The organism is Deltaproteobacteria bacterium (assembly GCA_029210625.1).
Lineage (GTDB): Bacteria > Myxococcota > Myxococcia > SLRQ01 > SLRQ01 > JARGFU01.
The window spans coordinates 1-44,416 of sequence record JARGFU010000033.1 but is presented as its reverse complement, the minus strand read 5'-3'; the positions used below and the strand labels follow the sequence as shown (position 1 = coordinate 44,416).

Annotated in this window: 38 protein-coding genes; 20 read left to right on the top strand and 18 right to left on the bottom strand. The window is 72.5% G+C overall.

Annotated elements, in window-relative coordinates; genetic code table 11:
• From P1V51_22325 to P1V51_22310, 4 genes are all read left to right on the top strand, one after another.
• A partial coding sequence (locus tag P1V51_22325; protein ID MDF1565788.1) for a tetratricopeptide repeat protein occupies positions 1-462 on the top strand: 462 nt, incomplete at its 5' end.
• Positions 463-1,098 (top strand): chemotaxis protein CheW, encoded by a 636-nt coding sequence (locus tag P1V51_22320; protein ID MDF1565787.1) that lies wholly within the window; start codon positions 463-465, stop codon positions 1,096-1,098.
• Positions 1,095-3,029, top strand: a complete 1,935-nt coding sequence (locus P1V51_22315) for a methyl-accepting chemotaxis protein (GenBank protein MDF1565786.1) — start codon at positions 1,095-1,097, stop codon at positions 3,027-3,029. The genes P1V51_22320 and P1V51_22315 overlap by 4 nt, the downstream gene beginning before the upstream one ends.
• Positions 3,029-5,275 carry a hybrid sensor histidine kinase/response regulator gene (locus P1V51_22310; GenBank protein ID MDF1565785.1) on the top strand — a complete coding sequence of 749 codons (2,247 nt, stop codon included), beginning with the start codon at positions 3,029-3,031 and terminating at the stop codon, positions 5,273-5,275. Before P1V51_22315 ends, P1V51_22310 begins: the two co-directional genes overlap by 1 nt.
• A gap of 114 nt (positions 5,276-5,389) precedes the next feature.
• Here P1V51_22310 and bfr read toward each other — a convergent pair whose 3' ends face one another.
• Positions 5,390-5,866, bottom strand: a complete 477-nt coding sequence (gene bfr, locus P1V51_22305) for a bacterioferritin (protein MDF1565784.1) — start codon at positions 5,864-5,866, stop codon at positions 5,390-5,392.
• 34 nt (positions 5,867-5,900) lie between these two features.
• Positions 5,901-6,140 carry a (2Fe-2S)-binding protein gene (locus P1V51_22300; protein MDF1565783.1) on the bottom strand — a complete coding sequence of 80 codons (240 nt, stop codon included), beginning with the start codon at positions 6,138-6,140 and terminating at the stop codon, positions 5,901-5,903.
• A 147-nt stretch (positions 6,141-6,287) separates the two neighbouring features.
• Here P1V51_22300 and P1V51_22295 point away from each other — a divergent pair, with 147 nt between their 5' ends.
• Together P1V51_22295 and P1V51_22290 are read left to right on the top strand one after the other, a co-directional pair.
• Positions 6,288-7,139: a hypothetical protein gene (locus P1V51_22295; GenBank protein MDF1565782.1), complete on the top strand. Its 852-nt coding sequence runs from the start codon at positions 6,288-6,290 to the stop codon at positions 7,137-7,139.
• Positions 7,140-7,160: 21 nt separating this feature from the next.
• Positions 7,161-7,952 (top strand): hypothetical protein, encoded by a 792-nt coding sequence (locus tag P1V51_22290; protein MDF1565781.1) that lies wholly within the window; start codon positions 7,161-7,163, stop codon positions 7,950-7,952.
• Here the strand turns inward: P1V51_22290 and P1V51_22285 are convergent.
• From P1V51_22285 to P1V51_22275, 3 genes are read right to left on the bottom strand one after another with little or no spacing between them, the layout of a single operon-like run.
• Positions 7,949-8,785 carry a hypothetical protein gene (locus P1V51_22285; protein MDF1565780.1) on the bottom strand — a complete coding sequence of 279 codons (837 nt, stop codon included), beginning with the start codon at positions 8,783-8,785 and terminating at the stop codon, positions 7,949-7,951. The genes P1V51_22290 and P1V51_22285 overlap by 4 nt on opposite strands.
• Before the next feature lie 7 nt (positions 8,786-8,792).
• Positions 8,793-9,620, bottom strand: a complete 828-nt coding sequence (locus P1V51_22280) for a hypothetical protein (protein MDF1565779.1) — start codon at positions 9,618-9,620, stop codon at positions 8,793-8,795.
• A gap of 4 nt (positions 9,621-9,624) precedes the next feature.
• Entirely contained in the window at positions 9,625-10,545 is a 921-nt protein-coding gene (locus tag P1V51_22275) for a TIGR01777 family oxidoreductase (GenBank protein ID MDF1565778.1), read from the bottom strand.
• A gap of 203 nt (positions 10,546-10,748) precedes the next feature.
• On the opposite strand from P1V51_22275, the gene P1V51_22270 reads away from it, so the two are divergent.
• A complete protein-coding gene (locus P1V51_22270; GenBank protein ID MDF1565777.1) occupies positions 10,749-11,597 on the top strand; it encodes an excisionase family DNA-binding protein in 849 nt (282 codons plus the stop codon).
• Between the two features lie 6 nt (positions 11,598-11,603).
• Here the strand turns inward: P1V51_22270 and P1V51_22265 are convergent, their stop codons facing one another.
• Positions 11,604-12,413 carry a helix-turn-helix domain-containing protein gene (locus P1V51_22265; GenBank protein MDF1565776.1) on the bottom strand — a complete coding sequence of 270 codons (810 nt, stop codon included), beginning with the start codon at positions 12,411-12,413 and terminating at the stop codon, positions 11,604-11,606.
• A gap of 184 nt (positions 12,414-12,597) precedes the next feature.
• Here P1V51_22265 and P1V51_22260 point away from each other — a divergent pair, with 184 nt between their 5' ends.
• The 6 genes from P1V51_22260 to P1V51_22235 are packed head-to-tail and all read left to right on the top strand — an operon-like array spanning position 12,598 to position 20,244.
• Positions 12,598-13,293, top strand: a complete 696-nt coding sequence (locus P1V51_22260) for a MotA/TolQ/ExbB proton channel family protein (GenBank protein MDF1565775.1) — start codon at positions 12,598-12,600, stop codon at positions 13,291-13,293.
• The gene (locus P1V51_22255; protein ID MDF1565774.1) at positions 13,293-13,715 is read left to right on the top strand and encodes a biopolymer transporter ExbD; all 423 of its coding nucleotides are present in this window, start codon (positions 13,293-13,295) and stop codon (positions 13,713-13,715) included. The genes P1V51_22260 and P1V51_22255 overlap by 1 nt, the downstream gene beginning before the upstream one ends.
• A 4-nt stretch (positions 13,716-13,719) precedes the next feature.
• On the top strand, positions 13,720-14,511 hold the full coding sequence (locus tag P1V51_22250) for a TonB family protein (protein ID MDF1565773.1): 792 nt from the start codon (positions 13,720-13,722) through the stop codon (positions 14,509-14,511).
• A gap of 2 nt (positions 14,512-14,513) precedes the next feature.
• Complete coding sequence (locus P1V51_22245) at positions 14,514-17,087, top strand: TonB-dependent receptor (GenBank protein MDF1565772.1); 2,574 nt, start codon at positions 14,514-14,516, stop codon at positions 17,085-17,087.
• Positions 17,087-17,935, top strand: coding sequence for a hypothetical protein (locus tag P1V51_22240; protein ID MDF1565771.1), 849 nt, complete (start codon positions 17,087-17,089; stop codon positions 17,933-17,935). Before P1V51_22245 ends, P1V51_22240 begins: the two co-directional genes overlap by 1 nt.
• A 47-nt stretch (positions 17,936-17,982) precedes the next feature.
• A complete protein-coding gene (locus tag P1V51_22235; GenBank protein ID MDF1565770.1) occupies positions 17,983-20,244 on the top strand; it encodes a hypothetical protein in 2,262 nt (753 codons plus the stop codon).
• 24 nt (positions 20,245-20,268) lie between these two features.
• On the opposite strand, the gene P1V51_22230 is transcribed toward P1V51_22235, so the two are convergent.
• The gene (locus P1V51_22230) at positions 20,269-21,144 is read right to left on the bottom strand and encodes an SDR family oxidoreductase (GenBank protein MDF1565769.1); all 876 of its coding nucleotides are present in this window, start codon (positions 21,142-21,144) and stop codon (positions 20,269-20,271) included.
• A gap of 127 nt (positions 21,145-21,271) precedes the next feature.
• Here P1V51_22230 and P1V51_22225 point away from each other — a divergent pair, with 127 nt between their 5' ends.
• Entirely contained in the window at positions 21,272-22,567 is a 1,296-nt protein-coding gene (locus P1V51_22225; protein MDF1565768.1) for a MiaB/RimO family radical SAM methylthiotransferase, read from the top strand.
• Here P1V51_22225 and P1V51_22220 read toward each other — a convergent pair whose 3' ends face one another.
• From P1V51_22220 to P1V51_22210, 3 genes are all read right to left on the bottom strand, one after another.
• Positions 22,568-26,449, bottom strand: a complete 3,882-nt coding sequence (locus P1V51_22220; GenBank protein MDF1565767.1) for a hypothetical protein — start codon at positions 26,447-26,449, stop codon at positions 22,568-22,570. It abuts the gene before it with no gap.
• Positions 26,446-30,261: a DUF3857 domain-containing protein gene (locus P1V51_22215; GenBank protein MDF1565766.1), complete on the bottom strand. Its 3,816-nt coding sequence runs from the start codon at positions 30,259-30,261 to the stop codon at positions 26,446-26,448. Before P1V51_22215 ends, P1V51_22220 begins: the two co-directional genes overlap by 4 nt.
• Positions 30,262-30,324: 63 nt before the next feature.
• On the bottom strand, positions 30,325-30,789 hold the full coding sequence (locus P1V51_22210) for a ferritin family protein (GenBank protein ID MDF1565765.1): 465 nt from the start codon (positions 30,787-30,789) through the stop codon (positions 30,325-30,327).
• A 100-nt stretch (positions 30,790-30,889) separates the two neighbouring features.
• On the opposite strand from P1V51_22210, the gene P1V51_22205 reads away from it, so the two are divergent.
• The 4 genes from P1V51_22205 to P1V51_22190 are packed head-to-tail and all read left to right on the top strand — an operon-like array spanning position 30,890 to position 33,911.
• Entirely contained in the window at positions 30,890-31,510 is a 621-nt protein-coding gene (locus tag P1V51_22205; GenBank protein ID MDF1565764.1) for a MotA/TolQ/ExbB proton channel family protein, read from the top strand.
• A 12-nt stretch (positions 31,511-31,522) separates the two neighbouring features.
• Positions 31,523-32,002, top strand: coding sequence for a biopolymer transporter ExbD (locus tag P1V51_22200; GenBank protein ID MDF1565763.1), 480 nt, complete (start codon positions 31,523-31,525; stop codon positions 32,000-32,002).
• Complete coding sequence (locus P1V51_22195) at positions 31,999-32,790, top strand: energy transducer TonB (protein ID MDF1565762.1); 792 nt, start codon at positions 31,999-32,001, stop codon at positions 32,788-32,790. The genes P1V51_22200 and P1V51_22195 overlap by 4 nt, the downstream gene beginning before the upstream one ends.
• Entirely contained in the window at positions 32,790-33,911 is a 1,122-nt protein-coding gene (locus tag P1V51_22190; GenBank protein MDF1565761.1) for an alpha/beta fold hydrolase, read from the top strand. Before P1V51_22195 ends, P1V51_22190 begins: the two co-directional genes overlap by 1 nt.
• Here the strand turns inward: P1V51_22190 and P1V51_22185 are convergent.
• The 8 genes from P1V51_22185 to P1V51_22150 form a co-directional block, all read right to left on the bottom strand.
• The gene (locus P1V51_22185) at positions 33,896-35,500 is read right to left on the bottom strand and encodes a methyl-accepting chemotaxis protein (GenBank protein ID MDF1565760.1); all 1,605 of its coding nucleotides are present in this window, start codon (positions 35,498-35,500) and stop codon (positions 33,896-33,898) included. The two genes, P1V51_22190 and P1V51_22185, sit on opposite strands and share 16 nt — an antisense overlap.
• Positions 35,501-35,851: 351 nt before the next feature.
• Positions 35,852-36,301 carry a hypothetical protein gene (locus P1V51_22180; protein MDF1565759.1) on the bottom strand — a complete coding sequence of 150 codons (450 nt, stop codon included), beginning with the start codon at positions 36,299-36,301 and terminating at the stop codon, positions 35,852-35,854.
• A gap of 82 nt (positions 36,302-36,383) precedes the next feature.
• On the bottom strand, positions 36,384-37,328 hold the full coding sequence (locus P1V51_22175; protein ID MDF1565758.1) for an endonuclease/exonuclease/phosphatase family protein: 945 nt from the start codon (positions 37,326-37,328) through the stop codon (positions 36,384-36,386).
• Between the two features lie 14 nt (positions 37,329-37,342).
• On the bottom strand, positions 37,343-38,359 hold the full coding sequence (locus P1V51_22170; protein ID MDF1565757.1) for a TIGR01212 family radical SAM protein: 1,017 nt from the start codon (positions 38,357-38,359) through the stop codon (positions 37,343-37,345).
• Positions 38,360-38,989, bottom strand: coding sequence for a TatD family nuclease-associated radical SAM protein (locus tag P1V51_22165; protein MDF1565756.1), 630 nt, complete (start codon positions 38,987-38,989; stop codon positions 38,360-38,362).
• 81 nt (positions 38,990-39,070) lie between these two features.
• Positions 39,071-41,182 carry a BatA domain-containing protein gene (locus tag P1V51_22160; GenBank protein ID MDF1565755.1) on the bottom strand — a complete coding sequence of 704 codons (2,112 nt, stop codon included), beginning with the start codon at positions 41,180-41,182 and terminating at the stop codon, positions 39,071-39,073.
• Positions 41,179-42,105 (bottom strand): DUF58 domain-containing protein, encoded by a 927-nt coding sequence (locus P1V51_22155; protein ID MDF1565754.1) that lies wholly within the window; start codon positions 42,103-42,105, stop codon positions 41,179-41,181. Before P1V51_22155 ends, P1V51_22160 begins: the two co-directional genes overlap by 4 nt.
• A gap of 3 nt (positions 42,106-42,108) precedes the next feature.
• A complete protein-coding gene (locus tag P1V51_22150) occupies positions 42,109-43,122 on the bottom strand; it encodes a MoxR family ATPase (GenBank protein MDF1565753.1) in 1,014 nt (337 codons plus the stop codon).
• Positions 43,123-43,211: 89 nt separating this feature from the next.
• Here P1V51_22150 and P1V51_22145 point away from each other — a divergent pair, with 89 nt between their 5' ends.
• Both P1V51_22145 and P1V51_22140 read left to right on the top strand, forming a co-directional pair.
• Positions 43,212-44,111 carry a hypothetical protein gene (locus P1V51_22145; GenBank protein MDF1565752.1) on the top strand — a complete coding sequence of 300 codons (900 nt, stop codon included), beginning with the start codon at positions 43,212-43,214 and terminating at the stop codon, positions 44,109-44,111.
• Between the two features lie 19 nt (positions 44,112-44,130).
• A partial coding sequence (locus tag P1V51_22140) for a hypothetical protein (protein MDF1565751.1) occupies positions 44,131-44,416 on the top strand: 286 nt, incomplete at its 3' end.

Genomic DNA, 44,416 nt, shown 5'->3' with positions numbered 1-44,416 from the left:
GCGCCCGCCCCTCGCCGCCCGCCGCCGCCCCCGCCACCCGCCCCGCGCGCGGGGTCCGGCTCCCTCTCGCTGGAGAGCGTGCGGCGGCTGGCGAACCGGGGGGATCACGACGAGGCGCTGCTCGGCCTCGCCGCGTACCTGCGGGAGCACCCCATGGATCCCACGGCCTACCTGCTCGGCGGCGTCCTCCACCTGGAGAGCGGTGACCTCCCGGGGGCCGAGGAGCACCTGCGCAAGTGCATCTACCTCGAGGACGGCCGGGCCGCCGCCCACCTCCACCTGGGGATGGTCCTGGAGCAGCGGGGAGACCTCGAGGGCGCCCGCCAGGCCCTCGGCAACGCCCTGGTGCTCGCCGCAGGCGGGAGCTCCGCGGTCCACCCCGGAGAGCTCTCCCCGGAAGAGGTGGCCCAGATCGCCGGATCTCAGCTCAACCGCATGGCCGAACGAGGGAGGGTCCAATAGATGAGTGACCGACGAGACGCCGCGCGCCGCACCATCGACTGGGACACGATCCGCGCCCGTATCCTCGAGCAGAAGAACGAGCTCGACCACCAGACCCTGAGCGCGGCCGAGATCGACCGGGAGCTGCGCGCGCGGGCGATCAAGCTGGCGCGGACCGAGCGGGTCGCGATCGAGGATCGGGGGCGTGAGCACCTGGCGTTCTGGATCGGACGCTCCCGCTGCGCCATCGACCTGGCGCTGGTCGGCGGTGTCGTCACGCCGCGCTGGATCACCACCCTCCCGACCGCGCCGAAGCGCCTCTCACGGGTGATCCAGGTGCAGGGGGTCATCGTCCCGGTCGCCGACCTCGTCGAGGTGCTCGGCGTGAAGGCCGACGCGGAGGTCGAGTACCGCCGCGCCGTCCTGCTCAAGCACGGCTCCCGCCACCTGGCGATCCTGACCCACCGGGCCGAGGACATCGTCCGCCTCGAGCTCGACACCCTCTCCTCGCCCGAGCGTGACGCCGCGGGCTTCATCCGGGGCATCGCCCCCGACATGACCATCGTCCTGGATGGAGAGACCCTGCTCTCCTCCCTCAATGCCGCCCCCGGCCGGGGCGAGACCCCGAGCCCCTCCCCCCTCAAGGTGACACCATGAAGTGGCCCCTTCGCCGCAAGTTCTACTTCGCGTTCGGCGTGATCATCGCCGGCCTGCTCCTCGTCATCGGCCTGCTGATCAACCTCCTCGGCAACATCGAGGAGAACACCGCCGAGCAGCGGCGGATGGAGGAGCTCGTCCGGGTCGGCGACCTGATGCACGAGCAGGTCGTGCTCGCCACCAACGAGGGTCAGCTCTACCTCTTCGGCAAGGGCGCCGGGGGGGAGGAGGACGAGCTGGTGACCCCGGTGGACCGGGTGCACTCCTTCCTCGACATCTACGAGGCCCTCGCTCAGCAGCTCCTGACGACCATCGGAGACGTCGAGGACGTCGAGGCGCGGGCGATGCTGGAGGCCAACCTGGGTGAGGCCCGGACGCAGGCCACCCGCTACAAGGAGGTCTTCGACACCGCGGTCGCGGCCTTCGAGGCCTTCGGGAGCCAGGACTCGGGCCACCTCGGCGCGTTCCGGGACCGGGCCCGGGAGTTCGAGGAGCTCTCCGCCGGCCTCTCCACCAGCAAGATGACCCTCGCCTTCCTGCGGATGCGGCGGGCCGAGCAGGAGTACCTCCTCGAGCGTCAGCAGGAGCAGGTGGAGCGCGCCGAGCAGCAGGCCGGGGTGCTCCGCGAGCTGGTCGGCAGCGACGTCTCCGACGCCGCGACCCGTCAGCTCCTCCAGGAGAAGATCGACGCCTACCTCGTCAGCTTCAAGGCCGCCGTGGCGGCGAAGAGCGAGTACGAGGGCCTGATCCAGGAGCTCTCCCAGGTGACCGCCAACATCGGCGACACCATGGACGCCCTCCACGGCTTCTCCGAGGAGGCGAGGCACTCCCTCGAGGAGGAGAACACCCGCTCCTCCGACTTCGCCACCACCCAGCTGCTGATCGTCTTCGGGCTGATCATCGTCTTTTCGATCGTCGTCGCCCAGCGGATCTCCTCGGTGATCGTCGGCGCGGTGACCGGGCTGATCGAGGGGACCCGCAAGATCGCCTCCGGTGACCTCACCACCCTGGTGCAGGTGAAGACCACCGACGAGCTCGCCGATCTCGGGAGCGCGTTCAACCAGATGACCGAATCGCTGCGGGAGATCTCCCTGCAGGTGAACGAGGCGGCCGCCGCGCTGGTCAGCACGATCGGCGAGATGAGCACCACCGTGGCCGAGCAGGCCGCCTCCCTCGAGCAGCAGGCCGCCTCGGTGGCCGAGACCGTGGCCACCGTCGAGGAGATCACCCGCACGGCCAACCAGGTCTCCGAGACCGCCACCGGGGTGGTGGGCAACGCCTCCAGCTCCCTGGCGGTCTCCGACCAGGGCAAGGACGCCGTCGACAAGAGCGTCGAGGGCATGGTCGGCGTACGCAGCCAGGTCGAGGAGATCGCCACCACCATCCTCGACCTCTCCGAGAAGACCCAGCAGATCGGCACCATCATCGCCACCGTCGACGACTTCGCCGAGCAGTCGAGCCTCCTGGCGCTCAACGCCAGCATCGAGGCGGCCCGGGCCGGCGAGGAGGGCAAGGCCTTCTCCGTCGTCGCCGGCGAGGTGAAGAACCTGGCCGAGCAGAGCCGCCAGGCCACCGAGCGGGTGCGCGCCATCCTCTCGGAGATCCAGCAGGCCACCCACACCGCGGTGATGGTGACCGAGGAGGGCAGCAAGCGCGTCGAGCGCGGTGTCGAGCTCATCGAGGGCGCCGGCACCATCGTCGAGGAGCTGGCGGTGACCATCCGCAGCTCGGCGGACTCGGCCCGGCAGATCTCGGCGGCGGCCCAGCAGCAGGCCGGCGGGGTCTCGCAGATCGCCACGGCGATGGCGGGCATCGAGGAGTTCTCCCGCCAGAACCTCCTGGCCATCCGGCAGACCGAGCAGGCCTCCCAGAGCGTCACGGCGATCTCGGAGCAGCTGCGGGCCTCCACCTCTCGGTACCGGCTCAGCTGATGGGTACCCGGAAGGCCAAGGCCTCGGTCAAGCTGCTGGAGATCTTCCACGCCGAGGCTTCCGAGAACCTCCAGCAGATCAGCGAGATGCTGCTCGAGGTCGAGCGCGACGAGAAGGAGCGAGGGCCTCGTCTGGCCGAGGTGATGAAGGCGGCCCACTCCCTGAAGGGCGCGTCGGGCGCCGTCGGCTCGGAGGCGCTCCTGGCCCTGATGCACGACCTCGAGTCGTGTGTGTCGACCCTGGTGGAGGACGGTGAGCGCATCACCTCGGACAACCTGGCCTCCCTCTACCGCTACCTCGATCTCTGCACCCGGCTCCTCGACGTCGTCTGCCTGGGCGCCAGCGCCGAGGACCTGAAGATCCCCGAGGTGCTCGCAGACATCGCAGGGCGCTTCGGCGCCTTCACCGAGCTCGACGCCGAGGTCGAGAAGGTCGTCGCCCAGGCGCGCCCCCTGGTCGCGGGCGGGGGCGAGGCGGCCCCGGTCCAGCGCGCCGTCGAGGCCGATGGCGGCGCCCGCAGCGTCCGGGTGGCCACCGAGAAGATCGACCGGCAGCTCGCCGACATCGAGGAGCTCGTGCAGCTCGAGTCCCTGGCCGTCACCCACCTGGCCGAGGCCCGAAAGGTCCTCGAGACCATCCAGCAGTGGCACCAGGCCCTCGGCCGGACCCGCTCGCTCCTGGCCAAGGCCCGGGGCGACAAGCTGCGGGGCCGCGCCGAGGACGAGCTGCGCCACCTCGTCGACACGCAGCGCGAACTCTCCGACGACGCGCTGCGCCTCACCGAGGCCCTCCACCGGGACCTGCTCACCCACGGCCGCAGCCTCGAGGGGCTCTCCCACCGCCTGCGCGACGACATCCGGGTGATCCGGATGCTACCGGTGGACATGGTCTTCAGCCCCTTCAAGCGGATGGTGCGTGACATCGCCATCGACCAGGGCAAGAAGGTCAACCTGGTGATCCGCGGCGGCGAGACCGAGGTCGACCGGGACCTCATCGAGGTGCTCAAGGCCCCGATGAACCACCTGGTCCGCAACGCGGTCGATCACGGCATCGAGGACGGCGAGACCCGCCGGGCGATGGGCAAGCCCGAGGAGGCCACCCTCGAGCTCTCCGCCTCCAGCCGGGCGGGCACCATCGAGGTCTTCATCACCGACGACGGCCGCGGGCTGGATCCCGACTTCCTGCGGGAGAAGGCGATCTCCCGGGGGCTGCTGAGCAAGGACGAGGCCGCGGCCCTCGACGACCAGCAGGCCCTCGATCTGATCTTCCACCACGGCTTCAGCACCGCCGGGACCATCACCGACGTCTCCGGCCGGGGCGTGGGCTTGGCGGTGGTCCGGCAGGCGGTCGACACCCTCGGCGGGCGCCTCTCCCTGCGCAGCCGGGCCGGGATCGGCACCGAGTTTCGCCTGGTGCTGCCCCTCTCCCTGGCCACCCTGCGCTCCCTCCTGGTGAAGGTCGCGGGGGAGTCGATCGCCATCCCCGTCTCCACCGTGGAGCGGATCGTCCGGATCGAGGCCAGCGAGATCCAGCAGGTCGACGACGGGCAGGTGATCGACGTGGGCGGCCGCCCCCTGGGGGTCTTCGCCCTGGCGCAGGCCCTCGAGCTCCCCGCCGAGGCGTCCAACGTCCCACGCCGCCCGGCCCTGGTGCTCTCCACCGGCAGCCTCACCGAGGTGGCGGTGGTCGACGAGATCGTCGGCGAGCAGGAGACCGTGACCAAGCCCCTGCCCGAGCAGATGCGCGGCCTCTCGGTGCTCTCCGGGATCACGGTGCTCGGCACCGGGCAGATCGTTCCCATCGTCAACGTGCACGAGATGCTGCGCAGCCGCAGCGGCGCCCTCGCTCCCCTCTTCCGGGCCGAGGAGGCCCAGCAGCGGCGGCGGCGGAAGATCCTGGTGGTCGACGACTCGATCACCACCCGCACCCTGGAGCGCTCGATCCTCGAGGCGGTGGGCTACCAGGTCTCGGTCGCCACCAACGGCGTCGAGGCGCTGGAGCTCCTGGCCAAGGAGAGCTTCGAGCTCGTCCTCTCCGACGTGCAGATGCCGCGGATGGATGGCCTCACCCTGGTCAAGGAGATCCGGGGCATCGACAAGCTGCGCAAGCTGCCGGTGGTCCTGGTCAGCTCGCTGGCCGCCGACGACGACCGGCAGCGCGGGATGCAGGCCGGCGCCAGCGCCTACCTCACCAAGGGCGAGTTCCGGCAGGAGGACCTCCTCGAGGTCTTGAGCCGGCTCCTCTGATGATCGGGGGGAGCGTCCGGCTCCCCCCCGAACCCCCCATCTCGAGCAGGTCGAGCCACGGGACCGCTGCGCTCCGACGGCTGGGCGCCGCCTGGAGCGCGCTGCTGCCCCGGGCTATTCGTCGGAGATCTGGGCGGCCATGTAGTTCTGGATGCCCACCTGCTCGACGAGATCGAGCTGCGCCTCGAGCCAGTCGATGTGCTCCTCCTCGGAGGCGAGGATGCCCTCGAGCAGGATCCGGGTGCCGTGGTCGCTGACCGAGTTGCAGAAGGCGATGCCCTCGGCGAGGCGCGGGACGGCGTGGACCTCGAGCGCGTGGTCGACCTTGAGCTGCTCGTGGACCGACTGGCCGATCTGCACGTTGCCGAGGCGCTGCACGTTGGGGTGCCCCTCGACGTAGAGGATGCGCTCGATGAGCTGCTCGGCGTGCTTCATCTCGTCGATCGCCTGCTTCTTGATGGCGTCGTGGAGCTTCTTGTAGCCCCAGTTGCCGCACATCTCGGCGTGGACGAAGTACTGGTTGATCGCGGTGAGCTCCGCGGTGAGAACGTCGTTGAGGATCTCGATGATCTTGGGGTCGGCAGCCTTCATGCGAGCTTCTCCGTGGCAGATGGCGGGGGTGGGGTCAGGCCCCCGCCAGCGCGTCGCGCAGGTGGCGCCAGGAGAGGGGCGCCGACGCATCGACCTGGGCGGAGGGCTCCTGAGACTGCGCCTGCTTCACGATGAGGGCAAGGAGGTTGCGGCAGGAGCCGCAGTCGGTGCCGGCTCCGAGGCGGGCCGCCACCTCCTGGGGCGTGCGGGCGCCCGCGCGCACCTCGTCGCGGATCCGGGTGTCGGTCACGGCCTTGCAGCTGCAGACGATCATGGGTTCACCTTTCGGCAGGGGGAGCGAGAGAGCCTCGCCCGATCATTGTAAGAAATTGAAAATCATTTGCAACTAAATAAATTGTTGTTCCCTGACGGCCACTTAGCGTGCCGCGTTCCTCCCCCCGAAAGAGGATAGAGTGGCCCGGTGAAGGTTCCCCGCCCCTTTCCCCTGCCCCTGGTGGTCGCGCTGCTGGTGGCGATCTTCGGCCTGCTGGGCCTCCTCACCCTGCTGACCTTCCACCTGGCGGAGCAGACCGGCCTCCCCTTCGAGTGGACCATCTTCCCGGTGCTGGTGCTGCTGACCTTCGGCTCGGTGGGCGCGGTCCTCTGGAAGTTCGCCCGGGCGCGCAAGCTGGTGCTGCGCAACCAAGAGGCGGTCGTGCTCCTGAACCAGGGCCGCCCCACCGAGGCGGCCGCGATCTTCGACGCGCTGATCCGCGAGAGCCGCGGGCTGCGCAACCTGCGCGCGCGCTTCCTGATGAACCGCGCGGTGGCCCACCTCCACCTCGACGAGCCGGAGGCGGCCGTCGAGCTCGCCCTCCCCCTCCTGCAGGCGGGCTGGTTCCAGGGTCAGCTCGCCGCCTACCACGGCCCCGGGGTGGCGACCGCCCTCACCCCGCTGATCCTCCTCGATCGCCTCGAGGAGGCCGAGGTGATCCTGCGCCGCGAGCTGCCCCGGGTCCCCGAGACCCAGCGCGGTGCGCTCCTGCCCCCGCGGATGCTGCTGGCGCTGCGCCGCGGGCGGCGGGACGAGCTCCTCGCCCTCGCGATCGCCGAGCGGAGCGCCGCCGAGGCCATCCTGCCGGTGCGGGCCCTGCGCCTGGTCGATCTGCTCCACGCCCTCGCCCTGCAAGAGAACGACCCCGAGCGCGCCGACGCCATGCTCGGCGCCCTCGAGCTCGACGCGCCGGGCCTGCGCCCCTACCTCGCCCGCGTCCCGGAGCTCTCCCACCTCGCCACCGGCCCGACGATCCTGCCCTTCGAACGCCGCTCGTGAGTTCGCAGTAGGATGGGGATCTTGAAGCGCCTCGCCCGTCCCGCCGTCCTCGTGCTCGCGCTCCTCCTGGGCCTGCCGGTCCTCGCCGGGGAGGAGGGCCGCAGCGTGATCTACCGCCTGGAGGTCCACGAGCCCCACCCGGCCCGGGCGCCGGCGAAGGAGAGGCGCCGCTGGTGGCAGCGCAAGCCCAAGCGCGGGACGGAGGGCTGGGCCCTGCCCGAGCATCCCCTGGAGCAGCGGGTCCACCGCTGGCTGAAGGCGAAGGGCCTGCGGGTCCTCCCGCCGGACAGCCGGGAAGAGGCCGAGGTCCTGGTGGGCCTGGTCACCCTGCGCTCCCTCGAGGGCCAGGAGCCGATGACCCGCGACGAGGTCCAGCCCTTCGAGGGCGAGCTCTCGCTGCGCTGGCTCTCCCGCCGCGGTGAGATCCAGCAGCACGCCCAGCTCATCCGGCGCGGGACCCGCGAGAAGATCCACGAGGCCTTCCTCGAGCTGATCGAGGAGCGCTTCGCCGAGGTGGTCGACGCCCCCGGTGCCCAGCGCTGGCTGGCGCTCGAGATCCACGGGGTGGGCTTCGCCCGCCACTCGGCGCTGCAGGCGGCCCTGCTGGCGAGCCCGGAGGTGGACGAGGTGGTGCGGCGCGAGGCGACCCCCGAGCTGGCCCGCTGGGAGCTGCGCGCCTACCGGCCGGCCTCCGAGGTCGGCGCGTCGCTGCACGGCCTCTCCCTGGGAGAGGACACCCTGAAGGTCGTCGCCCAGGGGGAGACCCGGCTCGTCCTCGAGCTCGCCGCCCGCCCCGGGCCGCCCGCGCCCTAGAGGACCTGCAGGTCGTAGGTCGCCCCGAGGGTGACCGTGAGGAAGTGCAGCCAGTTCTTCACGTAGCCGTCCCCCGGCCCGTCGGGCTCGCTCTGCCCCACGGCGCCGCCGCCGAGGTAGCGCAGGTTGAGGAAGAGGGTGGCCCCCCCCTCGAGCTCGAGGCCGGCCCGCAGGCTGGCGTCGAGGATCGCCCCGACCACCTCGTTGTCGCTGCCGTTGATGTAGCTGATCGGCGCATAGAAGCCGTCGGCCTCGGCGCCGACCCAGAAGGAGCGGGAGAGGGGCTGCCGCCAGCGGGCCTTGAGGATGGGCACCGGCCCCACGTCCCGGCTGTTGCGCAGGATCGTTCCGTCGAGGGTCTCGAAGGTGATGGTGGCGTCCCGCAGCTGGAGCGAGACGCCGAAGGAGAGCTCGCGCTCGGGGCCCGGGGCGAAGTCGTAGAGCCAGCTCGCCCGCCAGAAGGGGAAGCCATAGACGAAGCGCACCGGGGTGCCGGCGGGGTAGGTCGCCTCCGAGATCACCAGATCGCGGGGCAGGATGTTCACCGTGTCGATCTTCAGCGGCTGGTAGAGGAAGACCAGTCGGTGGCGCGCGTTCAGCCCCAGCTCCATCGAGAAGCGGCTGACCGGGAAGAGGACCTCCTGCCCGCCCTCGGCCTTGTAGTCGATGAGGGTGCCGTCCTGATCGAGCTGGATGACGTGGGAGAGCACGCCGAGGTAGCCCAGCTCGGCCACCGCGCGGACGGTCATGCTTTCGGCCTCGGGCTTGGCCTCGGCGATGGCCAGCGCCGGGAGCAGGCTGGCGATGAGGGCGAGCTTCGTTTTCCTGTTCATGATCGATCTAGCCTTCGTCGAAGATGCGATCGCGGTTGAGCACGATCTGGGTGCAGGTCGTGTGGTCGGGCACGGCCTGGAAGATGAAGTAGTTGTGGGTGGGATCGGGATCGGGCGCGGCCTCGGTGCCGGACTCCAGCCAGCCGGCCGTGGCCCCGAGCACGGTCTTCTCGGTGATCACCCGGACCTCACCCTCGAGCCGGTCGGGCGAGACGACCACGCCCTCGTAGCTGCTGGTGGAGCGCTGGGCGACGAAGACCTCTCCGCTGCCGAGGAGGCTCTGCTCGACCGCCACGGTGATGCCGGGCTCGCCGTCGCCGTCGCTGTCCTCCACCCGCGGATCGTCGGGGCCGGTCGGCAGCGCCTCGGAGGCGGGGTCCGTGAGCCTGACGCCGAAGAGATCCACGAAGGGGCCCGCCTCGAAGGTCGCGCCGACCTGGGCGGCCGCCAGCCGGCCGCTGCGCTGGCGCCGGGGGATCGACTCCAGGAAGGCCTGCGGGTAGCGGGTGGTGGTGCCGAAGATCTCGTTGCTGCGCATCGCGCAGAGCGCCTCGTCCCAGACGATCTCCTCTCCCTCTCGCGACCAGCGCACCCGCAACCAGGCGGTGAGGGAGGAGACGGCGGTGTCGTTGGAGAAGGGGCTGGGGTTGGTGACGATCTCGGAGGAGACCTGCTCGAGCGCGAAGACCCGGGTTCCCGCCTCCTCGGGCAGGGGCAGGCCCACCCCGGCGTCGGCGTGCTGATAGGTGCGGGGCGGCTCGGTCCCCCCGCAGGCCCCGGCGCCGAGGAGCAGCAAGGTGCTCTGCGCCGTGAGGAGGGAGCGGGCGAGGGGCATGGCGTCAGCGGCCCCCCTCGACGACGGCCGCGAGGGCCGAGTCGAGATCCGGATAGTGGAAGGGGAAGCCGGCCTCGAGGAGGCGCTGGGGCACGGCGTCCTGGCCGCCGAGCAGCGCGACCGCGGCCTCGCCCAGCGCCGCCTTCATGGCGAAGCCGGGGACCGGGACGAGGGCCGGCCGACGCACCGCCTTCGCCAGGGCGCGGGTGAGCTCGGCGTTGGTCACCGACCCGGGCGCGGTCGCGTTGTAGACCCCTGCGAGGGAGGGATCGTCGAGGGCCGCGAGGAGGATCCCAACGAGGTCCTCGACGTGGATCCAGGGGAAGGCCTGCTGACCGTTGCCGAGGCGGCCGCCGGCGCCCAGCCGGAAGAGCGGGAGGAGCCGGCCGAGGGCCCCGCCCTCACCGAGGACCACCCCGATGCGCAGGATGACCGTGCGCAGGCCGGCCTCCCGCGCCGGGGTCGTCGCCGCCTCCCAGCGCTGGCAGAGGCCCGCGAGGAAGTCGTCGCCCGGGGCGCTCGCCTCGGTGAGGCGCTCGGCCCCCCGGTCGCCGTAGTAGCCCACGGCGCTGGCCGAGACGAAGACCGCGGGGCGCTCCTCCCCGGGCAGGTTCGCGAGGGTGCGCGCCAGGGTCCCCGTCAGGTCGATTCGCGAGGACTCCAGCGCGGCCTTGCGGGCGCGGGTCCAGCGCCCACCGAAGAGGTTCTCCCCGGCCAGGTTCACGACGGCGTCGGCCCCGGCGAGGTGCCGGGCGAGGGCCGCCTCGCCGACGTCGGTGGCGACCCGCTCGACCTGCTCTCCCAGAACCTCCGTCGCGCGGCGCGGATCGCGGACCCAGGCCACGACCTCGTCCCCCCGGTCCTGGAGGGTACGCACCAGCCGCCGCCCGACGAACCCGGTCGCACCGGTGATGAAGACCTTCATTCCCTCTCTCCCGCCTTCTGGAACCTAGCTCCGGCCTGCACGGAAGCAAACCGCGGGGGCGGGAGGTCTGGGGGGCCTGGGCGCTCCATTGATGGGCTCCGGGGGTCCGAGGGGAGGGGCGTGAGGGCAATCATGGACCAAATGGTAGATTTTGACCAGATAAATTTGCCAAAAACATCCATAACCACCATACTGCTTGCATCATGACTCGGAAAATCGCCAGACGAGGCCCCATCCTGCTCTCCAGTCGCGAGGCCGCCGGCCGCCTCGGGGTGGGCACCTCCACCCTGAACCGCTGGGCAGACGAGGGCCGGATTCACTGCCAGCGCACCGCCGGAGGGCACCGCCGCTTCCACCCGACGGCCGTGCAGGCGCTCCTCGATCACCAGCAGGGAGGCGTCAGCGCCCTGCCCTCCACCAGCTGGGCCGATCGCTTCCTCGCGGCCTCCGACGTCGCGAGCCTCCGGGCCGACCTCCTCCGGGCTCGCAGCCGCCTGGGCAGCTGGGGCGAGGTCGCCGACTCGGTGGCGCCGGGGATCGTCGAGCTGGGCGAGCGCTGGGCGCGGGGTGAGCTCTCGGTGGTGGCCGAGCACCTGGCCTCGGCGAGGCTCTCCCGGGCCCTCGCCGCGATCGTCGAGGCGCTGCCGGTCAGCCCCGAGGCTCCGGTGGTCCTCCTGGCGACGCCGGAGAGCGAGGAGCACACCCTCGGCCTCGCCCTGGCGGAGGTCTGCGCCCGGGAGGCGGGGCTGCGCACCCACTGGATCGGCGCCCGAACCCCTCCCGAGGCGCTGGCCGAGACCATCCTCCGGACCGAGGACCTGGCCTGCGTGACCATCTCCGCCTCGGCCTTCAGCCAGGATCCCGACCTGCTCCGGAAGATCGTCGCCCACCTGGCGCAAGCCTGCGACCAACGGGGCGCCGCGCTGATCGTCGGAGGCTCGGGGGCCTGGCCCGAGCCGATGCCCGCTGGCTCCCGCCTGCGCTCCTACACCTCCTACAGCGCCCTGCTCGCCCGCTCGGGCGCCCGCCCCCTGCTTCGCCGGGTGCTCTAGCAGAGGCTAGTTGCGCCGCAGACCTTCGGGCGCCCGCTCGAGCTCGGCGAAGCGCTGCACGCGGCGCCCGTGGCGCAGCTGCTCCGGCCAGGGGCCGAGGCCGCCGATGAGCAGGGCCGCGCCCGCCTCCGCCGCGGCCTCCCCGATGACCCGGGCGACCTCCCCCAGGACCGCCGCCGGGGTGGAGACCGAGGCCGAGAGCGCCACCAGCTCGAAGCTCCCGCCCCGCACCCGGCCGGCGAGATCCTCCAGCGGCGTGCGCCGGCCGGCGAAGCGGCAGTGCCAGCCCCACTCCCGCAGGGCGGGCTCGAGGAGGGAGAGGCCCAGGGTGTGCTCCTCGCTCTCGGGCGCCGCCAGCAGCGCCTCGGGGGCGGCGACCGCGACCGGGAGCAGCTCGGCGCAGCGAGAGAGCGCCCGCGCCAGGCGCTCGGAGGCCAGGTGCTCCTCGGTGACCGAGATCGTGCCCTCCTCCCATAGGCTGCCGATGCGCGCGAGCACCGGCCCGAGGGCGCCGGCCACCGCGAGCCAGCTCTCCCGCTCGGCCCGCTCCCGCAGCAGCTGACCGACCAGGGCCTCGGGCGGCGCGTCGCCCAGGAGGCGCTCGGTCCAGCCGGCGCAGAAGGACTCCCCGTCATCCGTCGGCAGGCCGGCGCGCTCGCGGCGAAAGGCCTCCACTGCCAGGCGGGCGAAGCGGCGGTGACCGCCGGGGGTCTTCACGTGCTCCAGCTTGCCGGCGTCGGCCCAGCGGTTCACGGAGGAGACCCCCACCCCGAGGAACTCGGCGACCTCGCGGCTGGTGAGGAGGTTGGTGCTCATGGGGCGAATCTGGTGGAAATGGAGGTTTTCCGTCAAGGCCCGTGGTCCCCTTTTTCGGTCTGATTCCAGAGGTTTGGACCGCCAGGGGGGGTCAAGGGGGAGTTCGATGTGATTTTTTTGGTTGATTGATGTTGACATATTCGACCAAAACCACCAAACTCCTCCCAACCTCGAGGAGGAAATCATGCAGACCGAATCCATCCAGATCACCGAATCCCTGGCCCAGGCCATCACCGTCTTCGGGGCGGAGTGGGTCATGTGGCTGCTCATCGCCCTCTCCGTGCTCTCCATCTCGGTGATGGTCGAGCGCTGGTTCTTCTACCGCCGCCGCCGCATCGACGCGGGCCGCCTGGCCTTCGACCTGGCCGAGGGCCTGGACCAGCGCCGGCCCGAGCTCGCCCGGGCCGCCGCCCGGAAGGCCGACCGGGGCCAGAGCCTCGAGGTCGCCGTCGCCCTGGAGATGATCGGCGCCCTGCCCCGGGGCGCGGACCACGCCGAGCAGAAGCTGCGGCTGGCGGTCGCCCGGGAGAAGGTGCGCTACGAGCGAGGCCTCTCCTTCCTGGGCACCCTGGGAAACAACGCGCCCTTCATCGGCCTCTTCGGCACGGTGCTCGGCATCATCAAGGCCTTCGCCGACCTGGCCGCGAACACGGAGTCCGGCAACCAGGCGGTGATGGCGGGCATCTCGGAGGCGCTGGTCGCCACGGCGATCGGCCTGCTCGTCGCGCTGCCCGCGGTGATGATGTTCAACATCTTCAAGGGGAAGGTGCAGGAGGCCCTCCGCGGCGCCGAGCTGATCGCCCGCACCCTGATGGACTACGCCGGCCCGGGTGAGGCCGCGCAGGTCGCCACCGTCTCGACCCGGAAGGAGGCCGCGTGATGGCCAGCCACGTCTCCCTGACCGACGACGACGAGATCATCACCGGGATCAACGTCACTCCCCTGGTCGACGTCGTGCTCGTCCTCCTCATCATCTTCATGGTGACCGCCTCCTCCATCGTCGGCCCCTCCATCGAGGTCGACCTGCCGAAGGCCGCCACCGCCACCGAGACCACGCCCTCGACGGTCTCGGTGGTCCTCTCCGCCGATGGCGCGGTCTACCTGAACGGCGAGGCCAGCGACGAGGCGCTCGTCCTCCAGAAGGTGCGCGCCGAGGTCGCGAAGACCCCCGAGCTGCAGGTGGTGATCGCCGCCGACCGCAGCACCACCCACGGGCGGGTCGTCGGCTTCGTCGACGCCGTGAAGGCCGCCGGTGTGACCCGCTTTGCCCTCTCCACCGAACCCATCGACTCCGAGAGCTAGGACCATGCGCCTCTCCCTCCCCGGCTTCGCGGCCTCGCTGGCCGCCCACCTCGGCCTCGCGGCCTTCGTCTGGACGAGCTACCAGGCGCCCGCGGCCCGGGCGCCGCGCTCGGTGGTGGACCTCACGATCGTCGAGCCCGCCCCGGCGCCCCCGGCTCCGGCCCCCGAGCTCACCCCTCCCCCGGCGCCGAGGCCCCCGCCGGCGAAGGCCGTGCGGCGGATGAAGGTGAAGAAGGTGAAGGAGCTCACCCGCCCCGCCCCCGTGGCGGAGGCGCCCGCGGCTCCGGAGCCCCCCGCTCCGGCCGAGACACCGGCCCCGCCGACCGCCCCCGCCCCCCTGCCGGTCTTCGCCCTCGACATGGCGGCCACGGTCTCCTCCGGCGGCGGCATCTCGGTGCGCGCCGAGGCCGGCGGCGGGAGCGCCTTCGCCGACCCCGACGCCACCCGCGACCAGGCCGCCAACGGCTTCCGCGGCAAGGCGGCGCCGGGCCCCGCGCCTCAGCTCGCCGCCGCGGAGGTCCTCGAGATCACCCGGATGCCGCGCTGCCCCCAGCCCGACGTGCGCTACCCGGTCGAGGCGCGCCGGGAAGGGCGCGAGGGCGAGGTCGAGCTGCGCCTGGTCATCGACGAGACCGGCCGGGTCGCCTCGGCCGAGGTGACCCGCAGCGCCGGCACCCTCTTCGACTCGGCCGCCATCGAGGCTGCCCGCCGCATCCGCTGCTCCCCCGGGCGGATGGGCGCGGTCGCCGCGGCCGTCCCCATCCCCTACACCATCGGCTTCGTCCTGGAGGGCTGATCATGCTCCCTCGCCTCGCTCCCCTTCTGCTCCTCGTCGCGTCCACCGCTCCGGCCCTGGCCCAGGAGGCCGCGGCCCCCACCCTGGCCGCCGGACCGCAGCTCCAGGAGCTCGTCGAGCCCGAGCTGCCCGAGGGCACCGCCTTCCCCGAGGGCGCCGACTCGGTGACCGTCGTCCTCACGATCGACGTGGACGAGACCGGCGCCGTGCAGGGCGTCGCCGTGAAGGAGGGCGCCGGAGAGCCCTTCGATGGCGCGGCGCGCAGCGCCGCCGGCCGCTTCGTCTTCGAGCCTGCCCGGCTCACCGACGGGCGCACCGTGCCGGTGAAGATCGCCTTCCGGATGACGATCGCGGCCCCGCCTCCGCCGCCGGCCCCCGAGCCCGAGCCGGTGCGCTACCAGCTGACCCTCCTCGAGCGAGGCACCCGCGTGCCCCTCGCCCGCCTGCGCGTCCTCGCCGTGAAGGAGGGGGAGCAGCTGGCCGAGGGCCTCACCGACGCCGCGGGCGTCGCCCTCCTCACCGTCGACGCCACCGAGTTCACCCTCGTCGCCCTGCCCCCCGAGCACCAGAAGCTCGAGGTGAGCATCACGGCCGAGGCGGGTGAGTCGCGGGACGAGACCATCTACCTGCAGCGCACCACCGGCGCCTACAGCACCGTGGTGCGCGCCCAGCGCGTGCGCCGCGAGGTCACCCGCCGGGTGCTCTCCAAGGCCGAGGTCGAGAAGCTCCCGGGCACCAGCGGCGACACCATCAAGGTGATCGAGAACCTCCCGGGCGTCGCCCGCCCCTCCTTCAGCGGCGGCGACATCATCCTGCGCGGCGCCAGCCCCGGCGACTCGCGGGTCTTCCTCGAGGGGCTCGAGATCCCGAGCGTCTACCACTTCGGCGGCCTGCGCAGCACCTTCGGCTCGAAGTTCCTGGAGACCGTCGACTTCGTCCCGGGCAACTACTCCGCCGAGTACGGGCGGGCGACCGGCGGCATCATCGACGTGAAGGTGCGGGACCCCGCCACCGACCTCTTCCGCGGCCGGGTGGACCTCAACGCCTACGACGCCTCCTTCGCCCTCGAGGGTCCGGTCACCGACACCCTCTCGATCGGCGGCGGCTTCGCCCGCTCCTACATCGACACCCTCCTGCCGCTGGCCCTCCCCGACTCCGCGCCGGTGGCCTTCGACACCGCCCCGCGCTTCTACGACTACCAGCTCATCGCCAGCTACCGCCCGGCCAAGGGCCACCAGCTGCGCCTGCTCTTCTTCGGCTCGATGGATCGCCTCCAGCTCCTCTTCGAGGAGCCCACCAGCGACCCCACCGTGCGCGGCGCCCTCTCGACCCGCTCGATGTTCCACCAGCTCATGCTCACCAGCCGCTCCCGCCTCTCCTCCAGCTGGAGCGAGGAGACCTCGGTGCGGGTCGGCCTCCAGGAGGTCGGCTTCTCCCTGGGGCAGGACTTCGCCTTCGACCTGGGGCTGCGCGACCTCTCCTGGCGCAGCACCTTCACCTTCCGGCCCAGCGAGCGCTTCGAGCTGGCCGGCGGCCTCGACGGCCGCTGGGGCCGGGTGAAGCTGGCCCTCTCCTCGCCCCGCCCCCCCAAGGAGGGCGAGGGGAGCGTCCCGACGGCGACCCAGGATCTGATCACCTTCGAGAGCACCTCGATCGTCTACGAGCCGGCGACCTTCCTCGAGGCGCGCCTGCGTCCGATCGACGGCCTGACCCTCACCCCGGGCCTGCGCCTCGACTACTACGGACCCATCGAGGGCTGGGCGCTGGATCCGCGGCTCTCGGCGATCGTCGACCTCGGCGAGCGCACCAGCCTGCGCGCCGGCGCCGGCCTCTACCAGCAGCAGCCCTTCTACGACGAGTCCGCGCCGAACGTGGGCAACCCCGAGCTGCTCCCCGAGCGCTCCTTCCAGGCCTCGGCGGGGATCGCCCACCGCCTCCCCCTGGGCCCCGACGCCAGCCTCGAGGTGGACGTGACCGGCTTCTACAAGAAGCTCGATCGTCTGGTGAGCCGCAACCTCTCCTTCGGCTTCACCGCCGACGAGCCGCCCTACCTCTCCCAGGGGACGGGCCGGATCTTCGGCGCCGAGCTCCTGGCCCGGGCCCGGCTGGGCGACCGCTTCGTCGGCTGGCTCGCCTACACCTACCAGCGCTCCCTGCGCACCGACCGCCCCGGTGCGGCCGAGCGCCGCTTCGACTTCGACCAGCCCCACATCCTCACGGCCGTGGCCTCCTGGGAGCTGCCGCACGGCTTCACCGTCGGCGCCCGCTTCCGCCTGGTCTCGGGCAACCCGACCACCCCGGTCGTCTCCTCGATCTTCGACGCCGCCGCCGGCGTCTACGTGCCGGTCTACGGCGACGTGAACTCCGAGCGGCTGCCGGCCTTCCATCAGCTCGACCTGCGGGTGGATCGGACCTGGGTCTTCCCGCGCTGGAAGTTCTCCGCCTACCTCGACGTGCAGAACGCCTACGCCCACGGCAACGTCGAGGGCACCCGCTACAGCTACGACTACGCGCAGTCCGAGGCCCTGACCGGGCTGCCCATCCTCCCCGTCTTCGGGGTGAAGGGAGAGTGGTGATGCGCTCCACCGGTTCCTTCGTTTCCCTCTCGCTCCTCCTCGGCCTCGGCGCCCTCGGCTGCGCCGACGAGCTCTCCTCCCCCACCCTCCTCGACCGCCCGCGGATCCTGGCCCTCTCGGCCTCTCCCCTCGAGCCGGTGGTCGGGGAGACCGTCACCGTCACCCCCGCCGTCTACCTGCCGGCGGGGAGCACGGACGCCACCACCGAGGCGGCCTTCTGCCCCTTCTCCCTGGGCTCGGCCAGCGCCTTCGCCTGCATCGACCCGGTCTGCGAGCGGCCGGTGACGGTCGGCGCCGACGGCGCCGTCACCTTCGATCCGGCGGCCGAGGCCTTCGCCTGCGCGGGCGCCCTCGGCCTCGACGTCCAGGCCACCGGCGCGGTGCCCGGCGCCGGCCTCCCCTCCACCCTGGAGACCCACCTGCGCTACCGGCTCCTCACCCCGGGCGCCGAGCCGCGGGAGGCCGTGCTGCGCCTCCCCCTCCACCTCGAGGCGCCGGCCCGCCCCCTCAACCGGGCGCCGGTGATCGCCGCGGTCACCCTCGACGGCACGCCCGTCGCCCGAGGGGACTCCCTCGCCGTGGGCGCCGGCCCCCTCACCCTCGGGGTGCGGATCGACCCCGAGAGCCTGGATACGATCCCGGTCGCCGGCGAGGCCGACGCGACCCGCCTCGAGGAGCCGATCGTCGCCTTCCACGCCACCGGCGGAAGCTTCGAGTACGCCTTCGCCTTCGGCGACGAGGTCGCGATCACCTACGAGCCGGACACCACCGAGAGCGAGCTGTGGCTGGTCGTCCGCGACGGCCGCGGCGGCCAGGCCGCCTTCGGCCCACTCTACCTGCGGCCCTGATCCCGGGAGGCCGTGCGGGCGCCGGGCGGCTGGCCCATAATCCCCGGATGCGAATCGAGGGCTGGAGGGGCGCGGCGCTGCTGCTGGCAGCGCACGGGTTGATCGCTGGCTGCGGCAGGGACTTCCTGCTGCCACCTCCCGACGAGACGGTGGTCCTCGAGGGCTTCTCCCCCACCACCGGCTTCGCCGGGACCCGGGTACGGATCCGGGGCGCGGGCTTCGCCGCCGAGAACGAGGTCGTCTTCGCCAGCGGTCAGCGGGTGCCGGCCCACCTCTCCCCGGAGGGCGGCGCCCTGGAGGTGGTCGTCCCCGACGACGCCGGGCGCGGCCCCCTGGTCATCCACGCCGGCCCCCGCAGCGCCGCCACCGCCGAGCCCTTCGAATACCTGGGGCGGGGCCGCCCCGCGTCGGGCACCCGGGTCGCCACGGTGCGGATCCTCCACCGGCCCCGCGCGCTCGCCCTCGCCGGCGGCCGGCTGATCTACCCCTCCACCCTTTTCCGGCAGGGCTTCGTCGACGGCTCGGACCTCCGCTTCTTCCTCGAGTCCAAGCCCATCGACTTCGCCGCCTCCAGCGACGGCGCGCGGGTCTACGCCGCCTACAGCGACGACGGCGTGCAGGGCTTCGACACCACCGACGGTGCCCTCGTGAGCAGCCTCGATCCCGCGGACCTGCAGGGCGCCATGCCCACCCGGATCGTCCCGGTGGACGCCGGCGGGCAGCGCTACGTCTACGTCACCGGCATCGACCCCGCGGGCCGCGCCCACGCCCTGGCCTTCGATCCCGGGCTCGCGCCGGCGGGCCCACCCCGGCGGCTGGCCATGTCCTCGATCCACGGCGCCGCGGCGACCACCCGCAGCGGGCGCCTGGTGGTCGTGGGCGACAGCCTGCTGGCCACCGGCTCCGAGCACGGCCTCTCGGTGATCGACCCCCGGGGCAACGACCTGGCCACCTGGGTGCCGGTCGAGCAGGACGTCGAGCTCCCCGGGCCGGTGACGACCTACCAGCAGGGCACCGACGAGTTCGCGGCGATCGCCCGCACCGACGGCCGGCTGGCCCTCCTCGGGCTCACCGGAGGGATCGCCCTCACCGGCGCCCTCATCGACACCGGCTCGACCTCGCTCATCGGCGATCTCGCGGCGACGAGCGAGGATCCCACCCTGGGGGTCCGCATCGCCGTCACCCACCCCCTCGACGGCTCGGTCTCCCTCTACGACACCGCCGGGCAGCGCCTCTGGGCCACCGGGCTGGCCTCGCAGCCCGAGCGGCTGGTGATCGACGAGGCGGCGGGGCTGGTCTACGCCTCGGACACCGACTCGAACTACGTGGACGTCCTCGCGCTCGCCACCGGGCGCTGGCAGCGGCGGATCTCCTTCGACGTCGGCCTGGGCAGCACCCGCGACGCGGCCTGCGGAGCGGCGCTCGTCCCGGACGAGGAGGAGGTCTTCCTGATCGCCCGCCGGGCCCACGCCCTGGTGCGGGTGGGGGTCGGCACCCTCCAGCCGGCCAAGCCGCGCCCGATGGCGCCTGGCACCAGCCCCCTGCTCTGCGTGGGCACCGCCCCGGACGGCACCCTCTGGGTCGTGCACGAGCGGGAGCTGGGCTACCTCGACCTCGAGTCGGACGAGGAGGTCATCCGCCTCCCCAACCTCCCCCACCGCCCCCTCGGCATCGAGTTCGGCGACGAGGACCGGATCTTCCTGCCGCACCTCACCGGGGTGATGGCCCTGCAGGGGGGCGCCCGGAAGGCGGGCCTCGCCCTCGGCGCCGAGGAGCGCTTCGAGCTGCTGGCGACCCTCCCCGACGGGGACGTGATGGTCCTCTGGTCGGCCAGCGGCAGCGGCGAGCGCCACGCCCGCGGTGGCCTCTGGACCGCGCAGGGCCTGCAGGAGGGGGAGCCCCCCCACACGCGCCTCACCGAGCCCGAGGGCTTCGCCGAGTTCTTCGGCGCGGTGATGCTCGAGCACGGCCCGGTGCTCCACTACCGCTTCTGGCCCGGTGAGGGCGAGGACGAGGCCATCGTCGGCCTCGGCCACGATCTCACCCCGCTCTACCAGACGACCTCCGAGGTCGATCAGGTCGGCCCCATCGTCGTCACCCCCGACCGCCGCCACTACCTCTGGAACCGCCGGGAGACGCCCAGCGACTTCCTCCTGCGGATGGTCACCGTCGACCCCGGGACCCCCGAGATGATCGAGCTCTCCTACATGGACGTCACCGGCCCGATCGGTGGCGCGACCTTCGATCCCACCGGCGAGCGCCTCTTCGTGCCCATCGTGGGCACCGAGGAGATCCTGATCTTCGAGTAGGCCGGCCGCGGTTGAATTCAGGCGCTAGAGGCGGTCCCCGAGGAGCTCGACGGTCTTCTCCCAGAGGGCCTTCGCGAGCTCGGCGTCGCGCCCCGACTTGCTGGGACGCGCCACCTTGGAGCGGATGAAGTACTCGCCGCTGACCCCCTCGAGCTCCGGGGCGGTGGCCACGTGGACGGAGGTGCGCGCGCCGCGCTCCGGGGAGATCAGGAAGGGCTTGGCCATCCCCATCAGCCAGTCGAAGCCTCCGCCGGCGTCGCCGTCCCGGCCGAAGCGGGTGAAGACCACGCCAGGGTGGACGCTGTTGGAGGTGACGCCGGTGCCCTCGAGGCGGACGGCGAGCTCCTTCGAGAAGAGGAGGTTCGCCAGCTTGCTCGCGCCATAGGCGCCGAACATCGTGTAGCGCCTCGTCGACTGCAGATCGTCGAGGTCCAGGCGCCCGCGCTGGTGAGCCGCCGAGGAGAGGGTGACGATCCGGGAGGGCGCCGAGAGCTTGATGCGATCCAGGAGGCGGTGGGTGAGCAGGAAGGTCGCCAGGTGGTTCACCGCGAAGGTGAGCTCGAAGCCGTCCCGGCTCTCCTGCCTCGGGGAGAAGACCGCGCCGGCGTTGTTCACCAGCACGTCGATCTTCTCGGCCCGGGAGAGGATCTGCTGGGCGAGGTTCTCGACCTCGTCGAGGGAGGCGAAGTCGCCCCAGACGGGTACCAGCTCGCCGGCCTCCCGGCCGGCCGCGGCCGCCGCCCCGGTGGCCAGCCGCTCGGCGGCCTCCCGGGCCTTCGCCTCGGTGCGGGCGTGCGCCAGCACCCGGACGCCCTGACGGGAGAGCGCGAGGGCGGTCTGATAACCGATGCCGGTGTTGGCTCCGGTCACCACCATGATCTTGCCGTTCGAGGTGCTCATGCGGGGCGGAGGATAGGTCCCTTTTCCCCCGAGGGACAGCCGGAGGCGGGGCGAGGGGCGCCGGGTCCGGCGAAAGGAGCCTCGTCCCCTGGCCGGGGCGGGTCCCATTTGCTAACCAGCGCCGCCCATGCTCGTTCGCCTCGAGACCCTCGGCTGCCGCCTGAACCTGGGCGAGATCCACGCCCTCGGGCGGGCGCTGCGCCTGCGCGGCCACCGGGTGGTGGGCCCGGGGCAGCCGGCCGATCTGGTGGTGCTCAACTCCTGCACCGTCACCCACGTCGCCGACCGCAAGTCCCGCAAGACCCTCCGGCGCCTGCGCCGCAACCACCCCGAGGCGAAGCTGATCGTCACCGGCTGCTTCGCCGCCGAGCTGGCCGACCAGGCCTCGGCGGCCGAGCGGGTGCTCGCCCTGGGCGCCGATCGGGTGATCGACAACCTGGAGAAGGACCGCCTCCTCGAGCACCTCGAGGCGGAGGGCCTGCTCCCGCCGGGCGGCGCCTCCCCGGACGCCGGCGGCCTGGAGGATCCCCGCCTCTCCACCACCCGGGCCTTCCTCAAGGCCCAGGACGGCTGCGATCAGGCCTGCTCCTTCTGCGTGGTCACCCTCGCCCGGGGCGCGGCCCGCAGCGTCGATCCGGACGCGCTGCTCGCCGAGGTGCGCGGCCTCCTGCGCGAGGGCTTCCAGGAGATCGTCCTCTCGGGCGTGCACCTGGGCGGCTACGGCAAGGAGTGGCCCGGGGGTCCCGACCTCGCCGGCCTGGTCGCGCGGATCCTCGACGAGACCGAGCTGCCTCGCCTGCGCCTCTCCTCGGTGGAGCCCTGGGATCTCTCGCCGGCCTTCTTCGAGCGCTTCGCCCACCCCCGGCTGATGCCCCACCTCCACCTGCCCCTGCAGAGCGGCAGTGACCGGATCTTGAAGCGCATGGCCCGCCGCACCAGCCGTGAGCGCTTCTCGGCGATCGTCGCCGGCGTGCGCGCCGTGCGCCCGGACGTGGCCATCACCTCCGACCTCATCGTCGGCTTCCCCGGTGAGACCGAGGAGGACTTCGCGGTCTCCCTCGAGCTCTGCGAGCGCCTCGGCCTCGCGGGCCTCCACGTCTTCCCCTTCTCCCCCCGGGAGGGCACCGCCGCCGCCACCTTCGAGGGCCAGATCCTCCCCGAGCTGCGCGAGACCCGGATGCTCGAGGCGCTGGCGCTGGCCTCCCGCCTGGAGCAGCGCTGCTGGCAGGCCTCGATCGGGCAGGAGCGGCCGGTGCTCTGGGAGAGCTTCGAGGAGAGCGAGGAGGGGCGGACCCACAGCGGGCTGACGGATCACTACCAGCGAGTGACCACCCTCACCGCGGACGAGCTCGATCTGCGCGGCCGGGTCCTGCCGACGCGGCTCACCGCCTTCGAGCCCACCGGCCTGGTCGGGACGCTCTGATCAGCGCCCGGCGGCCGGCGCGGCAGCCCCCGCGGGCGCGACGATCAGGGGCTGCGCCTCGAGGGTGTCGATCTGGATGAGGAAGGCGGCGAGGGCCTCGTAGTCCCCGGCGGCCACCCGCATCAGCGGCATCGAGAGGCGGCGCTCCAGCACCAGCGCTCCCTCCTCGCTCGTCACGGTCTGCTCGAAGGTGCCGAAGGGCGTCTCCAGCCTTCGCGCGGGCGGATCGCCGACCAGGGCGTGGCCCTCCGGCAGCTCGAGCCGCACCCGGACCCGGGTGGGTGAGCCCCGATCGAGGAGGAGGGGCAGCTCGCGGCGGCCGTGACGCAGCAGCGCCCGCCCCAGGCGCATCGGGAAGAAGGCTCCCGGGAGGATCAGCCGCTCACCGTCTCGCTGCACCCAGCCCGGCGCCTCGAAGAGGTAGTGGATGGTCAGGGGCGAGCCGGGCTCGGCCTGCACGGTGTCGTTCTCGAAGGCGAGGGTGTCGAGGAGCACCGGTCCGAAGTAGCTCGCCAGCAGGGCCTGGATCGCCTGGTGCTTCCGGTCCTGCTCCAGGGCCTCGAGATTGACCCGGACCTCGGCCCCCGCGTGGCCGTGATAGAGCTCGCGGCCGAGGACCTTCACCGAGCCGTCGGCGGAGAGCACCGCCTCCACCTCCGTCTCCTGCCGCTCGAGGGCGGGCGCGAACTCGGGGGTGCGGGTCTCGACGGGGTTCTTCTCCGAGCTCGCCAGCACCAGCGCCGGCTGGCCCGAGTGCGCCGGGCGCAGGGTGCCCAGGGGCGCGCCGCGCAGGGAGAGATCGATCCAGAGCGGCCCGCCCTCCAGCATGGGCACCCGCAGCACCGCGTGGGTGAAGCGGCGCGGGCCGGGGAAGCGATAGGGGGCGGGGTCGGTCACGAAGCTGCGCACGAAGGCGACCTCGCTGTCGATCTCGAGGGCGCGCAGCAGCCCGCGCATCACCAGCAGGCGGTTGCCGCGGCCCGCCGAGAAGATCTGCGCGGCGGTGGCCTCGAAGTCGGTGGTCGAGACCCGCCCCTCGATCCGGCGGTTCACCTCCCGGGCCAGGGCGACGATCAGCGCCCGGCGCGCCGCCGGCCCCGGCCCGTCGTGCTCGCCGGCCACCTCGCGGGCCAGCCGCACCATCGCCGCGCTCGGGCGATCCCGGCCCTGGAGGTAGTCACCCCAGATGAAGCCGTAGCCCGCCGGGCCGCTGCCCGCGCCGATGCGGATCCAGGGGAGGATCTCGGCGGAGCCGGGCGCGCCGGACTCCGGGTGCAGCATCGGAGCGTTCTCGACGGTGTGGCGGAAGACCCGGTAGCCCTCCTCGATCACCGGCGCCTCCACCTCGAGCTGGTGGGCGTCCACCTCGAGGGGGAGCGCCTCGGGGGCGCGCAGCACGTAGCTCGAGCGGTAGAGGGGCAGCTCGTAGACCCGGAAGTAGAAGGCGTTCGCCGCCCACCCGGGCATCGCCGCGCCGCGGGCGTCCACCTGGGTGAGGAAGTCGGAGACGATGAAGTCACCGGGCTCGAGGCCGGGGAGGGAGAGGCTCTCCCTCCCGAGGCCGGCGTCGGGGTAGAGGCGGCGGCCGTCGGGCTTGCGCACGTAGAGCTCGATCACCTCGGCGCCCCCGGGCAGGCTCACCTCGCCGTAGCGATCGAGGGCCTCCTTGGTGAGGACCTCGGTGACCGACTGGATGCGCTCGACCACCACCGGGCGGCGCGGATCGTCGACGAAGACCTCGACCACGGCGTGGTCGACCACCTCCACCGCGTTGGCGCCGGCGCGCAGGGCCTGACCGGCCTCGAGGTAGCGCTCGATGTCGGCCTCGAGCTCGCGGGCGCCCCAGGAGAGGAGCTGCTCCCCCGCCTCGAAGGCCAGGGCCCGGCGCAGGTCGAGGGCCTCCGGGTCCACCTGCAGCAATGCCCGGCGCAGCGCGAGCGCCTGCTCCCGCTGGCCCAGGCGGTCGAGGAGCTCGGCGCGCCGCCGCAGGAGGGAGGCCGACTCGGGCCAGAGGGCCGAGCCCGCCGCCAGCACCTGCTCGGCCTCGGCCGTCTCCTCCAGGGAGGCGAGGACCCGGGCCAGATCCAGCCGCCAGCCGATCCGGCCGGGCTGGTAGGCGAGCAGGCGGCGGCGTCCCTCCAGGGCGGCGCCGCGCTCCCCGCGCTCGGCCTGGTGGGTGGCCCAGCGATCGATCCCCTCCAGGCCACAGCCGCGCAGCCGCTCGGCCGCGGCGTCCCGGGGGCCGAGGGCCTCCTCGTCGGTGCGCACCTGGTAGGCCACGCTCCAGAGGGGGCAGGCCTCGGGCCACTCGGCCAGGGCGGCCTCGAGGTGCCGCTCGGCGAGGGTCGCGTGGCCGCGCTCCAGCAGGTAGCGCGACCACACCTCCGCCAGGTGGGGCGAGCGGGGGGCGAGCTCGACCGCCCGCTGGAAGGCCTCGCGCGCCCTCCCCTCGTGCGACTGCTCGTAGGCGAAGGCCCCCTCCACCGCCCAGGTCGCGGCCAGGCGGGGGATGAGGGCCGTCGCCCGCTGGAGGTGCTGGGCCATCTTGCCGGTGGTCAGGGCGGAGCCGAGCTCCGGGTCTCCGGGCAGGAGGGAGACGAGGTGGAGATGGGCGAGCCCGGAGTGAGGCAGGCGCTCGACCAGCCCGGCGAGGAGCTCCCGGGCCCGGCGCGGCTCCCGCTCGAACTCCCGCAGCGCGATCCAGAACTGCTCCACCGGATCCCCTGCCTCGACGTTGGCGAGGAGCGGCGCGCTCTCCCGCTCGAGCGGGCGCTCGATCTCCTGGTCGAGGTGCTCGGTGTCGAAGGCGAGGCGGGCCTCGCGGCCGTCGGCGCCGAGCACCGCGACCCACAGGGGGCCCTCGCCGGCCCGCCGCAGGAAGCGGATCGCCAGGCGGTGCCGTCCCGCCTCGAGGCGGAGGGGCAGCACGCCCCGCGGGGGGGCCTCGCCCTCGAGGGCATCGCGGCGCAGCAGCTGGAGGCCGTCGATCATCACCCGCAGGTCCCGGCCGCTCTCCCAGGTGAGGAGCAGCTCCTGCGCCTCGGGCAGGACGAGGTCGGTGAGGGCGTAGTGGACGTCGCCCCAGCGGCCGAGCCCCCGCAGGTGCAGGCCGGTGGGTCCGACGGGGATGCGGCGGGGCCGCACGGGCAGCTCGGCGGCGCCGACGAGCGGCGCGTAGCCCGCCGGCGCCTCCGGAGACTCGCCCTCGGCGGCCCGCTTGAGGGGCTCGACCTCGGGCCAGAAGGCCCGGCGGGCGTGGAGGGCCCGGTAGCGCGAGAAGGGCCCGACGACGACCAGCGCGTCGGGCTGGCTGGCCGCGGCCAGCGCTCGCGCCCCCTCCAGGTCGCCGCGCTCCTCCAGGATCGCCATCCGCTGCCGCCGCGCCTCCACCCGCCGCAGGGCGGAGGTCTCGGCGGCCTCGATCAGCGCCTGGAGGGCCTGGTCGTGGCGGGCGTCGAGGCCGGCGTCCAGCCCGACCAGGCCCGCGAGGCGCGCCTGCGCCACCTCGGCGGCCGGGCTCTGCGGATCGGTGACGAGCAGCTCCAGGTAGCCCTCGGCGGCCTGGCGCGCCTCGAGGCGGACGCGGGCGAGCTCGGCCCGGCCGAGGATCGCCTCGCTCGTGGCGCGGGCGGGTGCGGCCTCGAAGGCCCGGGCCGCGCCCTCGTCGTCGTTGGCGTAGAGCAGGAGCACCCAGCCCGCGCGGGCCAGATCGTCACCGTCGGGATCCTCGTCGGCGAGGACCTCGCGCGCCCAGGCGATGCGCCGATCCGCGTCGCTCTTCCCCTCGCCCCCGAAGAGGCTGCGCAGGAGGCCGCAGCCGCTGGCCGAGGTGCCCAGCAGGAGGAGGAGGGCCAGGAGCCCGGCCTGCCGTCCCACCCTCACGCCTCGTCCTCAGCGCCGCTCGCGGCCCCCGGCGCCACCCGGATCACCGCCCGGCGCGCGGCGTCGATGGCCTCGAGGAAGCGGCGGAAGGCCGGATACTCGGCGGGCTCGATCCGGTCCCGCTCCAGCACGAAGGTGGCCTCGAGGCGCAGCCCCTCCGGGCTCCGGGTCCAGACCTCGTTGAAGGTGCCGAACTCGCTCTCGAGGGAGATCGGCGGCCGCGGCGTGGCGAGGCCCCAGCCCGCGGGCAGGCGGTAGGTGTTGCGCCAGCGGAAGGTGCTCGGCTGGCCCAGCACCAGGGGGTGGCGGCGCTCGGGCAGCGAGGCGAGCTTGTCCACGATGCCCACGTCCTCGCCGAGCCAGACGAAGGAGAGGCCGGCGCCGTCCGGGCGGGCCAGGCGCGGGATCGTCCCGGAGAGCTGCATCGCCACCGGCTCGTCGAGATCGTCCAGCCCGGCGAAGCTCACCGCCTCGAGCTTGAAGCCCGGGTGGCGGCGCGACCAGGAGGCCTCGATCAGCTTCTCGCGCTCGTCCCGGGCCTGCAGGCTCTGGCGCAGGGCGGGGGCGTGGGCGCCGGTGCTGCGCAGGCTGCCGGTGAGGTGCGCGCCGCCGCTCGCCTCGAGGGTGAGCGCGAGGCTCTCCTCGACGAGGTTCGCCTCGGGCCGGGCCGGGGGGATGCGCCGGAAGACCGAGGCCGAGGGATCGCGGTGGTCGACCACCAGCACCGAGGCGCCCCGATCCCCCAGGGGCAGCTCGTCGAGGCCCGCCCACTCGGCGGTGCCGTCGAGCCAGAGATCGAGGGCCGGCACGTAGAGGATGGCGTGGTTGAAGGCGGCCAGGGAGGCGGGCGCCTCGCCGAGGGCCCCCAGATCCGAGGTGCGCAGGATCACCAGGCGAGAGTCGATCCCCAGGCTGCGAAGGAGGCTGAACATCAGCGACGCCTTGTCCTTGCAGTCACCGAAGCGCCGGCGGTTCACCTGATCGACCCGGTAGGGCTTGAAGCCGTGCACCCCGAACTCCAGGCCGACGTAGCGGGTGGAGCGCACCACGTAGCGGTGGACCGCCGCGACCCGGGCGCGCAGGTCCTCCTCGGGGATCTCCTCGACGAGGGCGGCGGCCAGCTCCTCGAGCTCGGGGGTGAGCTCGAGCTGCTCCTCGACCAGGCCCCACCACCAGGTCGCCACCTCGCCCCAGGAGGCGTAGGTCGAGACGTGCAGGTGGGCCGCGACCTCGGTCCAGCCGGGCATCCCCGGCTCGAGCTGCACCCGCGGGACCTCCCGGGCCTCCCAGCTGCGCACGATCCGGCCGCGCGCGTCGCGCTCCTCCTTCTGCTCCAGGCGGGGCAGCCCGAGCCTCGAGGCGTGGATCGCGCGCTCCTCCGGGGTGATCAGGAGGTAGCGCCGGTAGCGGATGGAGGTGGTGCCCTGGAAGCTCACCAGGTCGCCGAAGTAGTCGCCCATCCAGTTGGTCTCGGCGATGTCGTCCAGGCGCCAGACCAGCTCGATGCGATCGCCGGGGCGGACCCGGGGGAAGGTGAGCTGGCGGGCGCGGGTGTCGTAGTAGAGGCGGTACCAGGGCTCGGAGAGGGAGCGGTCCGCCGTCTCCTGAGCCTCCAGGATCGTGCCGTCGGGCCGCACGAGGCGGGCGGCCTCGATCCGCAGATCCTGGTCCTGCGGCGTGTAGGGGATCGAGAAGGTCTGCAGGGCGCGGGCCCCGCGCTCGTCGAGGGCCAGGTGCACCTCCTGGTGCAGGCGCGAGGCCAGGCCGCTGGGGTGGACCTCGACCAGATCCTGCATGACGAGGGTCCAGGTGGACTCGTCCTCCGGCGCCTCGGCCATGACCTCGCCCAGGGTGCTGGTGTCGACGAGGTACTCCTGGCCGAAGCGGTGGGCGGCGGTGCCCAGCAGGCGGGCGAGCTCCCCGACCTCGGTGTCCTGGGGCGCCAGCTCGGCGGCCCGGACCAGGCTCGCCCGGGCGGCCGCGTCGTCCTGGTTGCGCAGGTGGTGGCGCAGGCGCCGGAGCCAGGAGCGCGCCCGGGTCGGGCAGAGCGCGATGGCCCGGGCGTAGGCGCGCTCGGCCGCGCTCGGCCGGCCGTTGGCCGAGAGCAGATCTCCCAGCCGCACCCAGCCCCGGGGCTGGCCCGGCTCGTAGCCGAGCTGAGCCTCAAGCACCCGCAGGGCGTCCTCGAGGTTCCCCCGCTGCAGGAGGGTGCTGATCAGCGCCGAGCTCACCCGATCGTCGCCAGGGTAGAGCGACGCCGCCACCCGGAAGGCGGTGAGGGCCTCGTCGATCCTCCCCTCGGCCCGCAGCCAGCGGGCCCGGGCCATGAGGGAGAGGCGCGCCCGGGGCCAGCGCTCGTAGGCCGCGGCGAGGCGCGCCTCCTCGGCCTGCGGGAAGCCCAGCCGCCCCTCGGTGCTCGCCAGGAGCAGCTGCCCCTCGAGGAAGTGCGGTGTCCGCTCGACCAGGGTCCGGAGGTGCTCGACGGCCTCGCGATCCCGGCCGAGGTCGAGCCGCGCCCGCGCCTCGGCGAGGCCCACCCGGGGGTCGTCCGGGTCGAGCTCGCGCGCCGCCCCGAGGTGAGCGAGCGCGTCGTTGGTGTCGTCGCTGAAGCGAGCGAGGCGGCGGTGGATCTCGGCGGCCAGCCGCGGGGTCTCGGAGGGGACGTGCGAGAGGGCGGTGCGCAGCTCGGGGACCCCGGCGGCCTCGGGGCCGCGCTCCAGGGGCCGGGCGCTGCGCAGGAGGGCCAGGGCCAGCCAGGCCTCGGCGTTCTCGGGCGCGGCGGCGAGCTCCTCCTCCAGGGCGGACTCGAGGGTGATCGGCCGGGGCGGGAAGACCGGCTCGACCTTGCCGTTCCGGCCCTTCTTTCCGCTCTTGCCGTTGCGGGCCGCCCGGCGTCCTCGCCGGCCGCCCACGTGCTCCTCCACCTCGGGCGCCGGTCCCATCCGGCCGGGGAGGAAGGGATCGAGGACGCGCACCCCCGAGAGGCGATCTCCGTCGGCCTCGGTGACCCGCAGAAAGAGCCCCAGGGAGGCGTCCGTCCCGGTGAGCTCGAGGACGAGCTCGTTCTTCCCCTCGCCGAGGACCACCGGCACCGCCAGCTGATCGAAGCGCGCCGGGTGCTCGGCCTCGGACTCGTAGACCAGCGCCCCTCGCAGCCAGAGGCGCGTGGGCCCCGAGGTCCCCAGCCGAAGCACGGCCGCCTGCCGCTCCTCGGAGGCGATCACGGCCCGGACGTAGACCGTCGACTCGGCGGCCGGCTCGATGAGCGCCCCCAGGTCGAAGTGCCCCAGCGGGGCGATGTCGGAGAGGGTCCGCCAGGGGGTCTCGGGCCAGCGCCCCGGGACCTTCGCCGAGAGGTCCAGCTCCCTCCCCTCGTCCAGGCTCTGACGGATGGCGTTGGTCTCGCCCTCGAGGACCGAGGGGAAGGGCCCGATCAGGGCCACCTGCTGCACGAAGCCCAGGGTGCGGATCCAGCGCGCGGCCTTGGGGCGGCGCCCCCGCCGCCACTCGACGTGGGCGATCCGCCAGCGCGCGTAGGCCCGCAGCTCACCGCTGCCCCGGCGGGCCCAGGCCGCCCGCAGATAGGCGTCCCGCAGGGCGGGGAGGTCGTTGGCCTCGGTCTCGAGCTCCTGCAGGCGGAGCAGCTCGCCGATGGCCTCCGGCTCGGACGTCCCCGCCTGGAGGCGGCCCGCCACCTGCTGCACCTCGATGTCGGTGTAGGGACGGGCGGAGACCCCCTCGTGAGTGGGGAATCCGGCCGGAGCCCCGGCCCCCAGGCTGGCCGCCAGGGCCAGGATCGCCAGAGAACGCATCGAGTGGGCAGGATGCCAGAGCTTCGAGAAGGGGGGTAGCGACCTTCCCGGCTTCGAGAACGGTCAGCCGACCTTCTTCTTCGCCATGAGCTCGCGGAGCTTCTCGGCGTGCTTCTCGTCGGCCCGGATCATCCCCTTCACGAAGCCGGCCAGCTGCGGCGAGGAGGTGTTGAGCAGGTTCCGGTAGGCCTGCTCGATCTCCCCGGACTCGAGCCGCGCCGCGAAGAGAACGGCGTGGGAGAGGGGTGGCTCGGGGTTCTGCTCCCGGAAGCGGGCGATGCTGGTCCGCACCGCCTCGATCTTCGCCCGCTCGAGCTCGACCTCGTCGGTGAGCTTGGCGCTGCGGACCATCCGGTGCTGGAGGGAGATCTGGGTGGCGTGGCTCTGCTCCTGGTCCGCGAGCTCCCGGAAGCACGCCCGGGCGTCGGGATCCCCCTCGAAGACCTCGGCCAGCCAGCGGTAGTAGACCGCCATGGCCTGCTCGACCTCCACCAGCGCCGCGAGCGCGTCGACCACCAGCATCGTCATCGCCCTCTCGTTTAGTCCTCCGCCGGATGCTTGGCCAGGGGTCTTTCGGGGAAGGGGGGCCTGCTTGACAGCCGCCGGGCCAGGGCCGTACCAAGGTTGGATGCTCACCCGGGCTCTCCTCGATTTCACCCTCATCGGCGCCGAGTGGGTCTTGTGGCTGCTGGTCATCCTCTCGATCCTCTCGGTGGCGTTGATGATCGAGCGCACCCTCTACTTCGCGAAGCGGGGCCACCGGCCCAGCGCGGGGCTGATGAAGGACCTGCGGGAGGCCGACCTCGAGGGCGCCCGAAAGCGCCTCGGTGAGGTCCCCGGCATGGTGGGCGACGTCCTGCGGGCCGGCATCGCGGCGGCCCCGAAGGGCGCGGCCTCGGTGGAGGCGACCCTGCTGGGAGAGATCGCCACGAGCCGGCAGGGCTACGAGCGCTTCCTCTCCTTCCTGGGCACCCTCGGGAACAACGCCCCCTTCATCGGCCTCTTCGGCACGGTGCTGGGCATCATCCGGGCCTTCGCCGATCTGGCCGCCGCCGGCGCGGGCGGCGGACCCGACGTGGTCATGGCGGGCATCTCCGAGGCCCTGGTGGCCACCGCCGTCGGCCTCTTCGTGGCCCTCCCCGCGGTGGCGGCCTTCAACGTCTTCGCCCGGTGGCAGAAGCGGATCACCTCCGACGCGACCTCCGCCGGGCAGGCCCTCCTGGCCGGCCTCAAGGCCGAGAAGCACTAGGGAGAGCGAGACGTGGCGGGCGGCACCCTCGGCAGCGGCGACGAAGACGAGATCATCAGCGGGATCAACGTCACGCCCCTGGTCGACATCACCCTCGTGCTGCTGATCATCTTCATGGTCACCGCGACCTACATCGTGCGCGAGACCATCGAGATCGACCTGCCCGAGGCGGCCAACGCCGGCGAGACGGTCGAGACCACCCTGGCCCTGGTGATCGACTCCGAGGGCGCCATCTACCTCAACGGTGAGCCCAGCAGCGAGGCCGACCTGCGAAACGCAGTGCCCGAGCTGCTCGCCCAGGCCAAGGCCGCCGGCGAGAAGCTGCAGGCCATCCTCTCGGCCGACAAGGCCGTCTCCCACGGGCGAGTGGTCCGCATCATCGACCTGGTGAAGGGCCTCGGCGTGAGCCGCTTCGCGATCAACATCGAGAAGAACGAGACCGCCGACGCGCCCGCGAACGACGCCCCGGCGCCGGAGCCGGCGACGCCGTGAGGAACGAGGGCCTGAGCCTGCGGATCGTCCTCGGGCTCCTCGGGTCCATCCTCCTGCACGCCCTCTGCGTGGCCTTCCTCCTCTTCACCACCGGGCCGGCGAAGGGCCTCGATCTGAACAAGCGGAGGGTGGTGGAGCTCGAGGTGGTGGAGGCGCCCCCGAAGCCGGAGCCGCCGAAGCCCGAGCCCCCGCCCCCCCCGGAGCCCGAGCCCCCGAAGCCGGAGCCGCCGAAGCCGAAGCCCAAGCCCCGGCCCAAGCCGCCCCCCGAGGTGGTCAAGCCCGACACGCCGCCGCCCCCTCCGCCGAGCAACCAGCCGCCGCCGGAGGCGCCGCCGAAGAAGCCGGTGCCGCTCGTCACCGGCATCTCCCTCTCCTCGACCGTGGGGGCCGGCAAGGGCAGCGGGATGCGGGTGGCGGTGGGCAACACCCTCTACGGCACCCCCGACAAGAAGGTCGAGGTGGCGCCGGAGGCGGTGCAGCCCTACGTCGGCGCCGAGAAGTACATCGCGCCCCACAAGGTCACCACCCTGCCCCGGGTGGCCCGCGAGGTGCGGGTGCCCTACCCCGAGGCCCCCCGGCAGGCGGGGATCGAGGGCACGGTGAAGCTGCACCTGACCATCAACCACCTCGGCGCGGTGGTGAAGGTGAAGGTGATCGAGAGCGTGGATCCCGAGCTCGACGCGGCGGCCGTGCGCGCCCTGCGGCAGGTGCGCTTCCACCCGGCCACGGTGGACGGCGATCCCGTCTCCACCGAGATCGACTACGCCTACACCTTCCTCCTCGACTGATGCGCGCCCTCCTCCTCCTCTCGCTCTCCCTCCTCGCCGTCGGCTGCGCCCACCTGCCCGAGGCGCCGCCCGCCGCCGGTGACTGGGAGCGGCACCGCCTCTGCGGTCCCGACACCCGGCCGGAGCGCCGGGGCGCCGCCCGCCCGGACTACTGCCTGGAGATCGCCCGCGTCGGCCCCGCCCTCGCCCGCCCGCGGGCCGTGGCGCTGCTGGTGCCGGGGATGTTCCAGAACGGCCGGGTCTTCGATCTCTGGCCCGAGCGCGGCGTCTCCTTCGCCCGCTTCCTCGCCCGCCACGGGATCGAGCCCTGGGTCTTCCACGTCCGGGGCATCGGCGCCTCCGACTACCCGCCCCGCTCCAGCCTCGACGACATCGCCATCGACGATCTGCCCCGGGCCATCGACTGGCTCTCCGCTCACCGCGGCCGGAAGATCCTGGTCCTCGGCCACTCCCAGGGCGCCATGACCCTCAAGGCCAGCCTGGCCGGGCTCTCCCGCTGCGCGGAAGGGGCCTGCTTCGATCCCGAGGTGGCCCGGGCGCGGCAGGCCAGGGTGAGCGCCGCGGGCTTCTTCGCCGGCTCGGTGGCCCTGACCGGCGAGAACCTCCAGTTGCGCTTCCTCGCCGGCACCGGCGGCCTCCTCGGCGGGCTGCCCCCGCTCGTGGTGGATCGCTTCCCCGGCCGCCGTCTCGGGCTCTGGGCCCACCGCCACCTGCCCGCCGCCCTCTTCGACGCGCTCCTTCGCCGGGAGAACACGCCGCTCGAGCTGCGCGAGGCGATGCTCTCGCGCACCGTCGAGGCGACCACCGGGAAGAACCTGGCCCAGCTCTCCGACGGCCTGGCCTTCGGCTCGACCCGCAGCGGCGCTCATCGCTGGACCGAGGCCCTCGGCCTCATCACCCTGCCGGTGGTGCAGGTGACCTTCGAGCACGACCCCCTCTCACCCCCCCGCGCGACCTACCGGGACGACTTCCGCCACCTCGGCTCGAGGCAGAAGCACTTCCTGATGACCGCCGGCCAGGGCCACGGCGACTTCCAGGCCAGCGTGAAAGGCCACGACTCCCAGCTGCGCGCCGTGGGCCTGCTCCTGGAGCTCGGGGCGAGCGATCAGGCGGTCTGGTAGCGCGCCGCCGAGGCCTCGAGCTGCTCGGAGATCGCGGCGACGCTGCGTGAGGCGTGCTCGGTCTGGCGGACCGCCAGGAGGTTCTGGCGGGAGAACTCCTCGATGCTCACCATCGCGGTGGAGATCTGGGAGACGCCGCCCGCCTGCTGCTGGGCGGCCGAGGCGATCTGACGGGCCGAGTCGGCGGTGCCCCGGAGGGTCACGGCGAGCTCCTCGACGATGGTGCCCGCCGACTCGATGAGCTCGACGCCCCGCTCGACCCGCTTGCTGCCCTCCTCGGTCACCATCACCGCGGTGTGCGTGGCCTGCTGGATCTCCGAGAGGATGGCGCGCACCCGCTCGGTGGCCTGGCGGGACTGCTCCGCCAGGTTCTTCACCTCGCCGGCGACCACCGAGAAGGCCTTCCCCTCCTCACCCGCCCGCGCGGCCTCGATGCTGGCGTTGAGCGCCAGCAGGCTCGACTGCTCGGCGAAGTCGTCGACGGTGGCGATGATGCTGCCGATCTGCTGGGTCTTCTCCGAGAGGTCGAGGATCGTCGTGGCGATCTCCTCGACCTGGCTGCGCACGCCCATCATGCCCTCGATGCTCCGGCTGACCGCTGTCTTGCCCGAGTCGGAGACCTCCACCGAGCTCGAGGCGCTGCCGACCACCCCGCTGGCGGTCTCGGAGACGTGGTGGGCCGTGCGGGTGATCTCCTCGACGGTGGCCACGGTCTCGGTGACCGCCGCGGCCTGCTGCTCGAGGGAGGCGGCCTGCTCGGCCACCGTCGAGCTCATCTCGCCGATGGTGGCGTTCAGGGCGTGGGCGGCGTCGTTGACCCCCTGGGCCATCGACTGGAGCTCGTCGGTCATCTCGTTGAACGCCGCGGCGAGGTCGGCCAGCTCGTCACTCGTCTCGACCTCGACCCGGACGCGCAGGTCGCCCTCGGCGATCTTGCGGGCTCGGTCGATGAGGCGATCCACGCCCTTCGTCACCACCTTCGAGACCCGCCAGGTGGCGACGGTCGAGACCACGATCAGGAGCGTCAGGCAGATGAAGAAGCTGAAGAAGGCGCGCTGCTGGATCGCCTTGTCGGTGGCCCGGAGCTCCTCGAGATTCCAGACCGCGCGATCGTGGAACGCGTCGAGGGAGACGCCGAGTTCCTGGGCCAGCTCGGCCAGCCGGGTGGCGGCCCCCTTCGCCTCGGCGGGGGTCGCCAGGCCACGGTCGAAGCTCTCCTGGTAGCGCCCGCGGAGCTGCTGGATCGTGTCCAGGTGCGCCGCGAGCTCGGTCCGCAGCGCGTCCTCGGTCTCCTCTCCGACCAGCCCGACCAGCTCCAGGTAGCGCTCGTCGAAGGTGTCCAGGTGACCCTTCACGACCCCGGCCTCACCGAGCTCGGCGTAGAAGAGATCCTTCATCGCGCTGTTCCCGTGGAGGAAGGCCTCGTGCATCTGGTCGCCCACCTGGGTGATCGAGATGCCCCGCGCCCGACGGACCCCGGCGTCGGCGGCGTCGTCGAGGATCCAGACCAGGACCCCGATCATCAGCAAGAGGACCCAGATGGTGGTGGCCGTGGGCAGGAAGATCTTCCGTCGCAGATTCCACTTCATGGTGCCGGCAGAGGAAGCAACACCGGTGCCAGCCGGGAAGGCGCATATCGGGCCCGGGAGAGCCCAGATCCGGTACCTATCGGCCGGATTCTCGGATTCGAGATCCGGTCCTCCGTACTGCCGGGAGAGGCCGCCTCGCCCGGGGGTCCGTAACCGGCGGGGACCGCGCGCCGATGGAGGGGTGGGTGAAACCTGAACACCCCCGATGGGAGGAACCCTTCCGGCTCGGCGCCGGCCCGAACCAGGCGCCGCGGCAGACCGGCCCCGAAATGGGAATCGACGAGATGGGCGTGGTCCGGATCGCCGAGCCCGACCTCTGGCCCGCGGCCGACGAGGTGGTGCGCCTGGCGATCACCCCCGAGCGCTGACGCGCTCGCCCGACAGGAAGTGTCGGAACGAGAGCGCGAGGGCCGCCCCGATCGAGAGGTCGAGGGCGGCCACCGCCATGAGGAAGGTCGGATCGCCGCGAGCGGCCCGCGAGAGGGAGGCGCCCACGGCGATCATCGCGCCGAGGGCGAAGAAGAAGGGCACGCGGAAGAAGCTCCGGGGGTAGCGCCGCTCGAGCGCGTCGATCCGGGCGAGGTTCCGGCGGCAGGCGCGATCGAAGAGGAGCAGGCCCTTCACCACGCCCGCCCCCAGGCCGCCGAGGCCGGCGGTCCAGAGCCAGTGCGGCTCGGCCGCGAGCGCCTCGGCCTCTCGCAGGAGGACGCTCCCCTTCCAGAGCAGCTCGATCGCGCCGATCCCCCAGACCGTGGCGGCGAGCAGCTTCAGGAGGCGGGTGGAGGGCTCGGGAGGTCGCATGGGCTGCTCGACCTATACGATCTCCGAGGCACCTCGGCACGTTTCGTCAGGGTTGCCTGCCCTTCTCGCCGGGAGGGAGCGGCTACTGGACGAGGAAGTCGGCGCGCACGGCGGCGTGATCCGAGCCGGCGTAGCCCCAGCCGTCGCGCACCACCCGCACCGTACCGCTCCGGTAGGTGCCAGCGCTGCTGGTCTCCAGGTAGAGGTGGTCCAGCGCGTAGTCGGTCCCCTGGTACTCGAAGGTGACGTCCTGGCTGCCGAGCTCGGCGGCCACCCGCTCGACCTGCGCCGCCGCCTCGAGGGCGTCGAGGGCAGGTGACCCGGGCACGTCGTTGAGATCGCCGGCCAGGACGATGCCGGCCGCGGGGTTCGCCAGGGCGGCCTCGGCCAGGATCTCCCCCGCCGCGGCCCCCTCCGCCTCCCGCCGGCCGGGGTCGTCCTGCCACTTCGAGCGGAAGTGGGCGCAGAAGACGATCAGGCGGTGGCCGTCCGCGTCGAGGTGCACCTCGAGGAACTCCCGGGTGAAGGTCGTGCGGGTGCCGTCGGGGCGCTCGAGGACCCGGTCGCGGTGCCGCCGGATCCCGACGAGGGGCACGGTCGAGACCAGGCCCACGTCGAGGGAGGCCGGCCAGCCCGTCTCGCCGAAGGTGGAGTGCGCGAAGGAGGCCGGCAGCTCGGCGAGGATGGCGTCGAAGGCCTTCTGGTTCTCGATCTCCTGGAGGGAGACCACCTGGGCGCCGAGCCCCTGGATCCCCGCGGCGATCTCCCGGGCCCGGGTCTGGAAGGCGCTGGTCGAGCGCTGCTCCTCGAAGTCGCCGGGCGCGCAGGCGCCGCTGTCGCAGACGTCGTCGAAGAAGAGGTGGGTGTTGAAGGTGGCGACCCGCACCTGCACCGGCTCCCCGCCGCCGCCGTCCGGGCCGGCGTCGACGCCCCCGTCGCCGGTGTCCACCGGCGGCCCGCAGGCGACACCCTGCAGCGCGAGGCAGAGCAGCAGGGCGAGCGAGCGCGGTGTCGAGGACGGCCTCATGCGCGACCCACCCCTCAGCGCCGCCCGCCGCCCAGGGTCAGCTCCAGGGCGTGGCGAGGGAGGTAGCCGCAGCCCAGGGCCGGGGGCACCAGGGTGTGGATCATCGAGTCGAGGCGGCGCAGCCGAGAGCCCTGACGCGTCCCGCGGCGGGCGAGGGTCGCCTCGATGCCGTTGATGACCTCCCACTTCTTGCCGCACCACTCCGGGGCGATGAGGAGCTCGGGGGGGCAGGTGCCGGTGACCCGGTGGTAGAAGACGGTCTCCGGCGTGCGCTCGATGAGGTCGGCCGCGGTCTCGAGGTAGGCCGGGAGCGTCCAGGGCACGTACTCCCCGGAGGCGTGGGCCTTCGCCAGCAGGGTGTTCTTCACCACGTGGAGGGGGTGGAGCTTCAGGCCGTCGATGCCGAGCTCGAGGACCCGGTCCAGGGTCACCCGCGCGTGGAGGGCGCTCTCCCCGGGCATCCCCACGATGAGGTGAGTGCAGACCGGGATGCCCCGGTCGCGCGCCGCCAGGGTCGCCTGCCGGTAGTCCTCGAGGGTGTGGCCGCGCCGCACCCGCTCGAGGGTCGCGTCGAAGCTCGACTGCAGGCCCAGCTCCAGCCAGACGATCTTGCCCTGGTCGCGGATCTCGCAGAGCAGGTCGAGGACCGCGGGCGGGAGGCAGTCGGGGCGGGTGCCCACCGAGAGCCCGAGCACGTCCTCCTCGGCCAGCGCCTGATCGTAGAGCGCGCGCAGGTGCCCGAGATCGGAGTGGGTGTTCGTGTAGGCCTGGAAGTAGGCGATGAGCTTCCGGGCGCCGGTGCGCCTGGCGACCACGGCCCGGCCCGCGGCGATCTGCTCGTGGATGGGGGGCGGCCCCTCGTCCCGGGGCGTGAAGGAGCCGTTGTTGCAGAAGATGCAGCCCCCCCGCCCCTTGGTCCCGTCCCGGTTGGGGCAGGAGAGGCCGGCGTTCAGGGCGATCTTGTGCACCCGCTCGCCGTGCAGGGAGCGGAGGTGCTGACCGAAGGTCCTGACGCGATCCGAGAGCGCCACCTAGCCGACCTCGTTGTAGACGCGGCGGCGGAAGGTCACGCCGAGCTCCTCGGCGATCGCCCGGCAGGCCTCGATGTCCACGCCGGGCAGGCCGTCGAGGGCGGTGAGGCTGACCTTCATGCCGGCGTCCCGGGCGCGGGCCGCGAAGTCGAGGAGCGCCGGATAGCTGCCGGGCCGCGTGGGGCGGGTGTGCTCCTCGTAGAGGGCCTCGTCCTGGGCGTTCAGGGAGATCGAGACGTTGTCGACGGCGCTGGCCAGCTCGGGGGTGACGTCCCGGCCATGGACCAGGTTCGCCAGCCCGTCGGTGTTCAGGCGGATCGTGGCGCCCCTCGCCTTGAGGGCGCGGCCGACCTCGAGGATGGCCTCGAGGCGCAGGGTGGGCTCGCCCAGCCCGCAGAAGACCACCTCCCCGTAGCGCTCGACCTCTCCCACCGCCGCGATCATCTCCTCGACCGAGGGCTCCCGGAAGAGGGTGAGGTCGTAGCCCTTCACCTCCCAGGTGCCGTTGAACTTCGGGCAGAAGGCGCAGCGCAGCGTGCACTTCGCGGTGACGTTCAGGTAGCAGTTGCCGTTGAGCTCATAGGCGACGACGGTGTCGCGCTCGTCGAGCTTGTGGGCGGCGCCGGACATGGTGGTGATTCTCCTGCTTCCCCGATGCAGACGGATGGTCTGTCATTCTAGCGGATGCAAGCCGACTTGGGGGGCCCCACTTCAGCGCAGGAGCCAGCCCTCGGCGGTCAGGAGCAGCACGATCAGCGCCAGGGCCAGGGACCAGAGGGGCTGGCTGGCCGGGCGGTGCCCCCCGACCACGGCCCCGAGCCCCGCCGCGGCGTCCTCGCTGCGCCCGAAGCGCGCCTCCAGCTCGGCGGGATCCAGCCGGGTGGTGTCGGACTCCCGGGGGTCGAGGCGGACCACGAAGTCGTGCTCGGGGGCCGGCGAGAGCGCGGCCTCTCCCTCGTGCCGGGCGAAGACCCGGTAGAGCCCGGGCCGATCCGTGTGGGGGAAGACCGCCTCGCCCTGATCGATCGCCGGGGCCTGCACCTCGAAGCCCTTCTCGCCGGGGCCCTGGATCTTCATCTCCACCACGGTGTCCGGAAAGGAGAGCCGGTGGGGCTCGCCGAGGGTCACCATGAAGTCTCGCCGCTCCTCCAGGGAGTGGGCGAGGTAGCCGGCGACCTGCTGCATCACCGGCAGGAAGGCGGTGCGGATCGGGAAGTCGGTCCAGGCGCGATCCACGGTGCTGGTGTAGAGGGCCGTGCGGCCCTTGCCGACCTCGCGCACCAGCAGCACCGGCGCGTCGTCCTCGTAGGTGGCCAGCGCCAGGGCGCCCTTCGCCGGCGGCCGGGTGAGGTAGTAGGTGCCGAAGCGGGCGGAGGCGAAGCCCTCGCGGCCCTCGCCGATGAAGATGCCGAAGATGGGGTGATCCCAGGCGATGGCCCCGAAGGAGACCTTGCCGGTCTCGGCGGCCCGGGGGAGATGGAGGGCCGCCGGCAGGACGGGCCCGAGGGAGAGGTTGAGCTCATCGGCGTCGGTCTTCGACCCCACCGAGACGAAGAGCCCCCCGCCCTCCTCGACGAAGCGCAGGAGGGCGCTCGCCGCCTCGGCGCCGAGGGAGCCGACGTTCAGGAGGAAGACCAGGTCCTGACCCTCGAGCGAATCGCCGCGGAAGCCCTCGGCGTCGATCACGGTGGGGAAGATCGCGCTCCCCTCGCCGCGGGCGGGCGCCAGGGCCCGCTCGACGAAGTAGACCTCGTCGTCGAAGCGGTTGGTGGTGGGCTCGCCGTCGACGATCAGGGCGCGGACGTCCTGGCGCACCTTCACCAGGAAGTGGGCCTGATCGTCCTCGGGCAGGGCGTCTCCATCGAGCACGAGCATCCCCGCGCGATCGCCGCCGCTCTCGAAGGTGTGGGAGAGGAGCTTGTGGGCGCTGCTGTCCATCGGCAGGTCGGCGAAGCCCCGGACCTTGGCCTTGTCCGCGACCACCAGCGAGACCGAGAGCCCCGGGCTCTCCATCCCCCCCGAGCTGCGCAGGGCGACGTCGAAGGCGTAGCCGCGCGGCCCCAGGGCGTAGGCCGGCTCCGCGGCGACCGACTCGATCCAGTGGTTGGGCAGGGGCTTCCCCTCCGCCACGTCCACCACCCGCACCCGGGGACGGACCACCTTCTCGCCCTGCTTCACCTGGGGCGCCGGCGCGTCCAGGGACCAGGCGGTCGCGGTCAGGTCGGTGAGGACGACGATCTCGAGCTCCGAGAGGAGCGAGCCCGGCAGGAGCGAGGCGGCGGCCTCTAGGCAGGCCTCGAGGTCCGAGGCGCGGTAGCCGACCTGCGCCTCGCGCAGGGCCGCCCGGGCCCGGGCCAGATCGTAGCCCGGCTTCTCCAGGGCCCCCTCCGGGCCGTCGGCGCAGGGCAGGACCGTCACCGCGTCGGAGGGCCCGAGGGTGTCGAGGAGCTCGCCTCCCTCGGCGCGCGCCCGCTCGAAGAGGGTCTTCTTGTCGAGGCGGTAGCGCATGGAGAAGGAGGTGTCGAGGACGAGCACCAGCGCCCGGGCGTCCCGGGTGGGCGCGCCGGCCGCCGCCGGGGCCGCCAGGTAGGGCCGGGCCAGGGCCAGGGGCACCCCGATGCAGGCGGCGACCCGCAGGAGCAGGAGGATCAGGCGCTTGAGCTTCAGCTTGCGGGCGTGGCGCGCCTCGGAGCGCAGGACGAAGGCGATGGCGGCGAACTCCACCTGCCGGCTGCGACGCCGGTTGATCAGGTGGATGACGATGGGCACCAGCGCCGCGAGGGCGCCCCAGAGGAAGGCAGGGTGAGCGAAGGTGAGGCTCATCGCGCCCCCCGCCGACCCCCGCCGCGCAGGGCGAGGAAGTCGAGGAGGAAGCGGTCGTAGGGCTCGTCGGTGATCACCTGCCGGTACTGCACGTCGCTCTCGCGCAGGCTCTGCCGGGCCTGCTCGATGAAGGCCGCCACCTCCTCCAGGTAGGACTCGCGGATCTGGGTCGGGCTCACCTGCAGGCTGCGATCGTCCTCCATCCCCACGAAGAGGGTGGGATCCTCGAAGGGGAAGTCGACCTCGGCCCGATCCATCAGGTGCAGGACCGCCACGTCGTGGCGGGCATGGCGCAGGCTGCGCAGGATCTTCAGGGACTCGGGCTCGGGATCGAGCAGGTCGGTGAGCACCAGCACCAGGGCCCGCCGGCGGGCGCGCTCGGAGAGGGCGTCGACCGCGGCGGCGAGATCGGTCTCACCCTCGGGCCTCAGGGCGTCGAGGCGATCGACCAGCTCGTGGAGGTGGGTGCCGGAGGCGCGGGCCGGCAGGTACTGGCGCACCTTCGAGCCGAAGGCGATCAGCCCCACCGCGTCGGACTGGCGAGCCAGCAGGTAGGCCAGGGAGGCGGCCACGACCTTGGCGTAGTCGAGCTTGCTCACCCCCCCCGGCTGCGACGCGTAGGCCATCGAGCGGCTGCAGTCGACCAGGAGGTAGGCGCGCAGGTTCGTCTCGTGCTCGAACTGCTTGACGTAGTACTTGTCGAACTTGCCGTAGGCCTTCCAGTCGATGTGCCGCACCTCGTCTCCGGGCGCGTACTCCTTGTGCTCGGCGAACTCCACCGACTGCCCCCGGTGGGGGGAGCGGTGCAGCCCCGAGAGCACCCCCTCGACGACCTGCCGCGCCTTGAGCTGCAGGGAGCCGAGGCGAGAGATCACCGCCGGGTCGAGGGCCGAGGCCTCGCTCCTGGCGACCGGCGTACTCATGGTCTAGGGCTTCACCGTCTCCAGCAGCTGGTCGATGATCGTGCGGGAGGTGACGCCCTCGGCCTCGGCGTGGAAGCTGGTCAGCAGGCGGTGCTGGAGCACGGGCTTCGCCAGCGCCCGGACGTCCTCGACCTCCACCGCGGTGCGGCCGTGGAGGATGGCCCGGGCCTTGCCCGCCAGCACCAGGTACTGGCTCGCCCGGGGGCCGGCCCCCCAGGCCAGGAACTGCTCGATGTAGTCCGGCGCGCCCACCTGCCCCGGCCGCGAGGTGCGGACCAGGTCGACGGCGTGGCGCACGACCCGCTCGCTCGCCGGCACCCGCAGGACCAGCTCCTGGAAGTCGAGGATCTCCTCGGGGGAGAGGGCGCGGTCGGGCACCACCTTCAGCGGCCCGGTGGTGGTCTGGACGATCTTCACCTCCTCGTCCGCCGAGGGGTAGTCCACGTCGATCATGAACATGAAGCGATCGAACTGGGCCTCGGGCAGCGGATAGGTGCCCTCCTGCTCGACCGGGTTCTGGGTGGCGAAGACCAGGAAGGGCGCGGGCAGGTCGTAGGTCTGGCCGCCGGCGGTCACCTTCTGCTCCTGCATCGCCTGGAGGAGCGCCGCCTGGGTCTTGGGCGGGGTGCGGTTGATCTCGTCGGCCAGGATCAGGTTCGCGAAGACCGGCCCCTTCACGAAGCGGAAGACCCGCTTGCCGGTGGTGTGATCCTCCTCCAGCACGTCGGTGCCGGTGATGTCCGAGGGCATCAGGTCCGGGGTGAACTGGATCCGGTTGAAGGAGAGGTCGAGGACCTCCGCCAGCGTGGAGATCAGCAGGGTCTTCGCCAGGCCCGGCACCCCCACGAAGAGGCCGTGCCCCCGGGAGAAGAGCGCGATGAGGAGGTGCTCGATGACCTCGGACTGACCGACGATCCGCTTGCCGATCTCGGTGACGATCCGCGCTCGCGCCTTCGCGAGCCGCTCGACCTTCTCGAGGTCCTCGGGGTGGGTCGTGGGGGCCTGGGGCACGGTCATGGGCTTCTCCCTTGAAGCAGCCGGGTGGAGAACCGGCCAAGAGGGCCAGCCTATTCCGACCATCCCCGGGGTCAAGTAGGCTCTGGTACATGCGTAGATCCTGGCTCCTGGCCCTGGTCCTGCCGCTGGTCGCGAGCATCGGTTGCGCGACCAACCTGGCCAACCTCAAGACCGCCGAGACCCTGAAGAAAGGTCAGTGGCGGCCTTCCGCCGAGTTCGGGGTCTTCATCCCGGCCGGGACCATCGCCAAGGCGGGCTCCATCGCCGTGGAGCAGGGCCGCTCCCTGGTCGAGGCGGCCCGGACCGGCGCGTCGGCGGCCCCCACCCAGGAGGAGCAGCGGGAGATCTTCACCACCGCGCTCGCCCTGGCGGTCTTCCCCCCGGGCACGGTGATGAACCTCCAGCTCCGCTACGGCATCACGAACGACATCGACGTGGGCCTGCGCTACGCGAGCACCTCCTACCGGGCCGACGGCCGCTTCCGCCTCTTCAAGCACGAGAACGAGCAGACGCAGAGCAGCACCCACCTCGCCCTGGTGGTGGGCATCGAGAAGCACAACTTCTCGGGGCTCCTCTTCGACATGTACGAGAAGCTGCAGAAGCTCTTCGAGCTCTTCCGCTTCATCGAGCTGGAGAATCCCAGCCGCTGGGACGCCGACCTGGCCCTGATCGTCAGCTGGAACTTCAAGCAGATCGTGCGGCCCTACCTGGGCCTGACCTACCGCATCGGGCGCTACAGCATGCCGGCGGTGCTCTCCCTGCAGTACGAGGACGGCAGCCTGCCCCTCATCGCCGAGGCGGACGTGAAGGACTGGCTCCACTTCATCGGCACCACCGGCGGCGTGGCCGTGGGCTACAAGTGGGTCTACTTCTTCGCCGAGCTGGACATCGCCTACCTCTTCTCGAAGCCCAAGATCCTCGGCCAGCCCACCGCCTTCGGCGGGCTCACCTTCTTCCCGGCCGCCGGGCTCGCCCTGCGGATCCCCTGAGTTCTCGATTGTCCCCCTGTTGCTTGCGGTGGTCCCTGAAGACCAAGAAATACCAGACAACCGGCAGAGCAAACGGGGCGAGGAACACGAGAACAACCCCACCTACGACGCGGTAGTGAACGAACTCTTTGGAACGAAAGAGCAACACAACAAACAAGCCGGTGGTCAGCAAAATCACGGCTTGAGCACCAACAAGCACCATGATGTGATCCAACAACCAGTCGTATGCATAGGTGATCAGTTTAGCGCCTTGGACTTGATCCGCTTCGGTGGACACCTTGCTAACGGAGATGCAGATGGTTGTC

Excerpts from the sequence above, each read along its gene's own strand:
- P1V51_22320 (MDF1565787.1), top strand. The coding sequence starts at position 463 with ATGAGTGACCGACGAGACGCCGCGCGCCGCACCATCGACTGGGACACG.
- P1V51_22315 (MDF1565786.1), top strand. The coding sequence starts at position 1,095 with ATGAAGTGGCCCCTTCGCCGCAAGTTCTACTTCGCGTTCGGCGTGATC.
- P1V51_22310 (MDF1565785.1), top strand. The coding sequence starts at position 3,029 with ATGGGTACCCGGAAGGCCAAGGCCTCGGTCAAGCTGCTGGAGATCTTC.
- bfr (MDF1565784.1), bottom strand. The coding sequence starts at position 5,866 with ATGAAGGCTGCCGACCCCAAGATCATCGAGATCCTCAACGACGTTCTC.
- P1V51_22300 (MDF1565783.1), bottom strand. The coding sequence starts at position 6,140 with ATGATCGTCTGCAGCTGCAAGGCCGTGACCGACACCCGGATCCGCGAC.
- P1V51_22285 (MDF1565780.1), bottom strand. The coding sequence starts at position 8,785 with ATGAACAGGAAAACGAAGCTCGCCCTCATCGCCAGCCTGCTCCCGGCG.
- P1V51_22280 (MDF1565779.1), bottom strand. The coding sequence starts at position 9,620 with ATGCCCCTCGCCCGCTCCCTCCTCACGGCGCAGAGCACCTTGCTGCTC.
- P1V51_22275 (MDF1565778.1), bottom strand. The coding sequence starts at position 10,545 with ATGAAGGTCTTCATCACCGGTGCGACCGGGTTCGTCGGGCGGCGGCTG.
- P1V51_22270 (MDF1565777.1), top strand. The coding sequence starts at position 10,749 with ATGACTCGGAAAATCGCCAGACGAGGCCCCATCCTGCTCTCCAGTCGC.
- P1V51_22265 (MDF1565776.1), bottom strand. The coding sequence starts at position 12,413 with ATGAGCACCAACCTCCTCACCAGCCGCGAGGTCGCCGAGTTCCTCGGG.
- P1V51_22260 (MDF1565775.1), top strand. The coding sequence starts at position 12,598 with ATGCAGACCGAATCCATCCAGATCACCGAATCCCTGGCCCAGGCCATC.
- P1V51_22255 (MDF1565774.1), top strand. The coding sequence starts at position 13,293 with ATGGCCAGCCACGTCTCCCTGACCGACGACGACGAGATCATCACCGGG.
- P1V51_22250 (MDF1565773.1), top strand. The coding sequence starts at position 13,720 with ATGCGCCTCTCCCTCCCCGGCTTCGCGGCCTCGCTGGCCGCCCACCTC.
- P1V51_22245 (MDF1565772.1), top strand. The coding sequence starts at position 14,514 with ATGCTCCCTCGCCTCGCTCCCCTTCTGCTCCTCGTCGCGTCCACCGCT.
- P1V51_22240 (MDF1565771.1), top strand. The coding sequence starts at position 17,087 with ATGCGCTCCACCGGTTCCTTCGTTTCCCTCTCGCTCCTCCTCGGCCTC.
- P1V51_22235 (MDF1565770.1), top strand. The coding sequence starts at position 17,983 with ATGCGAATCGAGGGCTGGAGGGGCGCGGCGCTGCTGCTGGCAGCGCAC.
- P1V51_22230 (MDF1565769.1), bottom strand. The coding sequence starts at position 21,144 with ATGAGCACCTCGAACGGCAAGATCATGGTGGTGACCGGAGCCAACACC.
- P1V51_22225 (MDF1565768.1), top strand. The coding sequence starts at position 21,272 with ATGCTCGTTCGCCTCGAGACCCTCGGCTGCCGCCTGAACCTGGGCGAG.
- P1V51_22215 (MDF1565766.1), bottom strand. The coding sequence starts at position 30,261 with ATGCGTTCTCTGGCGATCCTGGCCCTGGCGGCCAGCCTGGGGGCCGGG.
- P1V51_22210 (MDF1565765.1), bottom strand. The coding sequence starts at position 30,789 with ATGACGATGCTGGTGGTCGACGCGCTCGCGGCGCTGGTGGAGGTCGAG.
- P1V51_22205 (MDF1565764.1), top strand. The coding sequence starts at position 30,890 with ATGCTCACCCGGGCTCTCCTCGATTTCACCCTCATCGGCGCCGAGTGG.
- P1V51_22190 (MDF1565761.1), top strand. The coding sequence starts at position 32,790 with ATGCGCGCCCTCCTCCTCCTCTCGCTCTCCCTCCTCGCCGTCGGCTGC.
- P1V51_22185 (MDF1565760.1), bottom strand. The coding sequence starts at position 35,500 with ATGAAGTGGAATCTGCGACGGAAGATCTTCCTGCCCACGGCCACCACC.
- P1V51_22180 (MDF1565759.1), bottom strand. The coding sequence starts at position 36,301 with ATGCGACCTCCCGAGCCCTCCACCCGCCTCCTGAAGCTGCTCGCCGCC.
- P1V51_22175 (MDF1565758.1), bottom strand. The coding sequence starts at position 37,328 with ATGAGGCCGTCCTCGACACCGCGCTCGCTCGCCCTGCTGCTCTGCCTC.
- P1V51_22165 (MDF1565756.1), bottom strand. The coding sequence starts at position 38,989 with ATGTCCGGCGCCGCCCACAAGCTCGACGAGCGCGACACCGTCGTCGCC.
- P1V51_22160 (MDF1565755.1), bottom strand. The coding sequence starts at position 41,182 with ATGAGCCTCACCTTCGCTCACCCTGCCTTCCTCTGGGGCGCCCTCGCG.
- P1V51_22155 (MDF1565754.1), bottom strand. The coding sequence starts at position 42,105 with ATGAGTACGCCGGTCGCCAGGAGCGAGGCCTCGGCCCTCGACCCGGCG.
- P1V51_22150 (MDF1565753.1), bottom strand. The coding sequence starts at position 43,122 with ATGACCGTGCCCCAGGCCCCCACGACCCACCCCGAGGACCTCGAGAAG.
- P1V51_22145 (MDF1565752.1), top strand. The coding sequence starts at position 43,212 with ATGCGTAGATCCTGGCTCCTGGCCCTGGTCCTGCCGCTGGTCGCGAGC.